This window comes from Magnetococcales bacterium (assembly GCA_015228815.1).
Taxonomy (GTDB): Bacteria; Pseudomonadota; Magnetococcia; order Magnetococcales; family UBA8363; genus UBA8363.
Map to the genome: position 1 here is coordinate 1 of JADGCV010000011.1, position 57,671 is coordinate 57,671.

A 57,671-nucleotide genomic window follows, 5' to 3' on the forward strand; every position below is an offset into this window, starting at 1 on the left:
CGGGTAAAAGGTCCTTGATACGCTCCCATTGGTCGTCTCGTAATATTTCCCGTTCCATTTCTGATCCCTCCTGGGGACCAGTTTAACGCAACTCAACGATTGAGAACAGGCCCTAGAGGGTTTGGAGTTCTTGAAATGAGCGGGATACTGACGGTCATCCTCCCTGAATGCCAAATTGATTCGTCACTTGGGAAGGGACCATTGGGTGCAGGAATCTCAGGAGGTGTTTGAACGGTTTAAATCGGGTTCCTCCGTGTCACTGATTCCTCATATCGGCAATGTTCTGGCTGAGATTCTGTTCAACGAGGGGATGGAACGGGAGGCAAAGGAAATTCTTGGCCATTTGCCGCAGGATATTCCGGGGAGGGATGCCGTGGATGCGGCGATCCTGTGCCGCCGTTTGAAAAAGCCTGAGTCGGCGGAACCATTCAGACCCCTCCCCGTACTAAAAATTATTGAAAGAAAAAAGGGGTCTGGGGATTGCCCCCAGGGTTTTGATTTTGTTTTTTTCGCGCCATTTCACCCGAAGCAAGATTCCCTCGTGGTTTTTGCGGGAATCTTGCGCAGGCGCACGCCTTGGTCCCGATCTTTTCGCGGTTTTTGCGAAAAGATCGGGACGCCTTGCAGGTTTTCATGCCTTTCAACTTGCAAGGTGTTTGCCCTTCTTCGTAAAAAGCGCGAAGAAGGACAGGCCAAGGGGCGCGTCTTACGCGAATTTCCGCAAAAAACGCGGAAATTCGCTTCGGGTGAAATGGCGCGTAAAAAACAAAATCAAAAACAAAAACAAAACCCTGGGGGCAATCCCCCAGACCCCTTTTTTCTTTCAATAGTCCCGAATCCAGAGAGGGATCTGAATGGTTACATGGGGCCTTAGCCACCCTTTCCGAAATCATCCAAAAGTGCGTGTGCCATTTGCACCCGGTATTTCTGGATGGCCTCGCCGCAATGTTCCGATCGGATGGCCGTGGCCTGGTGGTCTTCCAGTTGCTGGTTGAATACCGGCCTGTCGTTGCCAATCCGATAGGACTCCAGCAGGTTGTTCAAGGCTTGCACCAGTGCAACCATGTCCCCTGGATGATAGGAGCGGACAAAATCACGAAGAAAGCCGAACTTGTCGAGCGTAAAGGAACGTCTGGCCGTCATGGCTGCCAGACATTCCTCCAGAAGATGGGGACAACGGGTCCAGATCTGGCTTCGGGCATAACTCATCCCCAGGGTCAGATCAGCGCCGGTCAAAAGGTTTTTCAACGCCTCATGGATGCTTTCCGCCACGGAAACACGCAGGCGTAACAGATGAATGTGACGTTCGATCGCCACTTCGGGGATGGACATGACGGTTGAATCGTCACCAAAGACCACCTTGCATTGAAGCCCTTGGGCCTCCATGCGACCGATGAGGTCCCGTTCGTCATCCGCCGTGATTCCCTCCAGAGGAAGAGATGGTTCACACGCAGCCCGATCTTCCATGGTCGGCGTGAACAGGGGCGAGACCAGAAGGTCCACTTCGTATTCCTCCCGGTGTTTCAGCACCCCCGGCTTCAGACCAAGAAGCGGATCTTCCACATTCAGGTGTGTCGAGATGGCGCTGGCACTACGCGCCGAAAGATAACGGTCGCGAACCAGTTGTCCATGAATGATGCGGGCCAGTTGTTCGTTCACGTGTTCTTCCCCAAGGAGTGGTCCGGGGGGGCCGGTCCGGAAATGCCGTTCCTTCTTCCGGACAAGCCCCCCACGACATCGATCAGATGGCCTCTTCGCGCCACAGCACATCGCAGCAGAGGGTGTGTGGTTGACCGTCAAGATTGATCGTCACCGACAGGGTCGTGACTGTTTGCAGGCTGGCGATGGAACGATAGGGCTGTGACAGGTGGACCTTGCCTGGATCGCGCATGGAATCCTGAAAGCCGGAACGGTGGGCCACCGTCGCCCCCCGAAGATCCTGGATTGGCTTGAACCGCTTGTCGTGCTTGTCTTCTTCGCCTGGAGGATAAACGCTCTCCTGGTTCTGAACACCCCTGCCGTCCAGAAGATAGACCCGGAGGACCCGATTCAGGCCAAGGAGCGGTTGGGCCGCGGTTTCCAGGGGAACGCCGTCCGCCAGCGACCAGGCGCATTCCTGGAATTCTCCCGAGAAGGTTCCCATTTCCAGGGTATTGTTCTTCATATCCTGGAAATATCTTTTCTCCGCCTTTTCCACCAGGGCCTGGAAGCTGCCTGGGGTATCGCCGGGGCTCCAGCGAACCGGGCGGACGACATGGTCGCCCCAATATTTTCCCTGGCAGAAATCGGCCTCGACCCGACGCGCCAGGAAGGCCTCGTCCTCGTTCTCGATCTTTTCCATCAACACCAGCGCTCCCGAGGCGTGAATGAGGGAGACCAGTTTGTTCAACATCCGCTTTGCTTTTTTCGAGCGTGCAGCATTTTCGATGGCGGAACGTTGCAGTTTGACGACATCGGGGTTGTACTGCCACAAACGATCCAGATTGGCTGCGGCGCCGTTGAAATCGTCGAACAGCACCAGACACCCCAGATCACGGATTTCCTTGACCTGGGACTTGAACACCGCTTCGTTCTCACCCGGATGCTCCCGGATCATCACCACCACCTGGCTGGTCGGCAGCCCGTTCTTGCGCAAAACATCGTGAAAGAATCCAATATCGGGTTCCTTCCTTCCCACCATGGCCTTCGGCTGAATGTTGATGAACAGCCACCGGTCATCGATCCTCGCCGACATGAAATTCTTGACATGCAGAATCAACCGCATGCGGTCCATCTGCAAGGCATCGTCCGGATTGGTCAGTTCATCGAAGATCTCGGCGCTGGGGATGATCCGACCCGCATCATCCCGTCCCTGAAAAAACGCCTCGAACCCTACCTGACGTTGATGAACGAAACTGAAAATTCGTTGAAAACCCGATCCAACCTTCCTGTCCCTGTAACGAGCGAAAAAAACGCCACCCTCTTCGTGGATGGACTTTTCCAACACATCAAGACTTTTGCCACCGTACAAGCCCGTTCCTGCGGTCATTGATCTTCTCCTTTGTTTCCCGGAATCACCCGTTCGCCGAACATTGATCCATCGGATGCCGCCTGTCATGAACCCTTGGGAGATTCAAGAATCCCTGACCGAAGGAGGACACCCCTCCGGCCTGGAATCGTCGAAGTTTCTCCCGTGATTCACTCCGAGGCGCTCCGATTGCGATGGCAGCCGTCATGCAGCCCCTTTTTGTTTGGAGCGTTGCTCCTCCCATTCCGCCTCGCGGTCGATGTTGGTGATGCCGGCCAGTTCCTGAAGCAGACGCCAGTTGTCCAAACGATCCTGTTGGGACGCGAGAATGACATCGCTGGGTTTACCGTCCTTGCCAAAATGTTTGGAAAAACGACCTTCGGTTCGGGCAAAGGTGAGGAAATTGACCACCTCCTCGCCATCCTTGGTCTTGCGGGTGTGCCAGTCCTTCTTGACCGAGGGATTTCCCTGAAGTGACAGCCGGGATGCCAGTGTCGGACCGCCTTCCGGATTGTACACGAACACTGGAAAGGCCCGCGACTCGACGGCAAGGATTCCCTGTTGGCAGGAGACGTCGTCGGCAACCTGATGTTCGGGTTGACAGGTGGTGTAAATGTTAATCAGGGCAGGACCTTGATAACGAAGCGCCTGTTCCACCCCCTTGTAAAAATGATTGATCATCGGTCCAACGGTTTGGACGACGAAGACGTTGGGATGCATCATGGCAATGTTGCCCAGTTCCTTGCGCCGTTCGAGTTTGCCCCGCACGACCGATCCATGCACCGACATCTTGGCATCCTGGCCGATGAAGGTGGCAGTCGATGTCTGCCCACCGGTGTTGGAGTAGACCTGGGTATCGACGCAGACTGCCTTGATATTCATCCCCGAGGCCAGCATGCGTGACAGGGATTGAAAGCCGATGTCCAACATCGAACCGTCACCGCCCAGGGCCAGAACGACGTGGTCCTTCCGCCCGATCTGATCCCAATGGGCGCGGATGCCCATGGCGACGGTGGCACAGTTTTCGAAAAGCGAGTTGACCCAGGGAACCCGAAACGGATTGTACGGATAGGTCGAGCCGTAGACGGTATTGCATCCGGTATTGGCAGTGATGCCAAACTTGTTGCCGTAGACTTCCTGGGTGATCGCCAACAGTTGCCGCAACGCCGATGTCTCGCCACATCCCATGCAGGACCCGGCGCCACCGACATACTGGTTGGCGCTGTCCTTGAGCATGATGTCCACTTTGAGCTTGGGATTGATGTATTCGCTCGGGGTTTCTGGGGTTTTCTTGAAATAATCCCAGATGGAAAAATAATCGGGAAGGTTGTCCCGGGTTTTCTTGATCATTTTCAGGGCTTTGTGGTCACCACACGCCGTGACGCACTCGCCACAGCCCTTGCACTTGGTCGGATCGACGAAAATGCCAAACCAGCCCCCCTCGGTGCCACTGCCATCCGAGGATTTTTTCTTTTCGTAGGTTTTCCAGAATTTGGTGGTTTGAGCGAATTGTCGCCGCACCAGACCGCGGTTTTCCTCGGTATCGACGACACGAAGGCTGTCGTCCAGTTTGCTGCCCGGAACGACAAGACCCCAGATCGACGAGTCGGGGCAGTTCTGCACGCATTCCATGCAGGCGACGCAGCTTTCGGCGTCGAATTCGGGCAGGTCGGGGGCAATATAGGCAAAGTCCCGATAGGAACCGGTGCCTGCCGGTACCGCCGAGACACCGACAAAGGCATCGGCAGGCTGGCCGGAACCACTGCCTGAATTGTAGGCATTGATGATTTCCCGGGCCCGCTTGTTGTCGTACCACTGCGGGGTCGGTTCAAGGTAAATTTTCGCGCGTTGACTCATGACATCCTCCAGACTTGGTTTCCGGAACGAATCCTAAAGAGACCAAGATGATGATTAAATGAAGAAGGCGTTGACGTCCTTGCCCTTGGCATCCCACTCCACCTTGCCCTCGGCGAGGATTTCCGGAGGGGTCGCATCCATGATGGCCCGGGTGACTTCCATGACCCGATCATAGCCGCGTTGGGCTGCCTGAAGGTTGTCCTCGACCACCTTCTGGCCACGCTTGCCGAAATATTTCGTCAGCGGTTTGCGGACTTTTTCGAACAGATCTTCCTTGCTCAAACCCGCATTCTGCCGGAACGGCGTGACCCGGAGGAAAACCCCCAGAAGGACAATCCCCTGGAACCGTTGGATCAGGGAGGGGTCCGAACGGCACGATTCCCGGGCGATTTCGATGGTATCGACGCCATAGAAGTGAATGTTGTTTTCGCGGATGAAATATTTGGCGTAGGGGGGCAACGAATCCCACAACGCTTCGGGGGTCAGTTCGTCGGTATGTTGAAACACGATGCCGTTGTTCTGCATCCCGACCAGGGGATTGCCCATGAACCAGGTCGTCGGGTCCATCAGTGGGACAAATTCCACCTGTTGAAGTTCGCAGTGGGTCAATATTTTTCCGACAGGGGTTACCGTCAGATAGGTGTTGGTTGGCAGCCCTTTCTTTTCGGAGCCGTATTTGGGCGCTGCCTGGACCTTGAAATTGAACAAATCGCCCAACATCGTGGCGATGATCTTGTTGGTGGTGATGGTACCATAACCACCCACCGAATGGGCGCGCACGGAAAAAGAGCCGGCAGGACGAACGTCGGGTTCCTCGGTGACCTCCAGGGCGGTCGGATGATCGATGGCGAGGGTGAAAAACCGTTTCCTGCGCCCATCTTCATTCACCATGTTGCGCACCACCGAGATGATGTGTCCCGGCGTGGTATCCCTGGATCCGAGCCCGGCGGCACCGGAACAGACGTAGGGAATCGAGTCCACTTTTTCGAATCCATCGATTCCCATGACCGCCTTGGCCAGGGAGGCCTCGACATCGGTGGTCAGGGGGTTGTCAACCATGGTGGGAATGTCGCAGCGTTCGATCACGGAGACCGCTTTGCAATTCTTGATCGCGGCGACCAGTTCCGCCGCCGGAAAGGGACGGTAGCTGACAATGTTGACCACTCCGAGGCGAATGCCCAGTTTGTCGCGGACCACATCGATGGCCGATGTCGCCGTTTCCGACAGGGTGCCCATGGCGATGATCGCGTATTCCGCGTCTTCCATCCGGATGCACTCGATCAGATCATACCGCCGCCCCGTCAGGCGATAAAATTCGTCCATGCTTTGTTTGAGGATGCCGGGAAGCTTGTCGTAGAAAAAGCGCTGGCCGATCTTTCCCTGCATGTAGGAATCCTGGTTTTGCACCACGCCGACCTGAAGGGGAAAGTCGGTGTCGAAGACCCGACGCATCATGACCCGGGGGTCACCCAGGTAGTCCCGTACCAGCTCATCCTCGGGAAAGTTCAGGTTTTCGATGGTGTGGGTGCCAAGAAAACCATCCTGGACGTTCATGAAGGGAATGAAGGAGCGTTCGGAGGCGTGACGCGAAATCAGACACAGGTCGGCATTGGCCTGGACGCAGTTGCCGAACAGAATGCCCCATCCACAATCGGAAACCCCCATCACATCGTCATGCCCCGCATGGACGTTGAGCGATTGAGAGGTCAGCGCCCGGGCGCCGACGTTGAGAACCTGGGGAAGTTTCTTGCCGGAGATGGTATAGAGCACCTCCTTCATGAGGATCAGGCCCTGACCCGAAGTGAAGTTGGTCACCCGGCCACCTGCCAGGGCAAACCCTTCGCAGGCTGAAGCGGAAGAGTGTTCCGATTCAAGTTCCATCCAGGCGATCGGTTGACCCCAGACGTTCTTGAAGCCATTGGCCACGGCAACCTGATAGTGTTGCCCCATGATGGTCGAGGATGTGATGGGATAAGCGGCCGCTCCATCCGTCGCTCTTGTTTCGACATAGGCAATCGCGTCGGAACCGTCTCCGGTTCCGGGAATGCCCGGATAGGGAAAGGCCTGTGGTTGTTCAGCATTCAGCGTGGCCATCCGTCTTGCCCTCCGTGGGTAGGTTGAATTGTATGGATAACTGAATTCTCAGTGAAATCGGGAACTCGATTCCGCACCGGCGTTCTCGGGCATTCCCATGGGGAATTCCGTCGGGATCCGAAAGAAAGGTTTCGCCATGTGTATATCATGGACCGTGAAAGAGCACAAAGATTCGTCGATCGCTCAATCACGTTTTTGGATCGCGCGATGATGCTTCCGGCCTGTTTCCTGATTGAAGGTTTCTGGCGATGCGCCCGGTTTGAATGGGGAGGACAAACCTTTTTTCCACTCGATACCGGGCGATCATCTGGGACTGGGCCGTCTTGATCCGCAGGGCGGGAAAGGGGCTTTCAAGGGACTCTGCGGACCCGGGTCATGGGAATCCTGCCGAAGTTTCCTTGAAGGAAAAATTGTGGCCAGGTCTGTTGCCGTGCCAGCTTGACATCCAGGTCACACAGGGGGTAGAGCCGCGATTCGTGATGCTCGTTCTTTTCCATCATCCACAACTGGTCGGGGCGCATGAAGTTCTGATCGAGAAGATTGGATTTGTGGGTTGTGGCCACCATCTGCGCCCCATTGGTATTTCGCTGGGGATCGTTGAACAGGTCGAGAAGAAACCGGGACAGTCGGTAATGGAAGCCGATTTCCATTTCGTCGATCATGACGACGAAGCCGTTATCGATGACATCCTTGATGCATCCGGCCATGGCGAAGACCCGATTGGTTCCCTGGGATTCCATGCCGGCGCTGAAGGAAACCGAATCGCCGGACTTGGGCATGGTGCGGACAATTTTCAGTTCCCTTCCCTGGAAATCAAGCCCGAGTTTGGCCAAGGCATCGGTATCGCTGGCCTTGATGGCATTGACCAGGGCGGATTTTTTCTCATGGCTGGTGGTGACCCGACCAACCAGGTCGATCAGGTCCAACTGGACATCGGCTGACAATCGTTCCGATTTTTCCAGTTGCAGGGTATCGATTCCCGGATCGACCACCTGGAGAAGTTTAAGGATCCAGACCATTCGTTCCGTGTCACGGGACAGTTCGAGCGCCTTGTCATGAGGGACCTCTTGAATGACCGGCATGACCCGCAATTTGTCCTTGAACCAGTTGTAGACCGCCAGGACATCCTCCCACTGATCCCTCGAATCCTTGGTGAAATGCCCCTGGCAGACATGCGTCAGGGCCAGCCAGTCCTCGGGGACATGCTGTATGGCCAATTGGATTCCCTTGAGTCCCTTGACCGTCACATGATAACTGTTGGTCTCAGGCTCGTACACCCGCCGGAAGCCATCGGGCTGACCACGACGGTTTCCCTGGATCGAGAGCCATTCTTCCCAGACCAGGGTGCGATCCGCCTTGAACCCATAACGGCACAGGTTTCCACGGGCAACGATGGCAACCTCGAACATGCTGGGGCGGCGATTGGATTCCGGATCCAGCAGAAATGGCGTGATGGCCAGGTTTTTCTCGACCGGTTTGCGGTTGGAGTTGAGGACCATGTCACGCATGAATTGCGCCGCCTGGACCATCTGGCTTTTGCCCGAAGCATTGAAACCATAGATCAGCGCCGAGCTGGCCACCTTCCGTGGATGGTGTTTCAGACCCGTGGTCAACAGATTGGTGGCGAGACGTTTATTCTGCGTTGCCGCCATTTCCAAACGTTGGGGCTCGTTGAAAGAGCCAAAGTTGCCTATCGTGAATTCAATCAGCATTGCACTCACCCCCACTCGATTCAAATGCAAGGTCCATGGATTGTCTATTTATTTAAAATGAAACCGGAAAGGGATTCGCGATCATATCGGTGACGAGAACGACCGAAGAATACCTGTGTGCGATCCGGGAGTCACCAAAAAAAACAAAACATTGAAAAGATGTCCTTTTCTCTCCGATCCAGGCATTCCAATCGACCGGATGGCCGCACACGGGAATAGATTTTTTTACCGTTCGGCGTATTGTTTCATGGAGATTCGATGGACCATGAAACACAAATAAATATTGTATTTCATAGTGGAACAACAAAAGCGAACGCCTGTTTGGGATCGAATTCGGGGACGGGAAGGTCAAAACAGTCTGCGTCCTTCCATGGCCTGAAACAAGGTCGATTCATCCAGGTATTCCAGTTCTCCCCCCATGGGAAGACCGTAGGCCAGACGTGTGACCCTGGTGGCGAAGGGTTGGGCCAATTGGGCGACATAGTGGGCGGTTGCCTCTCCCTCGACCGTGGGATTGGTGGCGATGACGACCTCTTCGATGCCTCCGGCCTGAAGGCGGATTTTCAGGCTTTCCATCCGCAGTTGAAGCGGGCCGATGCCGTGAAGCGGATTGAGACGACCGCCAAGGACATGGTATCGCCCACGATAGATCCCTGCCTTTTCGATGGCCAGGAGGTCGGCAGGTTCTTCGACGATGCACAGCATCGATGTCCTGCGCTCGGGATCCATGCAGATCCAACAGTGTTCCCCCTCGGCAAGGTTGTGACATTGAACGCAAAGACCGACCCGGTCGCGCAATGATTCGAGGGCGTCGATCAATTGCGTGATCTCCACGCCTTCGCGCCGCAGAAGGAAATGAATCATCCTTTGAGCGCTTTTCCTGCCGATACCTGGAAAACGGGAGAAAAGGGATATGGCCTTTTCTACCGAGGGGAGACCTTTCATGAGAGAAATCCCGAAAAAATGGGGTCATGCGCATGGAAAGGAAAGGGGGTTCAACGGATCAAAAGGGCAGATTGAGTCCTCCGGGAAGGTTGAGTCCTCCGGTCAACCGGGACAAACTTTCACGGGTCAGTTCCTGGACTTTTTTCTGGGCATCGTTGAAGGCCGCGGCGATGATGTCTTCCAGCAGTTCCACGTCTTCCTTGTTGACCACTTCAGGATCGATGCGCACCTTGCGGACTTCCTGTTTGCCGTCCATGGTGATCTCGACCATGCCGCCGCCAGCCTGGCCAACGACGGTGGTTTCGGCCAGTTTTTCTTGAATCTTGGCCATTTCCCCCTGCATTTTCTGGGCTTGTTTCAGGATGTTTCCCAAGTTTTTCAATGGAGTTCTCCATAAGGTTGATGATTGTGTCCGTTTGCCGGAGGGGTGATCGAGATGACCTCGGCGTTGAACCGGGTACGCAGAGCGAGCACGCCGGGATGTCTGCCGATTTCCTTTTCCAATTGACTGGCTGATTCCTCCTGTTCCCTGAGATGTCGCTCCTGCAAGGTTTCGGGTCGATCCTGGGAAGCGGAAGAATGGACGATGACTTTGACTTTTTGTTGAAAGTTCTGATCCAGAAATTCTGAAATCGAATCGCCGATGGATTCTGGTGTTCCGAAACAGTCGTTGATCAATTGGAGTTCGATAATTCCGGAACGTTCCCCGGCGGGAGGCTGATAGCGAAGGCAGGCCAGTTGGGCGCCGAGTTTCATGGCCAGGGGGGGGTGCGTGGTGCGCGCATGGGCGATCAGTTGCGCCCAATTGTCCGGGAAGCGGTCGTTTTTGACTGGGAATGGCCTGGAGGCGGAAAGGAGCGGCGCTGCTTGCGAAGAATCGGGACGGTGGAGTGATGGGTTGACTGGAGGTGTTGGTGGCGCATTGCTTCCTCCCTGGGCCTGGCTGTTGCCCAGAACCCGAATCAACTTGTCGAGGTCCGGGACCGGGGCCAGATAACACACGCGCAGCATGAGCATTTCCATGGCATGCCATGGATGCGCGGTCTGGCGCAGTTCATTCCCCCCCTTGTTCAATACCATGTAGACCATTTGCAGGTGTTCCAGGGAAACCGGGGACAAAAATGCGGAATCGGGATTGGACGTATCGGGAAGTTTGTCCCGGGCGACCTTGATGCGGACTTCGGCATGCACTCTTGTCAGAAGGTCGCGGACGACGCTTTCGGGTTCCACGCCCATTCGATGAATGTCGGACAGGGTTTCCAGAAGGTTCTTTCCGTCTCCGGAGAGGATCTGTTTCAGGAGGGTCAGGATGGTTTCATTCTGGGTCAAGCCCAGGAGTTGACGGACGGTTTCATGGGCAACGACGCCATTGCCATGAGAAATGACCTGATCCAGCAAGGACAGGGAATCGCGGACCGAGCCTTCGGCGGCCTGGGCGACCAGACGCAACGCATTGCTTTCGAATTGGATTCCTTCGTGAAGGAGAATGCGCTCCATATGATCGGCGAGCATTTCCTCCGGGACCCGTTTGAGTTCATATCGTTGGCACCGACTGAGTATGGTGGCGGGGAGTTTGCGCAGTTCGGTGGTGGCAAAAAGAAATTTGACATGTTCCGGGGGTTCCTCAAGCGTTTTCAGCAGCGCATTGAACGAGGGAACGGAAAGCATGTGGACTTCATCGAGGATGAAGATGCGAAAGCGGGAGCGTGACGGGGCATAGGCGACCATGTCGAGCAATTCGCGCATCTGTTCGACCTTGGTACGGGATGCGGCGTCGATCTCCAGGACGTCGGGATGGTTGCCGGCGATGATTTCGGTACAGGATCCGCATTGACCGCAGGGGGTGGAGGTGGTTCCCTTTTCGCAATTGAGGCAGAGGGCGAGAAGTCGGGCAAGCGTGGTTTTTCCGGTACCGCGAATGCCTGAAAAAAGAAAGGCATGGGATAGACGACCGCTGTCGAGGGCATTGACGAGGGCGCGCGTCACATGATTTTGCCCAATCAACGTGTCGAAGGAGCGGGGGCGCCAGCGTCTGGCAAGGACGACATAATTGGACATGGGATTAAGGGCGGCTCCGGTCAGGTTGAATACGGCACACTCAAGATCTCATTACCGCTGCTACCTTCCGGTCCTGACGGGGTTCATGAGGTTGCGTTGCGTAAGACCTGACCATCGACGCCGCCCGCGCAATCGGATTTTGGGGGTTGGCTCGGATTGCATCCGGGGGCTCCCTGGAGGACCCCGAAGTGTTTCAAGTCATCGTGTTCTCGACCATGGCGGAGGGAGAGGGATTCGAACCCTCGGTACCCTTGTGGAGTACACACGCTTTCCAGGCGTGCACCTTCAACCGCTCGGCCATCCCTCCATGGTGCAAATGTTCTTCCAAGGTTTTCTTCTCAAGCAGGTGGCATCCCGGGGACTTCGATCCGTTCAGGCTTGAGACGAGGCCCTACAATAAGAAAATTATCTTCGAGGTTCAAAGAAAAAACGTAACAATGCGACGGACCATGTCGAAAAATCGATCCCTGGGTGCGTGGATGGATGGGAATCGCTGACCTGGGGCGCGGGGTGATGGCATGAGAATGCGGATTGTTCCGTCGGTTTTTCCTCGGGTCTGGCCGCCAGGTGGTTCCATTGCGCCAGTCGAACGGAGCGGATGGCGTTGGTGCATGTGGGGCAAGGTTGAAGTGATGACACCAGGCGGCAGCCCGTCAGGCGGTAGTTGCCGACGAGTCGGGCAGCGCGGACGATGGCGCGCAATTCCGCGTGGCCCAGGGGGTCGTTGGCAGCCACGACCTGATTGCAGTCCTCGGCCAGGATTGTTCCTGTCGGGGCGGAAAGGATCGCTCCGACGGGGATCTCGTTGCGGTTTCCGGCTTTTGATGCGGCCAGCAGGGCCAGGAAGTTCAGGGCGTCGTCATGGGAGAGGAAGGGGTCTTGGAGCGTGGGCGGGGCGCTCATGAATCGCCTTCGATGGATTCGGTTGGACCCAGGAAGGTCAGATCATACCGTTGGTGGTCCCAGGCAGTCTGGGCGGTATCCCGGGAAAAGACCCAACTTTCGTGAAAGGGGTTTCCTTTTTCGTCTTGCAGGACGATCCATACTGCGGGATTGACATGCCCCTCGGGACCGTGGATTGCGGTTCCTTCGAGAAATACCAGATCGGGCACGAAAACGACGGGATGAATCCATCCATCCCAGGGGGCTTTGATTTTTTCGCCGGTTTTGACGACCATGCGATAGACATTCAAGGTGCGTTTGTCAAGAATCATGAAATGCAGGGGGGCGCCGACTCCTGTTGCGATCATTTCTTCGGAGGGGCGGGCGACAATTTTTGTGACGTGCGGCGCGAGTGCCAGCGAAAGCAGACCTTTTCCCTGTTGGTTCAGGGGGAGGTACACCGTGCTGGTTTTTTGTTCGAGCAGGGGGGCCGCCAGGACGATGGCGGCGATGGCGAGGAAAAAAAAGATCTTTCCCAAGTGAAGGCGAATCATGTGGGAGCAAAATGGTTGGGTGGTTGGCGGAGAGAGAGGGATTCGAACCCTCGATACCCGATTTGGATATAACACCTTAGCAGGGTGCCGCCTTCAACCACTCGGCCATCTCCCCTTTTCGCTGGATCTTTGCCTCAAATGAAGCAGGAAGTCAATGCCTGCGAGGAAGGTCATCATTTTTCCGAGCAACCCTTGACGTCGGGATCCCGGATGGGGTAGTAAAGACGGCTTGAACGGGCCTATAGCTCAGCTGGTTAGAGCGCACGCCTGATAAGCGTGAGGTCGGTGGTTCGAGTCCACCTAGGCCCACCAGCGATTGAACGATCCGGTCGTCCGTTGTTTCCCCATGCATCATTCCATTGATGGGTCGGGTGTCGTTGGCAGTGGGGATCGGTTCTTCCTGATCAAAAATAAAAAACATTCACGTTTTCCTGCACTTCGGCCTTCTCTTCGTATGACGCAGTTCAACGATTGAGAACATGCCCTGGTGCGTTTTTCCCCGCGTTTCACTCAATGATAAACGAGAAAAATTTGGTATGGGTCTTTGTCTTCAATGGCGTCCCCGGCGCGATTTGAACGCACGGCCTACGGATTAGGAATCCGTTGCTCTATCCGGCTGAGCTACGGGGACATGGATTTGATACGATTATGAAAGGTTGCTGTGGGTGTTTCTGATTGTCAAGGGGTCATCCCTCCATCTTCAGGTTTGACTTTCCCCGTTGACCTCCGTGGCATCCTGACATAAGCATTCGGTGATTTCCAGTGGTTGCGTGCCATCCCGACCGTTACCATCCGATTTCCCGATGAACTTTTTCGATTGTCGCATTGAAGAGTTCAGACTCCAGGCAACCAGGGTGGAACTGTGGCGATGAACTGAGACCAACACAGGTCAAGATGTCCCCGGGCATCGGCATATCCTTTGGCCCGCCATCCGAAGACCGCACCCGAAAAACGGAGAACATCGGCGTGGAAGGCTTCTTCCACCAGGGGGTCGATGATGTTCGGCAGTACCGCCACATCGTTCATCAATCCCAGAATGTTTTGAATCGCTTTGAGGTTTTGCAGAAAAGGGGCGACTTTTTCCCTGGGAAAAAGGGAGGCGAAAAAATCGGTGGCATATCTCATCTTCTTGCACTCGATCCGCAGGGCATGCAACTCGGTGTCGCTCATGGAGGACAGGTTCTTTCCCAGGAAACAGGTTTTCATCAACCTTCGATCCAATGCCTTGACCGAAAATTCTCGAATGCTCCGGTTCATCCGGACCCGCTCCCGCGGCGGCATGTCCCACGGAAACCAGCCGCGCATCTCCAACCATTTTGCGAATTCCTGAACGAACGTCCGATACCGGGGGCTGTCCAGGGTCTGCCGAACCTGGAATTGAAGTTCCTTGCGTTGGTTTTGCGCCCGTTCCAACAGAATCCGTTCTCCCTCCTTGAATGGTGTCTTGCCAAGCAATGGACAAAGAGATTCATTCAAGAACACATCCAGGTCCCGCGCCGGTCCCAATGCGGCAGCGATCCATCTCATGTCTTCCCCCCAGGTGGCGAACCGTTGGGGAGAAATGGCCTTGGAAAAAAGTGACAGCGCCGAACGCATCTTCCTCAGGCAGACCCGCATCTGATGGATGCCCTCGCAATCGGAATGGTCGTAGGCAACCGGAACCCACATCTGCATGATCGCAAGATTCTGCTGAAGAATCATGCCAAAAGCATCGCCCGTTCCATGACGGCTCATCAGCCGGATGTCCTGAACATCCCGATCAGGATTGCCACTCACACGATTCTCTCCCGAGGCTTCGGGGACGGTTCCCCGTTTTGTGGGTATCCATGCCTGCGTTTTCCGGGCAAATCTATCCCTTCCGGTGACATTCTGTCTACCAGCTTCCGAGCAGGGCGGTGATAAAGGAAGATTGTTTCAGGACAAAAAAAAGATTTTGTCTCCTGGTCCGAATCTGCCGATCAAGGGGAGTGGAATGATGTGATCGGAGTCGTCAATTATTGTTTCCTATTAAACCACGGGTTTGGAGTCTGACATGGCGGAAATCAATGAGAAAAATACATCGAACCCGATCATTCTCGGAGAAGGGAGCAAACTGGCCCAACCAACGGAGCATCCAAAGATAAAAAAAATGGCCAACGACGAATATCTTGAGGCCATGCATGATCTGCACATCGAATTGTTGAAATTTCAAAACTGGGTCAAGGGGAGCAACAAACGGGTGGTGGCTCTTTTCGAAGGACGGGATGCCTCGGGAAAGGGGGGAACCATCAAACGATTCATCGAACATCTGAATCCTCGCGGTTGCCGGGTGGTTGCCCTGAACAAGCCGACCGACGAAGAAAAATCGCAATGGTATTTCCAGAGGTATGTTCCCAATCTTCCTTCGGGGGGAGAAATCTGTTTCTTCGACCGTTCCTGGTACAACCGATCCGGGGTGGAGCGGGTCATGGGGTTTTGCAATCGCGATCAGGTGCGTGAATTTCTCCGCAGCGTCCCTCTGTTCGAGGAAATGTTGGTCCGATCGGGAATCATTCTGTTCAAGTTCTATTTTTCGGTCAGCAAGGAGGAGCAGTTGCGCCGCTTCAAGAGGCGGGAGACCGATCCCCTCAAACAATGGAAACTCAGTCCGGTCGATAAGGAATCGCAGGACAAGTGGGACGACTATACCCACGCCAAGGAGGACATGTTTTTCTATTCTTCGACCTCTCTTTGTCCCTGGACCATCATTAAATCGGACGACAAGAAAAGGGCCCGGGTCAACAGCATCAAATATTTTCTGAGCCGGATCAATTATGAAGGAAAGAGAAGGGAACTGATGGATTATGACCCGCGCATCGTGCGTACCGTTCAGGAGGAAATCGGTATCGATTGATTGATGGGCCTGGCGGCAATCCGGTCCCCGGAGGTTTGTATCCGGCGGCTTGGGACCGGATGCCCTGGTCAGGGATGGACATGGGGTCGCAATTGACGTTGGCGGTTTTCCGGTTGCCGGACCTGGGACCGTTTCTCTTCAAGCCATTCGAGCCATTGCCGCATCCCGAGACCGTTGCGTGCGGAGATGGGCATCACCGGCGCCGAATTGGCAAGCCGGCGCAGGCACGCTTCCGCCTCGGATGGTTGGAACGTGTCCATATAGGGCAACAGGTCCGTCTTGGAGAGCAGCATCAGATCGGCAATGCGAAACATCACCGGATATTTGGCTGGTTTGTCGTCGCCCTCGGTGACCGAAAGGAGGATCACATTCGCCTTCTGTCCCAGATCGTAGGCAGCGGGACAGATCAGATTGCCAATATTCTCGATGAACAGGATGTCGATGGTCCCAAGGTCGATTCGATGCATGGCCTCGTGGATCATTTCCGCATCCAGATGGCAGGCGCTTCCCGTCGTGATTTGAATCGCAGGCACCCCTTTGGCGCGGATTCGACGGGCGTCGTTTTCCGTTTCCAGATCTCCTTCGATGACCGCCAAACGGTGGTGCGATCCCAACGCTTCGATGGTCGCTTCAAGAAGAGCGGTCTTTCCTGCCCCGGGAGAGGACATCAGATTGATCGCCAACACCCCGTGCGCTTCCAGATGGTGACGGTTGTGGACCGCCATTTCATTGTTGGCCGCAAGGACGGCGGTGTGGACCTCAAGGGTCTCCGATTTGGGATGGATTGTCGCACTGCAACCACAGGAATCGCACATGGAGGGCCTTCTTGTTTCGGGTCAGGGAATGTCGAGTGACGGTTTCCGAGAATCACCGCCAGCGCCGCCTGCAGGTCATTGTCCTTGCGCGGCGGGGGCAGAATCTCGGTGATGCGGTCCAGGATCTCCAGGGGGCGGCGCTGGGGCGGGCGCAGGCTCAAGCGACCGGAAATGGCGTTGACATGGCGCTGATTCGGACCGTTCATAAGCTTTTTCCGCTCATCTCAACCACATCACTGGCCCAATGCCGCACATCTTCCACCATTTTTTCCGCCTCTTCCACAGGAATTCCGGAGATATCCAGGTCTTCGTAGCGCAACAGCACGGCGAACGGATTCAGGAGGCTGAAATGATCGGCGGCAAAGGGAAAGGGAAGGCCAAGATCCAGGATCCGGTCCACCAATTCGTTCAGGTTATGGGTACGACGAAACGTGATCCCACTGGCCAGCAAGACCGCTTTCAAACATTTTTCCACGGCCTGCTGGGCGTGAAAACAGGCCATCTCGGCATTGATGCCGGGTTGATTCTTGATGGCGTGAAAGACGGCCCGGTCCTGGTCGGCCTTGCGCAACAGGCGGCGCGCTTCATCAAAGGGAGTCATGGATGATCCTCCCCTCCTGCAAGGCCCAATAAATGGCGCCACTGGAATGGGTGCGACGCTCTTCCATTTCATCGCGGGAGCAAACCAGCAGATCTACGGGGATGCGCAAAGGGCGCAGTAACTGTTGCAGGCGGGTCATCTCCCGCACACGGTTTCCCACCTCGGGTTCCACCACCAGCAGATCCAGATCCGATTCTTCCCGGGCGTCGCCACGGGCGAAGGAACCGAAGAGAATGATGCGCGATGGCCCGATAGCTTCGGCCAGCAGAGCGGCGGCGCGGCGGATGGTCGATTCGTCGATGCGGTTCATGCGTCACCTCCGTCCAGATCCAAAGTAAACTGTTTCATGGGCTCGGACTTGCGCGGCGGCGTAACCGTTCAGACCCCTTTTTTCTTTCAATAATCCCGAATCCAGAGAGGGCTCTGAATAGTTACACATGGAGGGCCTTCTTGTTTCGGGTCAGGGAATGTCGAGTTCCAGGCGGGCCAAGATCAATGTATCACCACCCGCCACCTCCGTGGCAAGCGAGGAACAGGCCGGACAACGCCAATCATTGACCGCGACGGCGCCGATATGGGCACAATCGCGGCATCGAACCGTGAGCGGCTGATCCTCGATGGTCAGGGTGGCATCCGCAACGATGGTCCCTTTTTGAAAAAATTCGAAAGCATGACGCAACAACGAGGAATCGACACCCGAACAGGGACCATTGTGCAGATGAATTCCCCGAATGTGCCCTCCCGGATGCGCGGCGGCGATGGCCGTCACCTGGGTCACCAATGCCTGACAGACCGACATCTCATGCATTTCAATTCCTGTCTGGCTTTGGGATCGGTGCCCAATACATCAAGATCCCGGTTGATCGTCTCGTTTTTCCTCGGAGGACCAGGTAAATTTTTTCGTTTCTCGTCCCGGACTCTTGGCCTCGAGCTTGAACGCCAAGGTCCCGGGAAAAGGATTCCAAAGACCTTGGGCCTCGCCCCAAACCTGCAATTTTGGTGAAGACAGACGTAATGTCTTTGCATGGAATCGGGGGCCGGTCAAGGTACTCGACAGGGTGATCCGGGGAAACGCCATTCCCCATGAGGGGGTCAATCCGGCATAAGCCAGGAGACCTCGGGCCAGGTCTCGCGGACCCTGTTCGAAAAAGGCATCGTTGACACGAAAGGTGGACATCTCCACGCCAATTTCCGCCCGTACCTGGTCGATGGTCCCCTGGGTTGCCGCATCGTTCCAAAGGGCGTTGACCACCGCGTTTCCCGTACTGGCATCGAGGGCAAAGGCTTCTCCGAGAATGACCTTGCACCGACCCCTGGATCCGAAAACCTCCATGGAGCCATATCCGATGGGACGGGCAATCGGTGGATCGAGATCCTTGAAAGGAGGCCGGGAAAGGTATAACGGACCGGTGCGAATCGCCCACAACCCATCGGGACTGAACCGTCCCCGTCCCCGGGTCAGATGACCATCCCCGTTTTCCGCCCGTTCGAAGCGAAAGGCGATCCCTTCGGCGGTCATCAAAACTTCCAACCCGGTCAGTTTGACTTCTCCCAGTTTCTGTCGATTCAGCAACCAATGGGATAATGCGGACGTGCCAGCCATCCGTTTGAGCCACAGCTCCGGATTGCCCACGACCGTATCGAAGCGGATCATGCTGACCAGCGGTTGCAGGGAATGCAGTACCATCCGTCCCTGCCCGCGAAGGCCCAGGGGTTCCAGATCCATGTATTTGACCATCAGATTTTCGCCGCGTCCCATGGACTCTTCCCAGGGCTGATCGGGATCGAGCGGGGGCGGGGTGACGAGTCGCTCGGGATTGGCCTGAATCAGGGCCGGGGCAAGAATGGCCGTCAGTCCCACCATCCACAACGGCGCCAGCCGCCGGCAGCGTTCGCGTTTCATTCCAATGACGGTTGCCAACCGTGCGGACATTGCGTTCAACCATCGTGCAAAGCGTTGTTTTTTTCTCATTTTCCCTTCCATGGAGGATCAACGAACGAGAATGAAAAAACCTTCCTGTCCCCGTTGGATGTTGAGCAGCATTTCGCGACTGTTTTTCTGAACGATCGCCGATAAGTCCTCGAACGTCCCGACCGCTTGACGGTTGACCGCGAGAATCCGATCGCCGTCGCGCAGCCCTGCCTGCCAGGCCGGTGTGTCGGGTTGAACGGAGACGACGACAATGGGTTCGTTTTGTTCTCCATCCTCCAGTTTTTCCATGACGGCCCCGAGAAAACGGGGATCGATCCGTTTTCCTTCGATTTTTCGCGTTCTTGGTTCGGTGACCTCGGTTGTGATCTGCTGGCGTTTGCCGTCACGCAGAATATCCAGTTGGATCCGGTCGCCCACCAGGGACAATCCGATCAGAGTGCGCAGACTGGCCGAATCGGTGATGGGGCGTCCATTGGCGGACAGCACGACATCACCCGGACGAACCCCGCTCTTGTCGGCGGCGGATCCGGGAACGACCCGCGTGATGACCGCTCCCTGAGGTTGGCGGATGCCGAAGGCGTTGGCCAGGTCGGGGGTCAGATCCTGGGAGCTGATACCCAACAGACCGCGGCGAACGGCCCCGAACTGGATCAGTTGTTTGATGATCCGTTGCGCCATATTGATCGGAATGGCAAAACCGATGCCGACATTGCCCCCGCCCTGGGCAAGAATGGCGGTGTTGATCCCGACCAGTTCGCCGCGCAGATTGACCAGGGCGCCGCCCGAGTTGCCCGGATTGATGGAGGCGTCGGTCTGGATGAAATCCTCATACCCTTCGAGGCCCAGCCCTTTGCGTCCGAGGGCGCTGACGATGCCGGAGGTGACTGTCTGCCCCAGGCCAAAAGGATTGCCGATGGCAACGACAAAATCGCCAACCCGAAGGGTATCGGAATCTCCGGGGGTCGCTGCCTTGAGTCCTTGTGGCGGAATCTGGATCAGGCCAATGTCGGTGTCACGATCCAGTCCCACCCGCTTTCCCTGGAGGATTGTCCCATTGCGCAGGGTGACCGAAATGGAATCCGCTTTTTGAATGACATGGTTGTTGGTGATGACGAGTCCTCTTGCCGCATCGACGATGACGCCCGACCCGAGGCTTTGCTGGGTTTTTTCCTGTTCCATCCGCGGCAGGTTGAAAAAGCGGCTGAAGAAGGGATCACTGAGCAGTGGATGTTCCACGGTACGAATGCGGGTGGATGTGGTGATGTTGACGACGCTCGGGACCACCTTTTCCAGCATGTCGGCCAGGGAAGGGAGGGGTTGTCCGGCCACGGTCGCGGGAAGTGCCGCACGACCGGGCGCGGCCATGAAAAAAAATCCATACAAGAAAAGAATGGCAAGGGATCTTGTTTTCCGATTCATCGTTCGTCACTCCCGAAGCGGTGTCAGGACGCCGTCTTTTCGCCAGGACAGATAATCCCGCAGCATGAGGGCATGGTCGAACGCCAACTCCCGGGGAAGGTTGTCGATGTCATGAATGGCGACATTGCGTGCATCGTCCCGGGCCTCGGGCAATCCGTGGGCCTGGGCGACATAAAGCGCGGTGACGGTATGAAAACGCGGGTCGCGGTCGGGGGCGGAATAAAGACCGAGCAATTGTTTCAGTTCGACCTGCAACCCCGTTTCTTCCAGGGCTTCGCGCCTGGCGGCGTGTTCCACCCGTTCACCACGATCGACGAAACCTCCCGGAATGGCCCAACCATGGGGTGGGTTTTTTCGTTCGATCAGGACGATGGGGCGGTTGGGAAGGTCTTGCAGTTCGATGAGTATGTCCGCTGTCAGAAGTGGGGTGCGCGGTGTTTTCATGGTTGAACCTTTCCTGGAGCGGCAATCGTTGAATCGTGTCTTTCTGTCGAGGATTCGACCGCGGAAGGGGTGGTGAATGAGGCATCGAAGACCGGGGGAAAGTGTTGCAGAAGGGTTTGTTCCAGTTCCAGGGCGCTGGCGTGACAGCCGAGACGTGCCATGGAGGTGACTCCTCGATCGCGGATGCCGCATGGAATGATGCCGGAATAGTGTGTCAGGTCGGGATCGCGATTGATGGCGATGCCATGATACGTGATTCCGCTGCGTATGCGAACCCCGAGCGCGGCGATTTTTTCCCCTCCCACCCAGACACCCGGATTTCTTCGGTCACGGTCGCCGTGAATGTCGAACCGGGCCAGGGTCCGCAGCACCCATTCCTCCAGACGACGTACATGATCCAGTACCCGACCGGTGTCGGGTCGCAGATCGCGAATGACGTAGGCCACCTGTTGTCCTGGTCCGTGATAGGTCACCCGTCCGCCGCGGTCGGTGGTGACGACGGTGATGGATGGATGGCCGGTCGCCGAGGGAAGGATTTCCTCCATTTTGCCCGATCGTCCCACGGTATAGACCGGTGCGTGTTCCAGGAGCATCAACAAGTTCGGTCCTCCGTGACGGATCAGGCGTTCGACCCGCAGCAACTGAAGGGCCAATCCTTGGGCATAATCGATCCGTCCCGGACGGAGCAGGTCGTAGCGAGCGGTTTCCGGGTGGTCGGGTTCAGGAATCGCTGCCATGAAACAACCCTTCGGCATGAAAGGAAGAGCGTGCCAGGGGGTGACTGGCGACACGTTCGAAGCCCATGTCGCGGGCAGTCCTGCCAAGGTGATCGAATTCCTCCGGGGAAACGTAACGGTGAACGGGAAGATGTACGGGTGAGGGTCTGAGATATTGACCGATCGTCAGCAGAGTGACGCCATTCGTTCTCAGATCCCCGAGGGTTTGCACCACTTCGGCGGGTTCCTCGCCCAAACCGAGCATGATCCCCGATTTGACCACGCCTGTCCCGGTAGCTCGGGCATGATCGAGCATGGCCATGACCCTGGAGTAGTTGGAGGCGGGCCGGACCTGGGGATAGAGGCGGGATACCGTTTCCACATTCAGGTTGAATACGTCGGGCCGTGCGGTCAGTACCTGGTCGAGGCTGGCACGATTCCCCTGAAAATCGGGAGTCAGGACCTCGACCGTGGGTCGGTTGGTCAGGGACATCAAGGCATGGATGCAGGCGGCAAAATGACAGGCCCCGCCATCGGGCAGGTCATCACGATTGACCGAGGTGATGACGACATGGTTCAATCCCATGGCCTGGACGGCACGGATGAGTCGTTGCGGTTCCCCAGGATCCACGGGACCGGGGCGTCCCGTGGTGACATCGCAGAAGCCGCAGCGTCGGGTGCAGACGTTACCCAGAATCATGAAGGCCGCCTCGCCTTTGCTCCAGCACTGTCCCCGATTGGGGCAGGTCGCCGATTGGCAGACGGTATGAAGCCCCAGGTTTCCCAGGAGTCGTTCCACCTCCAGGCATTCCGGGGTCAGCGGCGCCTTGACCTTGAGCCATCGGGGTTTGGCTTCACGGATCCGGGGGGGAGGGGAGGGGGGCTGTTCGTTTTTCATGGCTTGTCGGCCCCGATGGCGGCGAAAAATTTTTTCCTGATCTTGGCGTTGAAGGTTTCCCATTTCATCCGTGCCAGGTCCTCGTCTTCCGATCCCGACAGAAATCCCAGCGGAATTTCAAATCCGCCCGCCGCCGCCTTGCCACCGCCATAAAAGGACCCGGTGACGGAGCGTCCCAGACCTTCCTTGATGAAGGCATCGGGATTCAGGGCCGATTTGGTGGTTCTCAGGGAGCCGCTGATTCCCTCCTCGCCGGTCGAATGGGTTACGATTCCGAAGACGATGGCGGTGTGGACCGTCTCTTCCGTCAAGAGGAAATCCGCGGCCTGGGGAATGGAATCGCGATCGCTGGCGCGCAGATAACCGACACCCGAAATACAGAGTCCTTCGCGGATTTCCCGATTGGCCAGGGCCAGGCGAATGATTTCCATGCCGCGATGGGAGCGCTGTTGGTGGAGAATATCCACGAGAAGGTCGTTGTCGTAGAAAGGTTGAAGGCGGGCGGCGGCGAGAAAATCGATGGGTTGCGCCCGGATCATGGAGGATGTTTCACTGATGATGCCATGCATCAGGGCCGTGGCCAGATATTTGTGTTTCAGGTTGGAGGCGACCAGGGTCATCGCCCCCAGAGCCAGATAGTCGGTGAAAATCGAGGCGCAGGCGCCGACGGGACGAATATCGACAAACAATGGTTGCAACCGTTCCTGGGGGGCATGATGATCGATGACCGCCAATACCGGAACACCATTTTTTTCGAGACGATCGACCAGGTTGGTCGTGGTCCCCTGGTTATCGACGAAGACCGATCCCTGATAACGTTGTTTGTCCAGGGGTTGATCCGAGGGGATGGCGAGGACATCGATCTTGAGCAGGTTGATCAGCGCAAGGTTTTCCTGATGACTGATGCGACCGCCGTAGATCAGATCGGTCTCGATTCCCATTCCGGCGACAATCTGCCGGTAGGCCCAGGCGCAGGACAGGGCGTCGGGATCGGGAAAATCCTGCATCACCACCGCATGTCGCTCCCCTTTTCGTCCTTCGAGGATTTTCAGAAATCCTTCCAGCTTTTCCCGATCCCCGACGCCGCCAATATCCATTGGATTACCTCGTTGAACTAGGGTTGCTCATGATGGTTTCCTGATGTCTTGATCCGGTGGCGTGAGGGCAATGGTTCCGGATCATGTTCCCGGTTTCGAAATGAGCCACGTCCCGATGAGCAGATGATCGAGTCCCGAGCGCAGGAAGGTCGATACGGCATCCTCGGGTGTATGGACGATGGGTTCGCCATGAAGATTGAACGATGTGTTGAGCAGGGCGCCAACTCCGGTTTCCCGTTGAAAGGCGGAAATCAGCTCATGGTAACCGGGATTGGCTGCGCGTGTGACGACATGGGGGCGGGAGGTTTTGTCATAGGGGTGAAGGGCGCCGGACATATCCTGTTGGCCGTCCCGGGTGGAGTCGAAGGCGAGGGTCATGAAGTCGCCATGGAGGTTTTTCGGGTTGACGACGTAATCATCCACCCGTTCCTCGATGATGCTCGATGCGAACGGCATCCAGAAGTCGCGTTGCTTGATCATTTCGTTGATGGTTCGCACCACCTCGCGGGGGCGGGGGTCGGCGAGAATGGAACGATTGCCCAGGGCGCGTTGTCCAAATTCGGCCCGTCCGACAAAACGACCGAGGACCCGTCCCGACGCCAGAAGGTGTGCCACTTTGGTCGGGTGACCCGTCTCGATGGTGCATCCCTGCAATTCCACGATCCGGTCCAGTCGGTGTCGGATGTCGCTGTCCTCGAAGGAGGGGCCAAGGTAAATCGAATCCATGGGATGGCATTCGCCGATGGTTTCCGCCGGGATCTGGGCAAAGTGGACCGCCGCCATGCAGGCGGCGCCGATGGAGAGTGATTCATCGCCCGATCCGGGGGGAACGAAGAGGCTTTGCACATCTTCCCGTTCCCAGATGACCTTGTTGGCCTTGATGTTCATGGCAACGCCGCCCGTCATTGCCAGATGGCCGCAGCCGGTTGCGGCGATACCATTTCCGGCCCATTCCGACAGGAGTTCCTCGGTTCGTTTTTGCACTCCCCAGGCGATGCCGTCGAAACGCATCCCTTCAAGACGTTCCTTGAAATGAAAAAAATGATCCCGCGGTTTGACCCGATAAGAAAAACCCAGGCCATCGACCTGAAGGGTTTCGGCAAATATTTCGTAGGCCTGTTGTCCGTACTTTGGATTGGCATAGGGGGCCAGTCCCATGGTCTTGAAGGCGTGTTCGAACTGTTTCATTCCGAGGAGCAGGGTGGCGTAGCGGTAGATGCGGCCAATGTTGCACTGGTTGGTGCGATGAAGGACGCGCAGTGGTTGTCCCCGGGGCGCATGCCAGACACTGCCATTGATGCCGTCGCCTGCGCCATCGGCGGCAAAGACGAGGGTATCGTGTTCCAGCCGTTCGGGATGGACCATGAAGGCGTACCAGGCATGGCAGGCATGGTGGTCATGCACCGAGATTCGATCCCGCGGCAGGCCAAAGAACTGTTCATGGTGGCGCAGGCGGGCTTCGAGCATTCCTTCATGATCTTCTTCGTCTTTGACCAGGGAGGAATCGTAGATGAAGCGGGATGGATCCAGACGATCCTTGAAAACGTCGCAATAGGAAGGGCGGGCCCCATCGAAAAGACGTGGTTTCCAGTATTCGTTCTGTTCCCGCCAGAAGTCGCGGATCGAAAAGGATTCCCGAGGCACCCAGAAATATTTGGGTGGAAGTTGCCTTGTGGCGAGGGCGACCCGGTCGATGTCGGCGAGGGTCACGCTCCCCAGGGCGAGGCATTCGTCAATGGCGCGGAAGGGAAAGCCGGAACGGGTGGTTTGCCGTGTCGGTCGGTCTTCGCTGATGGCGGCGATCAGTTTTCCGTCCATCATCAGGGCGGCGCTGGCGTTGTGGCCTTCATTGATGCCTAGAATGATCATCGATCGTTTCCATTCAGGATAAGGGGCGCTTCGTCATCGGTTCTTTCAAAATTAATGTAATGAAAAAAGGTTATCTTGAATCGCGTGTGAGGGGAAAATTTATTTTGAATAAAATATCACGAAAAGCCCCGATCACACCCGTGAAGCACGGTTTTGATGCGGATACTGCCGATGCGATCCTGTGTCCTGATGATTTTCTGGCATAATCGCAACGATGACTGTCGCAACTCTTCAAGAGAGCGCCGGGAATCGACCGAAAGCACCAGATCCGCCACCATTCCCTCACGGGTATAGTGCAACACCAGATCGGAGATGGCAATCAATCCCTCCTCTCCTTCGAGCATCCGGGAAACGGCGGCGACCATCTCCTGACGTCCCGGATAGTCGATGGGCATGGGCAGGCTCTGGTCTTCCTCCGGATCGACATGGACCATGACCTCGGTCACGGCAAGAATCCCGTCGATGATGGAACGCCTGAGACGTTCGGCAATCTGGTGCCCTTCGGACACGGAAAGGAACGGATTGACGACGACATGGATATCGACGTGAAGATTGGGGCCGCTGCGGCGTATCTTGAAAAGATGGGCGGAATGGACATCGGGATGAGCGCGAACCATGGTGACGATCTGGTCTTGAATCGCCTTGTCGATCGCCGCGGATGCGTCGGTAAATTCCAGAAAGGCATCCCGACAAAACCCGTAGGCCATCTTCATGAGAATGACCGAAACGACAATGGCGGCGATCGGGTCGGCCACCGGCCAGCCGACCATCGCTCCGGCGATGCCGATCAGGGCGGCCAGCGAGGAGATGGAATCGGAACGGTGATGCCACGCATTGGCCACCAAAGCGCGAAGGTGCCACGTTTCTCCGACCCTGCGGGTGTAATGGAAGAGCCATTCCTTGGCCAGAATGGCGATGATGATCACCACCAGGGCGGCATTTCCCGGAATGACATCGGTACGATCCTCGACCCGATTCACGGCGTCGATGACGATTCCCCCCGCCAGGGCAAACAACAGCACCCCACTGAAAAGAATGGCCATGGTCTCGTAACGCCCATGTCCGTAGGGATGCCCCTCATCGGCGCCGGCGCGCGACATGCGATTGGCGATCCAGATCGCTCCGTCGCTGAACAGATCGGAAATGGAATGCAGTCCATCCGCAAGAAGAGCAGGACTCTGGGCCAGAATCCCAACGACCGTCTTGACCAGCGACAAAAGTATATTGACCACCATGCCGATGGCCATGGCACGGTCCGCCATCTTCAGGCCCAGGATCTCCTGGGCCTGGCGCACCTTCTCCCCGGAGGAGGCGGTTGCGAAGGCGTCCATGGCGGCAGGTCAATTCACGATCATCGACGGGTGTTGATGGCGATGAAGAGCGGATCGCCGTTGCGAATCACCCGAACCAATACGGTATCCTTGTCGCGGGTCGCCTCCAGGGCTTTTTCATAGCTGGCCACTGAATCGACCTTCATGCGGTTCAATTCCACCAGGACATCGCTGCGCAAAATTCCCGCCTCGGCTGCCGGCCCATTGGGTGAGAGTGACACCACCACCACGCCGCTCTGGTCGGGATCGAGCCCAAACCGTTGCCGGTTGCGATCATTGATCGGTTCCACCTGCATTCCAAGGCGGTCGTTATCGACCTTGCCTGGGGTCCGGGCCTGTTCGACCTCCTCGTCCGGCGGCATTTCGCCTGTCATCGCCGACATCTGCATTTGTTTGCCGTCGCGCAACACATCCATCACCACCTTCTTTCCAACCTCGGTGGCGGCGACCATCGTCGGAAGTTCGCGCATCCGATTGATTTCATGACCATCGAATTTCAAGATCACATCACCCGTTTTCAGCCCTGCCTTTTCTCCCGGCCCTCCCTGCATGACGTGGGTGATCAAGGCCCCTTTCGGATCCTTCAGGCCGAGTGCCGAGGCCAGTTCCTGGGTGACCGTCTGGATGCCGATGCCAAGCCAGCCCCGAGTCACATGGCCAGTGGTCTTGAGCTGCGTGACCACCGATTTGGCCAGATTGACCGGAATGGCGAAGCCAATCCCCATGTTGCCCCCGGAACGGGAAAAAATGGCGGTGTTGATCCCGACGACCTTTCCTTTCATGTCGAACAGGGGGCCCCCCGAATTGCCGGGGTTGATGGCGGCATCGGTCTGGATGAAATCGTCGTAGGGTCCACTGCCGATGATCCGTCCCTTGGCGGAAATGATCCCCACGGTCACCGTGGCATCGAGGCCGAAGGGATTGCCGATGGCCAGCACCCATTCACCGACCTCCGCCGTTTCCGAATCGCCCAGATCGACGACGGGAAGTTTCTCTCCGGTCTCGATACGGATCAATGCCAGATCGGTCTTGGAATCGCTGCCGATCACCTTGGCGGTGAATTCGCGTTCGTCCGGAAAGCGAACGGTGATCTTGTCGGAACCATCGACGACATGGTGGTTGGTCAGGATGAACCCCTCGGGGTCGATGACGAAACCGGAACCCAGGTTTTGCGATTCAAAACGGTCACGCGGGAGTTGTTCGTTGAACTGTTTGAAAAAATGTTCAAAAGGTGTCCCTTCGAAGGGATTGCGTCCCATTCCTCCCTCGACATCCATCTTGCGGGTGGCGTGAATGTTGACGACCGAGGGTTTCAGTCGTTTGACCAGGTCGGTCAATTCGGGAAGCCCCTGGGCTTCCGCCGGAGTCGAAAAGACGCACAGAACCAGGGACAACAAGATCGCCAAGGTGTGTCCCAGACCCTTTCCTGGCAACGATGGAACATTCCAATACATACGCATCACCCGATACTCCCAGAGTTTACCAACGGTCCCCCAGGGGGTTCCTTCCCGTATTCATTTTTACCTTGATAACGCCACATTCAAGAAAATCGACTTTCATTGCGGGAACAGCCGGCGATTTTCATGACGGCAAGGCGGCTTCAACTTCCCATAACCCAAGCCACAAGGCAAGGGAAGGCAACATCCATGACCGCGCCAAAGGGCATTTCATGGTCATGGCACGAACGAAATCCAAAGAAGGGCCGCCAGAAGAAATACTGTCTCCGAAAGTTCACAAGCGGCCCCCAGGACATCTCCGGTCACCCCAGCCAATCGGGCCGTCATCGAACGGCGAAACGCCACCATGAACAGAGCGGTCGTCGCCACGGCCAGGCTGACGGAAAAATCGGCAAGGAACAATGGAGCCATCACCGCCAGGGCAACCACGGTCCAGCCCTTCTTCCTGGAGACCTCCCGGGCAAGAACCGTTCCCATCCCCTGGGAACGTACATAAGGGGTGGAAATAACCAGAAAGACCAGGGCCGTCCGTCCCACCCAGGGGGCGAGAAGCAACAGCAGTGGCATCCGAAGTTGAATCAGGGTCTGGATTGCGGTGAATTTGACCATGAGTTGCATGACGATGGCCATGACTGCCGCCGGACCGGCGCGGGGGTCCTTCATGATCTCCATCATCCGCTCCGGTCGTCCGTGCCCCCCGACCCAGGCATCGGCCAGATCGCCCAACCCTTCCAGATGCATGCCGCCCGTCAGGGCGAGCCAGGCCAGGAGCAGCAGCACCGCGGTCATAGTGTCCGCCGCCATGTCGAGCAGCCACGCCAGGCCCCAAAGCATGACGCCGATCACCATCCCGACCGGCGGATACCAGAGCACCGACGCCCCCATCGTTTCGTCATCCGGATCGCGGACGATCGGCATGGGTAGGGTGGTCAACAATCCCAGGGCAAGCCGGAAGGGTCGTCCGATCATCGCACCCCCAGGAACAGGGACCGCGATGAGACAGGTTCGTCGCCCCGATCGAGGACCAGGCGCACACATGCCCCTGGCGGCAGATTCAGGGACCAGATGTCGCGGAAGGAGCGTCCCAGCGCCAGTGCCGCCAGTTGACGCATGACTCCGCCATGGGTAATGACCAGAAGATGTTCCGGCGCCGGAAACTCCGGTGATGAACTGGTCGTCAGTGAATGCAGACAACCCGATATTCGTTCGGCGAAGAGGTCCATTGGCTCGCCACCGGGAGGGGGATGAAGGGTCGGGTCGTCCCAGAAGGCCGCAAGACCCAAGGGATCCATGGCCATGACTTCGGCGCTGGTCCGCCCGTCCCAAAGACCAAAATCATATTCGCGCCAGGCCGCATCCAGGACCACCGGGATTCCGTTTTTCTTTCCCCACCACTGGGCAAAGACGGAACAACGTTCGAGTGGCGAGGATAATAGGCCATCGGCCTTGTCGGACAGTGCCGCCGCCCGTTCCATCGTCTTCCAGCCGGCCTCGGTGAGGGGGGGATCGCTCTTTCCATTGAAACGGGCCCCGCCGGTGACTTCTCCATGCCTGAGAAGGTCGATCAAAAGGGGGTCAGTCATGATTCTTTCCGGAAACGGCGGCTTCTTCGAAGGTTGCCATTCGGTTGTGCAGGGCGCAGGCGATCCGTACCAGGGGAATCAGAGTCGCGGCGCCGCTCGCCTCGCCCAAACGCATCCCGAGCGACAAAACCGGGACTGCCTTGGCCGCCTGCAATACCGCGACATGACCTGGTTCCTTGGACATGTGGGAAAACAGCAGCCAGGGATGGATTTCCGGTCGGAAACGGAGGGCGGCGAGGGCGGCGACGGTGGTGATGAAGCCATCGATGACGCAGGGGATCCCTGCCTGGGCCGAGGCCAGATAAAACCCGGTCAGTGCCGCCATTTCCAATCCCCCGAGCCGGCGCATTGCATCGAGGGGGTCGTCCTGGGAGACCTGATGAAAGGCGATGGCCTTGGCGATCAGACGTGATTTTTCGAGGATCCCTTGCCGATCGAGGCCGGTTCCCGGACCCGTCATTGCCTCGGGGGCGGTTCCGGTCAGGATCGATCCGACCGCGGATGCGGCGGTGGTGTTGCCGATTCCCATCTCGCCCCCCGCGAACAATCGTACCCCGACCGCGATTCCGCGGGCGACTGCCTGCCGTCCCAGATCCATGGCGGCGAAAAGTTCATCTCCGGTCATGGCCGGGGCGTTGCGGAAGTCCGTGGTTCCCGGCGCCACCCGTCCCGCGACCACCCCGGCGAGAGGCCCGGGGTCGGTTTTCACTCCGGCATCCACCACCTCCAGTTGGGCCCCGATTTCACGGGACAGAACGCAGATGGCCGCGCCCCCCCTGGCAAAGTTGCGCACCATTTCGGCGGTGACCGATTGTGGAAACGCCGATACTCCGGCCGCGGCGATTCCGTGGTCCGCGGCGAAGACGACGATACGTACCGGATCGATGTCGGGAGCGTCGGTTCCCATCCATCCTGCCGCCCGGACGGCCAACTCTTCGAGGATTCCCAGGGAGCCGGGCGGTTTGGTCAACCGGTTCTGCCGTTCCCTGGCCCGGTGGGCGTGAAACGATGAAACCGGAGGTACGGGAAGGGCGAGCCAGTCTGGACGCATGGTTCAATCCTTTTTCAATTCGAGGGGAAGGCCGGCCACCATCAGGGTGACACGACGACACATCTGGGCCAGGGCTTGATTGAGCCAACCGTTTTCGTCGGAGAAACGGCGGCTCAGGGATCCCATGGGGACGATGCCGAGGCCGGTTTCGTTGTTGACCAGGAGGACTGTGCCTGGAACATGGGGCAGCAGTTGCAGCAGCAGCCCTTTTTCCCGTTCCAGGGCATCCGGGTCCTCGGGAATGGAAAGCAGATTGGTCAGCCACAGGGTCAGGCAATCGACCACCAACACCGTGCCGCAAGTGGCATGATCGCCGAGGACCCGGGCCAGATGGACCGGTTCCTCGATCAAGCCCCAATGGGAGGGGCGGGATTGCCGATGCAACCGGATCCTTTCACGCATTTCCAGATCGCCCGACCGGGCGGTGGCGACATAGGTCACCGTCCCTTCCAGGGCCAACGCCCGATTTTGGGCGAAGGCGGTCTTGCCACTGCGGGCGCCGCCCAGGATCAACTCCACCGCCATCGATGACACTCCCGCGCAATAATTAAACCCGAAGCGTATCCGGGAAGTTATAGAAGAAGCAATGCAATAAAAAGACTCGTGATCGACCAGACCATGCCGCCGCGGCGGACCAGCCCGGTTGCCCGGTCAATGTCGGACGGAGTTGGCGCGACCGTCCCCCCGAGAAGTGGCGCCGGCTGCCAGATTCCATGATAAAACGCCCCCCCGCCAAGACAAAGTCCCAGCGCTCCCCCACCAGACGCCATCACCAGAGTGGCGTTGGGGCTTTTTCTCACGGTGCATCCGCGCCAGGCGCGCAAAGCCCCGCGACGATCGCCCAGAAGGAGGTAGGTCAACGCCGTCAGACGGGCGGGGATGTAGCCCAGGACATCGTCCAGACGGGCAGCGGCCCAGCCAAACTGGCGGTAGCGTTCGTTGCGGTAGCCCCACATGGCATCCAGGGTATTGGCCAGACGAAACAGAACCACTCCCGGCCCGCCAAGAACGATGAACCAGAACATGGCGGCAAAGACGGCATCACAACCGTTTTCCAATACCGATTCCACCGTCGCCCGGGCGACATCGGGCGATTCCATCGTCCCGGTTTCGCGACTGACGATCCATCCCACCCGTTGCCGCGCCTGCGACAGGTCTCCCCGTTCCAGGGCGTGTCGCACCCGCCGGGCATGATCTTCGAGACTTTTCCCCCCCAATGCCAGGTACAGCAAGATGATCTGCGCCACGCCACTCCCCAACCATCCCCAAGGCTCGCCGAACGAGACCATTCCCGCCAGTACGACCGGAGGAACAAGCACGAGGATCACAGCCACCCCCCCCGCCAGACGCCCCCGCCAACCTTCCATCGGGCCGCATCCGCGAAGTCCCCGTTCCACCCATCCCGCCATCCGGCCAAACCCGACCAGCGGATGAAACCGCCCCGGTTCCCCCAGCCACCGGTCCAATATCCACCCCAACCCAACCAGACCCGGGCACCCGTATGAGAACAGGATCATCGTCCGACTCCATCTTCCATGACGCGAAAAGGTTCCATCGCGCACGCGATTCTGGAGTATTCGCTCAAAGGTTTCAATAGTGAAGATCACTCGATGCGCCATCGCGACGTGTTCTCCCGGCGAACTCCGGCGCTCGAGCCTGGGACAAATGTGTCAAAGTGTCATCGTTGCCTTGAACGGATGACACTTCATGAATCAATGTTACAATACGAATATTAATGCAACCATAAGCAAAGAACACTCATGTCGAAATGCTTTCATTTATGATTTTTGCCGAAGGATCCGTTGCGGGTATCGAGAAAATGGGAATAGAATGTCCATGTGGCATGGGGTCCACCAATCCCTCGGAGGTTGGAATGAACATCGATCGATCACCGTCCGCGTCCACGAATCAAGGAGTGTCCCGATCCGGACGCCCGACGTGGAATCTTGTCTCCTGTTTCGTTTTTTTTGTTTTTTTTCTTGCGAACCCAGCCTGGTCCACCCCTGCCGGTGATTGTGGGCACGATTGTTTCAAGGCAACCCAGGCAGTGGCCCGAACCGGTTCCGGAGAAGCGGAAAACAGGATGGGGACCATGTTTGCCACCGGCATCGGCGCTCCCTACGATCCGTCCACCGCCGCCGCATGGTACGAACGCGCCGCCCGCAGGGGCCATGCCCTGGCAAGCCTCAACCTGGGCATGCTCTACATGACCGGAGAAGGGGTTGCGGAAGACCTCAAGCAGGCCCACCATTGGATCGCCAAGGCCGCCGATCTGGGACACGGCCCCGCCAGCCAACTCCTGGGACTGCTTCATGAACGGGGCATCGGGGTCGTCGCCGATCGTTCCGAGGCGCAACGCTGGTACCAAAAGGGAGGGGAACAGGGAAGCCGGGAGGCCCGTTCCGACTGGTCGCGTCTGACCGGCACCCCCTGGCCCGCCACCCCTCCCGTCCAGCAGGCGCATCAGGTCCAACAACGGACAAATACGTCAGGATCGGTGCAAACTCCGCACCCGCCCCAGGTCACGAGCCAACCCCGACACGAACGGCAATCCACCGAACGTCTGGACTCTTCCGTCGGGAAAGCGCCCGCCGTTATGGCCGCCGTTCCGCGGAATCCTGCCTCCACCGGCGACAAACGGGTATCGGCCCTGTTCGAAAAAACCCGCGCGGCAGCCCAGGCGGGGGATCCGGAAGGGCAGAATCACCTGGGCACCATGTATCTTTCGGGATTTGGCGTCAGTCCCAACACCAGGGAAGCCTTTCGCTGGTTCCAGGAAGCGGCGAAGAAGGGTCATGCCCGGGCGCAGATCAACCTTGCCTCCATGATCCTGACGGGAATGGGAACCCGTGAAGATCCGGCGAAGGCAGTCGGTTGGCTGGAACGGGCGGCATCCCAGAACCATCCCGAGGCGCAATACCTTCTGGCCACGCTCCTGGAAAAGGGAACGGGAACGCCCGAGGATCCGGTCAGGGCTTTGCAATGGTACACTCTGGCGGCGGGACAGGGGCAGAGTGCGGCGGGAAAAGCGAAAAACAGGATGATGGCCAGCCTGTCACCCGAAGAGATCGACCGGGCGCGACGGGGAATGAACGCCCTTGTCCGCCGACCCGAAGTTCCTTCCCCCGAGATGCAACTGGCGCATCTGAAACCTGTTTCCCTCGACGGACCTCGATGGGCCATGGCGGAGACATCGCCCCCCCCAGGCAACCACCCGGTGGTCACCGACATTTCCGCATCCCGAGTCACGTCTCCCGGAATGTCCGCCGACCCGTCCAGCCAGGTCCAGACCCCTTCTTCGATGCAAATGGCCCGTCTGGCGTTGGAAGATGATCCCGCCACGCCAGCCCCGTCGGCACGTCGCGGCACGAGACAACAGGAACCGATCGAGGAGATCGTTCTCGCCGCCAATACCGGCAATTCGTCCGGCAAACAACCTCCATCCGCCGCGGATCAGTGGCGGAAGAAGGTTTCCGAACCCAATGGCACGACGAAACCGGACGAGACCAAGGGATCCCATCCACTTCTTGTTTCACCGGTCGTCAAGGAAGTCGATGCCACCAATCAACGAAAGGCGAAGGATGAATTGAACCTTGCGCTGGCCGCGGAAGGGAAAAAAGATGTCGGCGCCATGTTGCGCCATCTGACCCGGGCCCATGAAATCGATCCCGGCAATCCGGAAATTGCCAAACGTCTGGGCGTTCTGACGGTGGATGCGGGGAAACCCGCCGCGGCCCTTCCCTTTTTCAAAGCGGCGGCCCAGGGAGCGGCGTTGCAGGGGAATGTCAACGAGGCGACCTTCGCCAATGACCGGATCGGGGAAATTGCAGGGCTTTTCCAGTCCTGGGTCGATGAAAAGCTGGCCGCCGCCGGAGTCATCCAGCCCGACAAGGCCAACATTGCCTCCACCTGGACCAACCTGCTGGAGCAGGCCATCGATACCGCCGGCAAGGGCGACCTGCCCCAGGCGATCGATCTGGGACGACAATCCCTGGAACTGGCAAGGAACAATCTGGGGCCGGAACACGCCTCGACCATTCTGACCTTGCGAGAACTGGGCAACCTGCATGTGCAAAATGGCCAGCTCGATGCCGCCGAACCGTTGTTCCGGCAATCCGCCGAAATTGGATCCAAGGTGCTGGGCGACACCCATCCCGAAACCCTGGCGGCCAGGACGCTGCTGGCGGAATTGATGGAGTCGCGAATGCAACTGGAACCCGCCGCGGCTGCCTACCGGGAGATCACCGATCGGTATGGCAAGGGGTTCGGGACCAGCCATCCGTTGAAGCTGCACACCGATCTGTCATTGGCACGGGTGCTGAAGAATCAGGGAAATGCCGCCGAAAGCGATCGGATTCTCAAAACCGCCTGTCCTCTGGTTGCCCAGACCTACGGATTCCACCATCCTGAAACGGCAACCTGCCTGCAACAATTCGCCGAGGTGCAACGATCCCTGGGCCATTTCGATGCGGCGTTGGCGAACCTGAATCAGGCCCAGGCGATCCTTTCCCGGGTCACTGCCACACAGGATCCGCGGACCGTCGGCGGTAACGTTTCCCTGGCCGGGGTGTTCCGCGATCTGGGAAAATATGCCGAGGCCAAGAAACTGCTCCTTTCGGTTCTGGAAGAGATCAAAAATGACAGCCATGCCCTTGGTTTTCTCCAGTCCGACGCCCGGACCGTTCTGGCCCGGGTCCATCTTGACCTTGGAGAACTGGATCAGGCCCAGTCTCTGACCCAGATCCAGTTCGAGGAACAGAAAGCCCGATCCGGCCCGGAGCATCCGGGGACACTGGCCGCCTTGACCGATCTGGCGGGCATCAAGGAAAAGAAGGGCCTGTATGACGAGGCGGAACGAGGCCTCAACGAGGCGTTGGGAAGCTACAAGAAAATATTTGGCGAAAAACACCCCGCCACCATTACCGTTCTGAACAATCTGGGACAGATGATGGAAGCGGCGGGATTGTACGACAACGCCGAACCGGTGTTGCGCCAGGCGGTGACCCTGTCGGAGCAGGTATTTGGCCCGCGCCATCCCACCACCATGACGGCGAAGAACAATCTGGCATTGCTGCATGAAAGCCAGGGAAACTTCGATGAGGCCCAACCGCTGTATCAGCAGGTGATCGAGGGGACGAGTCATCTGATGGGTCCCCGACATTCCGACACGCTTGCCGTGGTCAACAATTTGGCCTACCTGTACCTTCTGCAACGGGAATATGCCAAGGCATTGCCTCTGTTCGAAAAAATTGCCACGATCTGGCGGGAAACCCTGGGTGAATCCCATCAACGGACGCTTAAGGGACTGAACAATCTGGCCCGGGTCCAGCAACACCTGGGCAAACTGAAACAGGCGGAAGAATTATTCGACAAGACCCTCGCGTTACGGACCCAGGTTCTGGGACCCAGGCATCCGGACACCTTGCGTTCCATGCATGATCTGGCCAACCTGTACCAGGAGACGGGACGGCACCAGGAGGCGGAGGAATTGTTGAAGAAAACCCTGGCCCTCGACGATCAGGTGGCGGGGCGTCTGCACCCGTACACATTCGAAACCATCAACACCCTGGCCACGGTCCTGGAAAAGAAGAAGGATATCGAGGGGGCGTTCCAGGTTCGTCAGGAAGGTTTTTCCCGGAGGACCGAATTTCTCAATCGCATGCTCTGGTCGGCGGGAGACAACGCCCGCGAGGGTTATATCCGTTTGCACCGGCCCGAACTGGACGACTATCTGGCCATGCTGACCCGGTTGGATGCGGCGACTGCCGGTCGCGAGGCGATCAATGTTGCCTTGAAACGGAAGGGAATTCTCCTCAAGATCACCTCCGAGATCCAGCAGATTGCCCACATGACGCAGGATCCGCAACTGGAAGCCCTCGCCAGGGAGCTGACCCAGACGCGCAAGGATCTGGCCGCGTTGACTCTGGCCGGTCCTTCCCCCGACACTGTGGATACCCATCTGCAACGGATCCAGGGATTGGAGAACCGTATCAATGAACTGCAACTTCAATTGGGCCAGTCGAGCAGCCGGTTTCGCCATTCCATCAGTGACATTCTCGTCAATCAACTGATCGAACACCTTCCCGACGATTCGGCGCTGGTTGATTTTCTCGTCTTCCGGGAGGGCGATAAGGAGAAAATGCTGGCCGGAGTGCTGACCAGGAACAAAGATCAGGCGCAATTCAACCTTGTGGTCCTTTCCGACCTGGAGGCCATCCAGAAGGCGGTTCTCAATTATCGATCCGTCATCCAGGAAGAGGAAGCCGACAATGATGAACTCGTCGAACTGGGACAGAACGCCTACGCACTGATCTGGCAGCCCATATCCCGGATGATCGGGACGCGGTCGGCGGTCTATGTCGTGCCCGATGGAATTCTCAACATTCTTCCGTTTCCCGCCCTGGTGGATGAGAAGGAGCAGTATCTGACCCAGGGGACCGATATTCATCTTTTGGGTTCCAGCCGCGACCTGATCCCTTCGGATGTCCCGGCTTCGACGGGTGAATTTTTGATTCTGGCGGGTCCTGACTACAATTTCGACCAGATTGTCGCCGCCAACACCAGCGTCAACGAGCAGCAACGAAAGCGTTCTGCTTCCCTCAAGGCGGGCCTCCGGGCTTTTTCCTCGGGAATGCGGGGACTGCGGTTCGACCCGCTCCCCGGTGCGGAAAAGGAAGGGGCGCTGATTTCCAAATTATCGCAAACCGGGAAAAAGAAAAACAGAATGTTGACCCGGAACGATGCCCAGGAGAAGGTGTTCAACGAACTGACCCGACCGCCGGAGGTGTTGCATATCGCCACCCATGGCTTTTTCTTGAAGCCGGACGATAACCTGAGAAAACGGCTCCTCAAGTTGCAACGGAGTTCCGACATCCAGATCGTCCCCCCCGGAGACAATCCGCTTTTGCGTTCGGGCCTGGCCTTTGCGGGGATCAATTCCAATGCCCAATTCCTTGGGGAGATCGATACCGACAATGATGGCGTCCTGACCGCCCTCGAAGTCATGGGACGCGATTTTTCCGGAACCCGGCTTGCGGTGCTTTCGGCCTGTGAAACAGGATTGGGAGAAATCCACGAGGGCGAGGGGGTTTATGGTCTGCGGCGTTCGTTCCAGGAGGCGGGGGTCGGTGCGGTCATTTCTTCCCTGTGGGAAGTGAGCGACGCGGGGACCCAGGAATTGATGTCTCGATTCTATCAACGATTGAACCAGGGAATGGAACCCCACAAAGCCTTGCGGGAAACCCAGTTGCAAATGATTGCCTCGGACGAATGGAAAGCGCCCTACATCTGGTCGGCGTTCATGATGATGGGACGTTGAAAAGCAGGCGATCCGTAATTTGAAAAATCTGCGTTCATCTGCGAAATCCGCGGATTCACGACATACCCGCTATCCGCGGATTTCGCAGATTCGCGCAGATTCAAGACGAAGAATTCTATAAAGAAAAGGTCCCGCACAGGGACCTTTTCCGTCGTATCGTTCTTCTGTAACCCGGGTTTTGGATCTTCAGTGGGGCGCCTTTTTTTTCTTTCGTTCCGTATGGGCCTTGAGTTCTTCCGTCAGGGTATCGATGGTTTCATTCACGGCGGAAACGACCGTTGCCGACTCCTTGGTGGCGGTAATGGTGCTGCCGGGGACATTGATGACCGCCTTGGCTTCGGCACGTTGTTCATTCTTGTGCGCATGTTTTTCAATGGTGAACCGGGCACTGGTGATGGGACCGAAACGTTGGTCCAGATTTTCCAGTCGCTTGGTGATCCGATCCCTCAACTCGTCGCCGATGTCCAGTTGGCGGCCTTCCAGTTTGATTTCCATGGGATTATCTTTCCTTGTGTCCAGATTTCGTCCCTCCAAGACGATGTCGGCATCCCCCCGGCATTTCTTTCCTTGGGATCTTGCGTCTCGAAGCAGGGACGTTCATTTCTGCTGCGTGGAATCATGCCACCCGGGAAAAGACGCTTGAGCCTATGCGCGGATGGCGACAGTGAATCCCTGTCCGGAATAACCTGCATGACCTTCCGGACAGGGGTGTTTGATTTGTTTATTCGATGGTCAGCAACGGAGCACCCACGTTGACCAGATCACCCTTGGCAACATTGATGGCAGTCACCGTCCCCGCCCTGGGGGCGTGAATTTCCGCTTCCATCTTCATGGCTTCGATGACCACGATGACATCGCCGACCTTGACCTGTTTTCCCACTTCGGCAACCACCTTGCAGATCGTTCCGGCAAGATTCGAAGGAACGGTCGTGCTTTTGCCGTCGGCGGCTGGAGCGGAAGCCGCTGCCGATTTGGGGGCTGCGGACCTTTTTCCCCGGGTTTCCTTCTGACCTGGAGGAAGAGGGGCGAATTGGCCACCACCAAACGCATACATGTCGCCGATGAACACCATTCGCTTGTTGCCGCCAGCACTGTCGGCGGCGGCTGCCGGAGCTGCCGCTGCCGCCGGGGCCGCCTGAGGCTTGGCTGCCTCGGTACCGGGGGCCGGTTCGAAGGCGGACGGATTGTCCCGGTTTTGCAGAAACTTCAAGCCAACCTGACTGAACAGGGCGTAGATCATCACGTCATCGATGACATCGCTCGCCAGACGAATTCCCTTCTCGGCGGCCAGCTTTTTCAATTCGGCGGTCAGTTTTTCCACTTCAGGCTCGATCAGATCGGCCGGGCGACAGGTGATCGGCTTTTCTCCTTTTTCCAGGACCCGGGCCTGAAGCTCCTTGTTGACCGGGGCCGGAGTGGCGCCATACTCGCCACGGAGGATCCCCCGGGTTTCCTTGGTGATCGATTTGTAGCGTTCGCCGCTCAGGACGTTGAACACCGCCTGGGAGCCGACGATCTGCGAGGTCGGGGTAACCAGGGGAATGTAGCCCAGATCCTTGCGTACCCGGGGGATTTCTTCCAGGACGGCATCGAACTTGTCCATCCCCCCTTGTTCCTTGAGCTGACTTTCCATGTTGGTCAACATGCCACCCGGAACCTGGGCCACGAGAATCCGCGAATCGACCCCCTTGAGGCTGCCTTCGAACTTGGCGTATTTTTTACGCACATCGCGAAAGTAGGTGGCGATCTCTTCCAGAAGCTTGATGTCCAATCCGGTGCTGCGCGGCGATCCGTCGAAGATGGAGACGACCGATTCGGTGGCGGAGTGGCCGTAGGTCATGCACATGGAGGAGATGGAGGTATCGACCATGTCGATGCCTGCCTCGGCGGCCTTGACGATGGCGGCGGTGGACATGCCGGTGGTGGCATGACAGTGCATGGCGATCGGCAGTTTGACCGTTTCCTTGAGTTTGCTGACCAACTCTTCTGCGGCATAGGGGTTGATCAGACCCGACATGTCCTTGATGCAGATCGAATGGCATCCGAGGTCTTCCAGGTTCTTGGCCATGTCGAGCCAGAACTGGGTCTTGTGGACCGGGCTGGTGGTATAGGAAAGGGTTCCCTGGGCATGTTTGCCCACCTTCACCACGGAACGAATGGCGGTTTCAAGGTTGCGCACATCGTTCATGGCGTCGAAAATGCGAAAGACATCCATTCCGTTGGTGGCGCAACGTTCCACGAACTTTTCGACGACATCGTCGGCATAGTGCCGGTAGCCCAGGATGTTCTGTCCGCGGAAAAGCATCTGCATGGGCGTTTTCGGCATGGCGGCCTTCAGGCGCCGCAGTCTTTCCCAAGGGTCTTCACCGAGAAAACGGATGCAGGAGTCGAAGGTGGCGCCACCCCATGTTTCCAGAGACCAGTAACCAACCTGATCAAGTTTTGCCGCGATGGGCAGCATGTCATCGATGCGCATGCGTGTGGCCAGCAACGATTGATGGGCGTCCCGCAGAACGACTTCGGTAATTCCAAGGGGCTTTTTCTTCATGTTGGTTCCTTGCTTCCTGACGTCTGTTGGTTAAAGGCCAAGCGGGTAACGATTGTCAACGAACGACCGGTGTGGTGTCCATCGGAAGTTTACCACGATCGTTGAAGAATTCTGGAACGATTGGACAAAATACATGCGTTTCCGAAAAATCATACCACTTTCTTCAAGTCGAATTCCAGGATGCCCATGGCGCCCGCCTGTTTTAACCTGGGAAGGAGGTCTCGGACCAGGCTTCGATCGACGACGGTCTCGACGGCGCGCCACTCCGGGTCAAGCAGCGGATTGACCGTGGGGGAGTGGATGCTGGGAAGAAGGGCCAACACCTGGTCGAGATGCAGGGTGGGGACGTTCATTTTGAGCATGACCTTGTGCCGGGCATCGAGGGCGGCGTTGAGCAACAGCGCGATCTGCCCGATCTTGGCTTTTTTCCAGGGATCTTCCATCGCCTTGGGATTGGCGATCAGTTTGGTACGGGTTTCCAGGAGTTCCTCGACGATGCGCAACCGATGGGCGCGAAGGGTGGAACCCGTTTCGGTGATTTCCACCACGGCATCGACCAGACCTTCGACAACCTTGGCCTCGGTCGCCCCCCAGGAAAAAATCACCTCTGCCGCGACGCCGCGTTCTTCGAGATATCTCCGGGTGAAACTTTGCAATTCGGTGGCGATTCGTTTTCCCTGGAGGTCCTGGATGCCCCGAATGGGGGAATTTTCCGGGGCCACCAGAACCCAGCGGCATGGTTTATTGGAGCTTTTCGAGTATTCCAGAGTGGCGACATCGGCAACCTTGTCCTGGCAGTCGCGTTCGATGATCCAGTCCCATCCGGTCAGCGCCACGTCCAGGGTGCCATCGGCGACATAGAGGGCCATTTCCTGGGGCCGCATGAGTTTGCATACCAGGGTCGGGTCGTCGATCGCGGGAAAATAATTGCGCGAATTGATGGCGATGCTCCACCCTGCCTGGGCGAAGAGTTCGACGGTCGCCTTTTCAAGGCTTCCCTTGGGAATTCCGAGTTTCAACTGAGGTGTCGTGTCCATGGAATCAAAACCGTTATCCCCCCCGGGTCAAACCCAGGAGGCCAGTGAGTTGGTTGAAATGATGCATGATCGCATCCGGCTGAAGATCTTCAAGGGGCAGACCGCGGTTGTAGCCGTGACTGACCAGAAGAAGGTGACACCCCGCGTTCCGGGCCGCAAGGCAATCCGTTTCGGAGTCGCCGATCATGAGCGTCTCCGATGTCGTGCTCCCCAGTTGATTCATGGCATGATGGAGCGGCAGAGGATGGGGTTTTCGTTCTTCCAGGGTATCGCCACCGACAATGGTCCTGAAATAGTGGGTGAGGTCGAGTTTATCGAGCATCAGGTGGGCCAGCGATTGCGGTTTGTTGGTGACGACGGCCATGGGCAGGTCCAGGTCATGGAGGGTTTCCAGACATGCGACGACACCGGGATAGGGAAAAGAATGATCGGTGATATGAATGCGATAGTAGTCCATGAAGTCCGCGACCGCCGCTTCGAAATCGGGATCGTTTTCCGGTGGATTGGCGTTGATGCCCCAGAATCCTCGCGCCAGAAGATAGCGGGCGCCGTTGCCGACATAATCGCGGACCAGATTCAGGGGGAGGGCGGAATGTCCCCGGCGGGTCAGGGTATGATTGGTGGCGTGCCACAGGTCGGGGGCGGAATCGACCAGGGTCCCGTCCAGATCGAACAGGATCGTCCGGCATTGGGAAAAAAACGTCATGACCGGATCCAGGCCAGATGGGGCAGACCGCGATGGCGGTTGGCATGGTCGAGGCCATAGCCGACGATGAATTGATCGGGAACCTCGAAGCAGTGACCATCGAGCGGCGTCGGAATCTGTCGCCGCGAGGGTTTGTTCAACAATACGACACTGATCAATTCTTGTACTCCCTTCTCGCGAAGATGTTTTTGCACGGCGTTCATGGTGAATCCCGAATCGATGATGTCATCCAGGAGAAGAACCTGCCGATGACGCACGTCCAGGGTATGATCGAGAAGGATTTCGATTGTTCCCGGACTTGTCAACCCCAAACGGTAGGAAGAGACGGTGATGAAATCGATTTCGGGGTCCAATCCCAGGCGGCACAAGGCGCGGACCATGTCGGCGGTGAAGATGAAGGCCCCCTTCATGACGCCAATCACGACCGGATCGGGTTGAAGTCTGGGAAGGAGTTCGTCCGCCATGAGGGTGATGCGTTGCCGGATGATTTCCTCATCGAGAAATTTCGACAGGTGGGAAGAGGTCATCCTTTTCCCTTTTCCAACAGGAACACCGCCACGGGGGCCAGGAGGTTGGCCACGGTCCGGGGAAGAATATCGACCAGATGTCTTTTGAGGGGGCTGCGCGGCGGTCCCCCCCAGGCGGCCAGGGGAATCTGTTCGATGATGTTGATCCCCATCTGCCGGCACAGGTCCTGAAAATCGAGGATGGAGCACATGCGAATGTTTGGCGTATCGAACCATTCGTAAGGAAGCATCGGTGTTTTGGGCATGCGACCGGTCGTCAGGAGTTTCAGGCGAATGTTCCAATGGCCAAAATTGGGAAAGGAGACGATGATCTTTTTGCCGACGCGCAACATTTCGCGAATGACGAACCGGGGCCGACGAACCGCCTGAAGTGTCTGCGACAGGATGACATAATCAAACGCGCCATCGGTATGATCCGACAGTCCCTGATCGATGTCGCCATGATAGACCGGCAGGCCGCGGGCGATGCAGGCATGCATTCCCTGGGAGGAAATCTCGACGCCAAAGCCGCGGGCATTCTTGTTTTTGATCAGGAATTCAAGGAGACGTCCGTCACCGCAGCCAAGGTCGAGCACTCTGGCGTCCCTGGCGACGAGGGTGGCGATGATCTCCTGGTCGATACGCAGGTCGGAGGCGTGGACATGGGCGGCGTGCGCAGGATCATGGCGGTGGGGCATGCTCATGAATTCCTTTGGGATGGCGGATGCAGTTGTTCATTGTACAACCGGTTGATGAAGGTGGCCATGGACAGGGCGTATTCATGATCCTGGAGGAGGAAGGAGTCATGGCCATGGGGTGAATGGAATTCCTGATAGGAAACGTTCTTCTGGTGCAGATTGAGAATGCGGACCAGCTCCTTGGATCGGGAACTGTCGAAGCGCCAATCGGTATCGAAGCTCATGACGAACAGGCGGGCACGGACCATCTTGAGCCTGCGGGCGGTTGTTTCGGGGTCGGGAAAGGGATCGAAATAGTCCATCGCCTTGGTGATGTAGAGATAGGTATTGGCATCGAATTTCTTGCCGAAGGTCGATCCCTGATGCTTGAGATAGGATTCGACGGCAAAGTCGGTTTCCAGGGCGAAGGAGAAGGATTCGCGGTTTTGCAGACGGCGACCGAATTTTTCATGGAGCCCCTTCTCGGAAAGATAGGTGATGTGGGCCATCATCCGCGCCACCGACAATCCCCGTTCCGGTTTGGGTCCATGGTAGTAGTTGCCATTGTTGAAATCGGGGTCCTGGGTGATGGCCTGACGGGCGACGGCGTTGAAGGCGATGTTCTGGGCCGAAAGTCTGGGGGTGGAGGCGATGATCAGGGCGCCGGCGATGCTGTCGGGATAATCCAGGGCCCATTGCAGGGCGATCATTCCCCCCATCGATCCTCCCGCCACGGCCAGGACCTTGTCGATTCCCAGGTGGAGGAGCAGGGACCGTTGCAGCCGGGCGATGTCGCCGATGGTGATGAGGGGAAAGTTCAGGGCATAGGGGGTCTGGGTTGCCGGATTGATGCTCGATGGACCGGATGTGCCGTCGCACCCCCCCAGATTGTTGGCGCAGATGACAAAAAAATGATCGGTATCGAACGGTTTTCCAGGACCGATATAGCCATCCCACCAACCGGTCTTGGTATCGGTCGGATGATGGCGACCGGCGGCGTGGGCATTGCCCGAAAGGGCATGACAGATGAGGATGACGTTGCTTTTATCATGGTTGAGCCGGCCATAGGTTTCATAGGCCACCTGGATCGGTTGCAGGGTCGCCCCGCTGTCAAGGCGCAATGGTTCTCCCTGGTCGAACAGGGTGACTGTCTGTGTCGTCACCAGACCGACGGAAGTGGGATCGTTCGTGGAGGTTGAATTCATGGTGGTCTGGAATTCATGGATGGTTTCGCATCCCGATGATGGCGGCTTTTCGGCGAACCTTGGGATTTTCCATCGGTTTCTTCCCGTCGTCAAGGGGTCATTCTGGCACCAGGTCAGGACAACACCCACTCGCCGTTTGCCTTGATCTCGTCGTACATGGCGTCCGGAGCCAAATCGATCTCGCCGGGCCAAGTCACAGCCGAAACATTCAGTGACGTCATATTGATTCCGCGAATACATCCTTCAGGGACCTGGCATCCACAAATCGAAGGCTCCACGCCTCCAGGATGGGCAGTTCGGCGTTGGCGATTTTTTCGCTGGCCCATTCAGGCAATTTGCCAAAACGGTGTTGTAATAAGCGGGTCAGGATCTTTGCTTCGCCAATTTGTTCTCCTCTCCGCTCACCGATTTGAATGCCTTCTTTCCGTGCCAGTTCGATACGTCCTCGTGCGTCGGCAATGGCGATTCCAGCCTTGTCATAAAGGTCCAGCTCATCTTTCGTCATGTTGGCGATCATGGCTTTTTCAAACGCATGCCGAAATGGTGGCAGATCCAGTTGGTCGGGTACCCGTTCCAGGGTTTCGGCATGGCGGATGAAATAAATCCATTTCTCAAGGATTCCGTCACACGCTTCCAAGGTTTTCGTGAATTTTGTCAACTCCACGAAATAATGGACAATATCGCTCAGGTACGAATCGCCGGTGATGGTTTCCTGGGACTGGTGGCAGGAAACGCTGTGGTCGAAGTTTGGGAACAGGATAAAATCGGTGATGGTGATCGCGATGACCTGTCTTAATTTGGGGTAGTCTTCAGCCCTGCTGATCTGTCCAGAATAGGCCTTGGCACTGTTGTATTGGATGCGGTTGAGAAACCCGGCAACCTTCTCCATCTGCATCTCTACCACATACGAAATGCCGCGATGATCCTTGCAGCGCACATCCAAAACAGAGGATTTGAGGTCCTTGATGCGTGGCGCCAGAAACGGGTCCAGGATGGTCAACTCCACAATACGCCGATCCCCATCCAACCCGAGCAGACTCTCCAGAAAGGAGATCAGGATATCCTTTGCGTCTTCGCTGCCGAAAATTTTCTTGAAGGCAAAGTCGATACGTGGATCGATGAATTTCATGATCTATTCCTTGCCGTTGATCAGAGAAGGCGTGTCCGGTGGTTCATTGTCCTGTGGAAAGGGTGTGCCGTCAATCAGGATCAGTCGGAATCGGGTTGTGAAGTGATTCGGACCGGACTGTTTGCGCTGATCGCAAAGACTTCATCACCTCCTGAACCCGTGCAAATTTTTTCCAAAAAACATATAGCGTCCCCGAATTTTCACGAAAACGGAATCCGGGGACTGAATCCTGTCTTAAGGTCCCAAAGTGTCCCATGGACAGGATTGTCCCCAAATTTCCGCCCTCGGGCTGACCCCATCAAACGCTGACCCAGGACAAAGCCAGCAGGGTGAACAAAAACAACAGAACAGGAAGGATCACCTTCTTCCAGTCGAGTTCCTCCTTGTCTCCATGGATTCCACTCTCGATATGTGCGATATGCATGGCCGTCTCCTTTCCCGTCCCCAAGTCTGCCGACAACCCCTCCCTTCAGCCCCCATATCGGCTTGGACAAGGGAATGGCGGAGAAGTTCCACGGAAATTCGGAGACAATTCAGTCACCAGATTTCCATCAATTTGTCTGATTCCATCCACGGCGGAACCGAAGACGTAATGCCTGGTGCGCGATGGATTGTGTGTACTGCTTGTCTTGTGTGGACAGTGATGGAATTCCGAAGTACACTGGGAAGATGAAGAATACCGTAGCCTCGGGGAGAGCCCTGTATGTCCCACAAACAACCTCACAACCGTCGGGCCATGGCCGACAATCGTGGCGCCACGCTGCCACTGGCCGTTCTGGGCGGTCTTGTTCTTGGGGGTATGGTTTTTTTTCTCTTTCATTTTCTCGTCATGGACGGTCCCACGAACACCTTGGAGTTTTGCATCTCATGTCATGAAATGGAAGGGGTCTACAAGGAATACAGCGAAAGCATTCACTACAAGAACCATTCCGGGGTTCGGGTGGTGTGCGCGGACTGTCATGTTCCCCATGGCAAAGGGTTGGTCGATTATCTGGAAAAGCTTGAAGACAAGGTGCTGGTTGGAGGACGTCATCTGTACCATCACCTCATCGGCACCTATCCGGATTCGGCTTCCTTTGAAAGGGAACGATACCGCCTGGCCCAATATGTTCTTGGAAAGATGAAGGAACGGGACTCCAGGGAGTGCCGCCGTTGCCATACCTTCGAGGCGATGCAACTGGCCGATCAAAGTCGTTCCGCCGCCAACAAACATGGACGGCTGATGAAGCAGGGAGATGGCACCTGCATCGACTGTCATTCGGGTGTTGTCCATGAGGAACCGAAGAAACCCGGGGAGGAGCAACCGAAATGAACGCGAGAACCCTCATTATCCTTTCCCTGAGTTTATCTCTTTTCGTGGTTTCCCCGGCGCTATCGGCGGAACCATCCCACCGCGACACCTATGTGCAAGGAGTCATCGCCATTCTGCGTCAACATGCCGCGCACATTCGCATGTTGGCGACGATCGATTTCAAGTACAGCCATAACCTTGTTCGTCATGTGTCGGCCCTTGAAGACAGCTTTGGTCTCCTCGGTCCCATGGACTGGCACGCTGCCCGGGCCGTTTCTCTTCAAGAAAACGATGGCAACCATCCTTTGATGGATACCGAAGCATTCGAGTCCCTTGCCCGTGATTGCCAAAAATCCATCAAAACCCTCCATCAAAGCGCGATCCACCGGATCGAGGGAGGAACCGCCGAACCCGTATTGGAGGCGTTGGACAAGGTTCAAAGCAAGTGTAACCACTGTCATGGTCTTCTGGGCGGCGCCGCTCCCGATGTCTGGGGAAATGGCGTACCGGATCAACCCGTCGTGCCCTGAAACGGTCCTGCGCAAGGGGCTTCCTCGGGCCACCCTTTTCGACAGGACCGAAGAGAAATCCAGGTGGTTAGGCTCAAGGCGTTCCTTCGAGAATCCCCTGGACATGGTGGGCAATCATCAGGTCTTCATCGGTGGGAATGACATAGGCGGGAATTTTTGACCGTGCCGTGGTGATGCGCAGGGCATGACGTTCGTTTTCCATGGCATCGCGTTCAAATCCGAGCCATTCCAGACCATCAAGAATTCTGCCGCGCACCAGACTTGAATGTTCCCCAATGCCTGCCGTGAACACCGCGCCATCGATCCCCCCCATGGATGCGGCAAGGGCCCCGAACTGCTGTTGAATCCGATAGACGAAAAGATCGATCGCATCGCAAGCCCGCGGATCATCCGACTGTTCGAGAACCCGCATGTCATGGGTTTGTCCGGAAACGCCCAGCAGTCCGGATTGTCGGTAAAGAAGATCCTCGATTTTTTCCAGAGGCAGACCAAGTTCACGAGCCATGAAGAACAGAACACCCGGATCCAGCGCCCCCGACCGGGTTCCCATCGGCAGTCCGTCCGCCGCCGTCAGTCCCATGGTGGAATCGATGCCCCGTCCCTGGTGAATGGCACACATGCTGGCCCCGTTTCCCAGGTGTGCCACCACCACCCGCCCGCGGGCAACGACCGGATCGACCTCCCGCAGTTTCAAGGCAATGTATTCATACGAAAGACCGTGAAAACCATAGCGACGGATTCCAGCATCGGTCAAAAACCGGGGCAGGGGAAACATGCGCGCCTCTTTTCTTTTCCCGGCGTGAAAGGCGGTATCGAAACAGGCCACCTGCAACAGGCCGGGATACAACCGGGAAAGGGCGCGAATGGGCTCAAGATTGTGCGGCTGATGGAGTGGCGCCAACGGAATCAATTGTTCCAGGGAATGGATGACGTGTGCGTCCACGACGATCGGACGGCAAAAATCAACCCCGCCATGGACCACCCGGTGCCCGGCGGCGTGGACATCGGCGTGCTGGCCAAGCCATTCCAGCAAAAATTTCAGACAGCCATGATGCCCGGCGTGGGATTTTTCCAGGGTCTGGTCATGCTGCCGGTCGCCGACCCGGGCGGAAAAAACAGGGACCGTCATGATTTCGGAAATCTGGCCGCGGATGCGCCGCACGGGCCCATTGGCCGTTGCCGCGAAAAGGGAAAACTTGAGACTGGAGGAACCGGCATTGAGGACGGCGATATTCCGTGGAACCATGGCGTGTTGTTCTCCCTCCACTGACAATGCGATCACCCTTTTTTGAGAAGGCCCCTTTTTCGAGCCTCCACCACCCGGGTTGCCACGGCAACCGATGCCAATCGGGTACGGGTATTGTCGGAACGGCTGGTCAGGATGATGGGAACCCGCGCCCCCAGAACGATCCCTGCCCCATCCGCATGAGCCTGCCAGGTCAATTGTTTGGCCAACATGTTTCCCGATTCCAGATCGGGGGCGACAAGGATGTCGGCCTGTCCCGCGACCGGACTGCGGATGCCCTTGGTCCGCGCCGCTTCAAGGCTTACGGCATTGTCATAGGCCAGGGGTCCATCGATGATCCCCCCGACGATTTGACCCCGTTCGGCCATTTTGGACAGGGCTGCCGCATCGAGGGTCGATGGCATGTCGGGATTGACCGTTTCCACGGCGGAAAGGATCGCCACCTTGGGGTTGGGAATGCCCATGGCCCGAGCCAGATCGATGGCGTTTTGACAAATATCGACCTTGACCGCCAGGGTCGGGTTGATGTTGATGGCGGCATCGGTGATCAGCAAGGGACGGGGAAAATCGGGAATATCCATCAAATACACATGGCTGATACGGCGTTCGGTACGCAACCCTCCATTCTTCTTGACGACCTCGCCCATGATTTCATCGGTGTGAAGGCTGCCTTTCATCAGGGCTTCCGCCTCGCCCTCATGCGCCAGGGCAACGCCGATCTCGGCGGCGTGATGGCTGTGATCGGCGGCAATGATGCGATAGGAGGCGATATCGAACCGGGCTTCGCTGGCGACCTGCCGAATCCGGGCGGGTGGGCCGATGAGAACAGGTTCGATCAACCGCGCCTCGGCGGCGTGTATGGCCCCTGAAAGTGAATCGAAGTCGCACGGATGGATCACCGCTGTTTTCAAGGGTGCGACCGGGGCACAGGAATCGATCAGGCTGTCATAACGCCAATACTCCTCCAGATCCGGTCCGGGACATGGTTTATGTTGGTTCATGAGCCACTCCTTGATAAGGTTGTCGCATTGAGGCCGCATGATGGACCTTGAATCCATCGTCCCACTTTCCATGTGCGCCGCGCCATTTTCAAGGGTTATTCGTAATCGATGGCGCAACACTTGCTTTCCTGCTTAACGATTGGCAACAAGGATCTGTCCCTTTGATGGATCGTGTCGGCATCACGGTACACAATTCGGGAGGAACTCATGGAATCGACGGTATCAAGGCAGGAAACAACCGAACCAGACACCGAAGGGATGGTTTCATCCGACATCATCCCCAAACCCATCAGCGCCAACGCAAGAAGGGACCGATGGTTGAAGCGGTCGTCCCTGGGCAGAAACCTGATGTTGGCCTTTTCGTTTCTTGTTGTCGCCCGGGCCGGTTCGGCCCTTGACGGAAACCTGTTTCTGTTTTCCCAGGAAGAGGAGATGTCGTCCGAACTCGCGACATCGCCAATCTTTTTCCGCCACGCCCTTTCCTGGTTGCCACAATCCTCCAGCGGACTGAAATTTTCAATGCCCCCTCATGGAATGCACGACGCGCCTCTGGCGGCGCATTCGGAAACCGAAGCCGTGGTCCGGGAATTGATGGCCTTCACCATCGGCGCATCGCCACGGGATGCCGCACGTCCTTCCCGACCGGAAACGTCCACGCCGCATCGATCCCCTGGGTTCCATGCCGTTGCCAACCTTGGCGACATCGACCCGGAAATCCTCAAATCGGCCATCGAAATACCCGATCCGGCACACTTCGGTCAAAAGAGTGAAGAAAAATCGGTTGCGGATTTGAAAAGCAATCCCTTTTCCCAGGAAGAACTGGTAGAGTTGGCCATGATGCGTTAAGCCAACTGTCGTTCGATTGTGGAGACGGAAGAGACATGGAGAACGAGGATCACCATCTTATTCTGGTTGTGGATGATGATTGCGTAATCTTGCAACTGCTCGAAGCCTTCCTCAAGGAAAACGACTTTTCCGTCCTCTTGGCCGACAATGGGTTCGAAGGGCTCAAGATTTTCGAACAGCATCACCCCGATCTGGTCCTTCTTGATGCGCAGATGCCTCTGATCGATGGGTTTGACACCTGCCAGAAGATCAAGTCGCTCCCCGGTGGCGACGATGTACCCGTCGTCATGGTCACCTCGCTTTCCAGCAGCGATGCGATCAACCGGGTTTTTCAGGCCGGAGCCGAGGACTATGTTTCCAAACCGATCAACTGGGACCTTCTCAGGCAACGCATTCGGCGCATTCTGAAACACAAGGCCTCCTTTTTTGCCCTCCGGGAAAAAGAAGAACAGATTCGCCTGGCAACCGATTCCCAAAACGATGCCATCATCACCGCCAACGCTCAGGGCAATATCGTTTTCTGGAATCGAGGGGCCGAACTGACCTTCGGATATTCCAAGGAAGAGGTCCTGGATCGCCCCCTGACCATGCTGATGCCCTATCGGTTTGCCAGCCAGCATATCGAAGCGGTCAACCGTGTCCGGGAAACGGGCAAAATCAAGCTGGCCGGACGTTTATTGGAATTGATGGGACAACGGAAAAATCGCGAGGAATTTCCTCTGGAAATTTCCATCACCCACTGGTACGCGGGGAAAAAAATGTTTTTCTCCGCAGTGATCCGCGATATTACGGAACGAAAAAAAGCCCTCGGCGGTCAGGAAGGGCTGGCCCTGTTCGATTTTCATATCATCGACCAGATTCTGGCATTGGCCAACCGCGTCCATCCCCAGGGGGCGGGGCTTCGGGGGTTTCACCATGTCAAATCGATCATGGAGAATGTTTTTCTCGCGGGACTGCGCCGCGAGGAGGACCTTCCGGTCAAGGTCAGCGTCGCTCTCGGTGACGAAACGCTCCTGACCAGCACCCCTGGATTTGACGCTCCGTTCATCCGTTTCGACACCCCGGTCCCCTTTACCGTCGATTCGCTTGTCAAACTTGGACCGGGATTCGATCCGACGACGACCTCTCTTTTCGTTCGTGCCCGAAAGAACGATTCGAAAAACCTGGAAATCTGGGGGGCCGTGTTTTCCAGTACCCGGGGCATGGGCATGCTCGATCCGTTCCCCTTTCAGCAGCGCCCCTTGAACGTTTTGACGATCTTCACCCGCAAAACAGGCTCCCTTGTCATCCGCTGGGGTGACAAAATGCTGGCACATTTTCAATCGGGACACTTTTCCGAACCCGTCGTCGATCCCTTCGAAAACTGCATCATCGCCTCGACCCTCCTGGATGTCGTGACCACCCATTCCGAATACGCACGTTCCGGTGACTTTTATTGGGAGATTTACCGTTCGGTTCTTTTATTTCTCTTGAGAACATCTTCGGATAACAACACCGGAGGTACCGTCATCTGGCTTCCGGAGAGCCATACCATCAAGATCCAGGAGTCCCTCATCGATCGTTATCCGCTCCAGGAAAGCCTGGAAGGGGTGGACATCATCGATGAATATTGCCAACTGGAAATCAAACGACGCAACCTTGGCGGAGCACCCGGATCCATCTCCGATCCGGAAGGGCTCAAGGCCATCGGCCAGGCGATGCTCGATGTCAAACGGCGCATGATCGAACACACCGAGTTTCTGTCCCACCTGACCCGGATCGATGGCGCGGTCCTGATGTCACACCGACTCAAACCAATCGCCTTCGGCGCCATTCTGGCGGCCAATACCTGGTATGGCAAAGTTCTTTATGACAACCGGGACGGTATCCGTTCGGGTCGCGAGGTCGATCGTTCCAAGTATGGAACACGGCACGGATCGGCGGTCGATTTCGTTGCCCGTTATCCGGGAGCCATCGCCTTCGTCCTTTCCCACGACGGTCCCGTCTCTGCCATGACCTTCAACGACGGCGCCGTTTTCTGGGTCCCGGACTACATCAGCACCTATTGAGTCTCATGAAATGAGATTCTACCTAAGGAGTCGGCACGCCAGACTACTTGAGCATATCTCCAAAGGAGTCTGCCTGCGCGACAGCTTTTCCGATGGTTGGATTTCGTAAACGACGTGAAAATGGTAAACCATCATGAAAATATGGTATTTTCAATCCATTCCGATCTTCCTGCTTTTGTTTGTTCCCGGGTTCATTTCAATTAAGGTCTACGATTTGTTGATTCCTGGAGAAGCAAGAGATTTTATGAAAGCAATACCAGAAGCCGTAAGTTATTCAGCACTTAATTTTGCATTTCTCTATCCGATTTCGCTTTTTCTTCCTTCCGGTATTCAGGAATTGCAACCTAGACTTTTCGCATTATTCATCTATTTTGCTCTGATCGTTTTTCCGGTGGTTTGGCCATTGTTGTTGGTTTGGATTTCGAAAAAAGAATTTTTTCTTAAGCGGATGCCTAGTCTGGTTCCAACGCCATGGGACTACATTTTTGGACAGAAAGAATCATTTTGGGTTATTGTTCATCTTACAGATGGAAGAATGATCGGTGGACGATTTGATAAATTCTCAAGTGCCAGTGCTTTTCCAAAAGAAAATCAGATATACATCCAAGAAGTATGGAAACTAGATGACGGCGTTTTCAGGGAAAAAATAGACAGTACGCGAGGTATTTTGATTCATGGGAAAGATATTTCTTTGATAGAATTCTTTGACAATAGCGAGGTGCAAGATGAGCAACAATAAACGATCTGAAGGTCCTGTCATCACAGTAAGAGGATCTTATCAGCCAACGAAAAGCACTCTGAACCCGGCAACTCCTCCTAAAGGATCTGGCGTTCCTCCCAAGGGTTCGGGATCTGGCGTTTCTCCCAAGGGTTCGGGATCTGGCTCTTCAGATGGTGGGCAAGGGAAAAGTTGATTTATTGACCTGCCAGCGCCAAAGAGTGATCAAACTCATATTCACGCCGCGACATTATTTCCACGAAAAATTGTCTTTGCAAAGGGGTCCACATCAATGTGAGTCTATTGCCGCAACAAGGCACGGATCCGCTCGGAAACCGTCGCGAAGGGTTCGACCCGTTCCCGGACCATCTCCGGCCAGGACTCGATCCTGGGACGCCATAGCGTGCCATCGGGACGACCGCGCCACCGGGCATGCAGCCAGTTGTATTGTTCGGCATAATCGTGAATCCATGGAGCAAAAATCCGATTGAGTCGATCGGTCGCCCGTGCCACCGCATCTTTCCCGCCCCTGAGATCATCGAGCGCGACCGGAGGCAAATACTGAATACGATTGCGCCCCGGAGCCTCGCGGAAGACCAGGACTGGAATCAAAGGCAGGTCCATTTGCAGTGCCAAACGCCCCGCCCCCGGTGGACAGAGGGCGGGCAGTCCCAAGAAAGGGGCTTCCACGCCCCCGTTCCGAAAATTGATGTCGGTCATCACCACCAGGATTTTTCCCTGTTTCAATGCCCGGATTGTCGTCCGGACATCATCGCGGGGAATCCATTCGACCGGATAGATCGACCGGCGTTTCTGAAAAAATTGTTCGCTCAACGGATTGTTTGCCGGTCGATAGAGGCAGGCCATCGGCAGGTTCAGAAGGCCCGCCCCATGGAACAGGCCCGATTCCCACCCGCCCAGATGAATGCTGGCAAGGATTATCCCGCTCCCTCCACGAAATGCCTCCAACAGATGATGACTGCCATCGACACCACTCCATTGGATCCCCTCGGGTTGCAATCCTTCGACATAACTCATGAAAATATTGCGAAAAGCCAGGATACCCAGATGCCGTCGTTCCTTTGGGGAAAGACCTGGGCCATAGGTCAACCACAGGTTGGTCTGACACCAGGCCCATTCACGGCGCAAGGCGAATCGTCCCAGGTTCGCAAGCCTCATGGCGCGGCGACAGGATTCACCCGTCTCCGGACGGTCGAGCCACAAGGCCAAGGCACGCAGCAACCACCATTCAAGACGATGAGAAAACCGCTCAGCCACGGACAAGGATCTCCACGGTGTGTACACACTCCTCGATGATCGAGAGGACCCCGAATGGATCAACGGGCGAACGGCAAACCGGCAACCCGCATTCATTCGGCCAACAGCCAGGAAAGACATACGGCAAAACGAGAAAAAAAACCACAACGACGTGTACCATGACCACCGCGCCAAGCCCCCCCGGCGATGAAATCGGTAAAACTCTTCACGATCCCAAGCCGAAGACAATGGAAACCTCCACGCCAGGATGCTATGCTTGCGTCCCGTCAGGATGAGGCAAGGAGATTCCGAACTTGGCCAACACACGGTTTCCAAGGACCATCTCATGACCCGACCCAACGCACAAAGAGGAAAATCATGGCGGACGTTCAGGCACGCATCAAATTGATCGAAGGAATCCAACTTCTCGGGGAGTCCGGTTCAGGCCATACGGTCGTCATGGATGCCCATCCGGACCTGGGTGGCCGGGACATGGGCATTCGCCCGATGGAACTGCTGCTCCTGGGGTTGGGCGGCTGCGCCAGTATCGATGTCATCGCCATTCTCAGGAAGGGCCGGCATGAGGTTCGGGACTGCGTGGCTACCCTTGAAGCCACCCGGGCCCCGACCGATCCCAAGGTATTCACCGCCATCACGATCCACTTTGTCGTCACCGGTCGATCGATTCCTGAAAAAGCGGTCGCCCGCGCCATTCAATTGTCCGAGGAGACGTACTGTTCCGCCTCTGCCATGCTGGGCAAGACCGCGACCATCCACACCACCTTTGAAATCCGGGAGTCATGATCATGGTCCAGTGGTATCGGTCCATTCTTTTTTTCTTTTGTTCCCTGTTTCTGTTCCTGGCCCCCCTTCACGCCGAGACCATGACTCTGAAGGCGGGCGTTGATTACACCGCCATCGTCCCCCCCGTCCCGGTCCCGACGGGAAAGCCTGAAATCGTGGAGGTTTTCAACTTTAAATGCCCTCATTGCTACGATCTTCACCCGCATCTCGAAGCCTGGTTGAAAAACAACGGTGATCGCTATCAGTACCGTTCTCTTCCCGTCTATTGGGGACGCCAGACCGATCTTCCCCTGCGTTCCTTTTTTGCCGCCGAATTTCTCGGTCGTGGGCCACAAATGAAAACAGCAATCTTCAAAGCCCATTTCGACAATAATCTTAATATCGAAAACATCAACGAACTGGGTTTCATCGCCGAGGAGGCGGGTCTGGATCCGGAAAAGTTTAAAAGTCAGCTTCAGTCATTCGGTGTCTCCACCCGGGTGTCCCAGGCCTTGAGCCTGCAGAAAGCCTATGGCGTGACTGGAACTCCCGCTCTGGTGGTCAATGGAAAATATCAGGTCTCGTTTGGCCAGCACGCCAAGGGTGACCCGAAGCGTCTGATCGCCATCGTCGAAGCCCTGGCGGCCCGGTGAACCGGCGTGCGGATCCTGGTTGCCATCCGCGAGGTACCCGATCCCGCCTTCCCGGTGCAGGTATTGGAGGAACGACAATCATCAAACCTTGAGGATGTCCCCAGGGTCATCAATCCGTTCGATGAGATTGCCCTGGAAGAAGCGATCAAATTCAAGGAGCAGGGGCTGGCGACGGACGTTTTTGCAGTCACCGTCGGTCCCAGGGCCTGGGAAGGTTCGTTGCGCACCGCCCTGGCGATGGGAGCGGATCGGGGCATTCTGATCGAGGCCGAACCTCACGGCGAGCCTCTGCTCGTCGCCCAGGCCATCGCCCGACAGGCACGAACGGAGGCCATCGATCTGATCCTCATGGGACGTCAGGGGATTGATTGCGACCATGGGGTGACTGCCGCCATGACTGCCGGAATCCTCGATTGGCCCCAGGCGACCTTTGTCAGCCGAATCGACCTTTCGGAAAACACCGCCACCGTCGAACGCGAGGTGGATGGTGGCAGGCAACGGCTGCAACTGACCCTGCCCGCGGTCATCAGCGTCGATCTGGGATTGAACACCCCACGATATGCCAGCCTTCCCAACATCATGAAGGCCCGGGCCAAACCCATCGCCATCCATTCCCTCCCGCAAATGCCCACACCTTCCTGGGACATCATGGCCCATATTCCGCCACCCGGTCGTCCCAAGGGTCGTCGCGTCACATCGGTTGCCGAACTGATCGCGCAGCTGGAGCGGTTGGGAGTTCTTCCTTGAGCGTCCTTGTCGTGGCCGGAGATCGACTTGGCGGTCCATCGCCAGCCACCTCCCGCGCCGTTACCGCGGGACGGCAACTGGGGCGGGTCGATCTGCTGGTGGCAGGAGCGGACAGCGACGAAAAATGCCGTCTGGGACGACGCATCGAAGGGGTGGAAAAGGTTTTTCACGTTGTCCATTCCGCCGACTTTCCTCCAGCCACCGAAAACCTGGCGCGGGTCATTGCCCAT

General features: G+C 56.9%; 52 protein-coding genes, 4 tRNA genes and 1 other RNA gene (1 of these 57 running past the window's edge). 13 read left to right on the forward strand and 44 right to left on the reverse strand.

Annotated features, from left to right (window positions below):
- Nucleotides 1-223 precede the first annotated feature (223 nt).
- On the forward strand, nt 224-874 hold the full coding sequence (locus HQL76_06410; GenBank protein MBF0108791.1) for a hypothetical protein: 651 nt from the start codon (nt 224-226) through the stop codon (nt 872-874).
- Here the strand turns inward: HQL76_06410 and HQL76_06415 are convergent.
- From HQL76_06415 to HQL76_06475, 13 genes are all read right to left on the reverse strand, one after another.
- Nucleotides 871-1,659, reverse strand: a complete 789-nt coding sequence (locus HQL76_06415) for a hypothetical protein (GenBank protein MBF0108792.1) — start codon at nt 1,657-1,659, stop codon at nt 871-873. The genes HQL76_06410 and HQL76_06415 overlap by 4 nt on opposite strands.
- Nucleotides 1,660-1,741: 82 nt before the next feature.
- Nucleotides 1,742-3,028, reverse strand: a complete 1,287-nt coding sequence (locus HQL76_06420; protein ID MBF0108793.1) for an EAL domain-containing protein — start codon at nt 3,026-3,028, stop codon at nt 1,742-1,744.
- Between the two features lie 183 nt (nt 3,029-3,211).
- Complete coding sequence (locus tag HQL76_06425) at nt 3,212-4,864, reverse strand: thiamine pyrophosphate-binding protein (GenBank protein MBF0108794.1); 1,653 nt, start codon at nt 4,862-4,864, stop codon at nt 3,212-3,214.
- Between the two features lie 54 nt (nt 4,865-4,918).
- A complete protein-coding gene (locus tag HQL76_06430) occupies nt 4,919-6,958 on the reverse strand; it encodes a 2-oxoacid:acceptor oxidoreductase family protein (GenBank protein ID MBF0108795.1) in 2,040 nt (679 codons plus the stop codon).
- Between the two features lie 350 nt (nt 6,959-7,308).
- Nucleotides 7,309-8,670: an AAA family ATPase gene (locus HQL76_06435; protein MBF0108796.1), complete on the reverse strand. Its 1,362-nt coding sequence runs from the start codon at nt 8,668-8,670 to the stop codon at nt 7,309-7,311.
- Nucleotides 8,671-9,018: 348 nt separating this feature from the next.
- Nucleotides 9,019-9,615, reverse strand: coding sequence for a recombination protein RecR (recR, locus tag HQL76_06440; GenBank protein ID MBF0108797.1), 597 nt, complete (start codon nt 9,613-9,615; stop codon nt 9,019-9,021).
- Nucleotides 9,616-9,673: 58 nt separating this feature from the next.
- On the reverse strand, nt 9,674-9,997 hold the full coding sequence (locus HQL76_06445) for a YbaB/EbfC family nucleoid-associated protein (GenBank protein MBF0108798.1): 324 nt from the start codon (nt 9,995-9,997) through the stop codon (nt 9,674-9,676).
- Complete coding sequence (gene dnaX, locus HQL76_06450) at nt 9,994-11,673, reverse strand: DNA polymerase III subunit gamma/tau (protein MBF0108799.1); 1,680 nt, start codon at nt 11,671-11,673, stop codon at nt 9,994-9,996. Before dnaX ends, HQL76_06445 begins: the two co-directional genes overlap by 4 nt.
- 15 nt (nt 11,674-11,688) lie before the next feature.
- An RNA gene (ffs, locus tag HQL76_06455) (signal recognition particle sRNA small type) lies at nt 11,689-11,786 on the reverse strand.
- A 103-nt stretch (nt 11,787-11,889) separates the two neighbouring features.
- A tRNA-Ser gene (locus tag HQL76_06460) sits at nt 11,890-11,980 on the reverse strand.
- Nucleotides 11,981-12,078: 98 nt separating this feature from the next.
- Nucleotides 12,079-12,576, reverse strand: a complete 498-nt coding sequence (locus HQL76_06465) for a nucleoside deaminase (protein ID MBF0108800.1) — start codon at nt 12,574-12,576, stop codon at nt 12,079-12,081.
- Nucleotides 12,573-13,094, reverse strand: coding sequence for a hypothetical protein (locus tag HQL76_06470; GenBank protein ID MBF0108801.1), 522 nt, complete (start codon nt 13,092-13,094; stop codon nt 12,573-12,575). Before HQL76_06470 ends, HQL76_06465 begins: the two co-directional genes overlap by 4 nt.
- 39 nt (nt 13,095-13,133) lie before the next feature.
- Nucleotides 13,134-13,224 (reverse strand) — tRNA-Ser (locus HQL76_06475).
- Between the two features lie 120 nt (nt 13,225-13,344).
- Here HQL76_06475 and HQL76_06480 point away from each other — a divergent pair.
- Nucleotides 13,345-13,421: transfer RNA gene (locus HQL76_06480), tRNA-Ile, on the forward strand.
- A 242-nt stretch (nt 13,422-13,663) separates the two neighbouring features.
- Here the strand turns inward: HQL76_06480 and HQL76_06485 are convergent.
- Both HQL76_06485 and HQL76_06490 read right to left on the reverse strand, forming a co-directional pair.
- Nucleotides 13,664-13,740, reverse strand: a tRNA-Arg gene (locus HQL76_06485).
- 203 nt (nt 13,741-13,943) lie between these two features.
- Nucleotides 13,944-14,885 carry a CHAD domain-containing protein gene (locus HQL76_06490; protein ID MBF0108802.1) on the reverse strand — a complete coding sequence of 314 codons (942 nt, stop codon included), beginning with the start codon at nt 14,883-14,885 and terminating at the stop codon, nt 13,944-13,946.
- A gap of 256 nt (nt 14,886-15,141) precedes the next feature.
- Between HQL76_06490 and ppk2 the strand changes: the two genes are divergently transcribed.
- Nucleotides 15,142-15,981: a polyphosphate kinase 2 gene (gene ppk2, locus HQL76_06495; protein MBF0108803.1), complete on the forward strand. Its 840-nt coding sequence runs from the start codon at nt 15,142-15,144 to the stop codon at nt 15,979-15,981.
- A gap of 68 nt (nt 15,982-16,049) precedes the next feature.
- Here ppk2 and hypB read toward each other — a convergent pair whose 3' ends face one another.
- The 18 genes from hypB to cobD form a co-directional block, all read right to left on the reverse strand.
- Nucleotides 16,050-16,796 (reverse strand): hydrogenase nickel incorporation protein HypB, encoded by a 747-nt coding sequence (gene hypB, locus HQL76_06500; GenBank protein MBF0108804.1) that lies wholly within the window; start codon nt 16,794-16,796, stop codon nt 16,050-16,052.
- A 202-nt stretch (nt 16,797-16,998) separates the two neighbouring features.
- Nucleotides 16,999-17,397: a HEPN domain-containing protein gene (locus HQL76_06505; protein ID MBF0108805.1), complete on the reverse strand. Its 399-nt coding sequence runs from the start codon at nt 17,395-17,397 to the stop codon at nt 16,999-17,001.
- Nucleotides 17,384-17,707, reverse strand: a complete 324-nt coding sequence (locus HQL76_06510; protein ID MBF0108806.1) for a nucleotidyltransferase domain-containing protein — start codon at nt 17,705-17,707, stop codon at nt 17,384-17,386. Before HQL76_06510 ends, HQL76_06505 begins: the two co-directional genes overlap by 14 nt.
- Nucleotides 17,708-17,857: 150 nt before the next feature.
- Complete coding sequence (locus HQL76_06515; protein MBF0108807.1) at nt 17,858-18,205, reverse strand: hydrogenase maturation nickel metallochaperone HypA; 348 nt, start codon at nt 18,203-18,205, stop codon at nt 17,858-17,860.
- Nucleotides 18,206-18,244: 39 nt separating this feature from the next.
- On the reverse strand, nt 18,245-19,369 hold the full coding sequence (locus HQL76_06520) for a hypothetical protein (protein ID MBF0108808.1): 1,125 nt from the start codon (nt 19,367-19,369) through the stop codon (nt 18,245-18,247).
- A gap of 18 nt (nt 19,370-19,387) precedes the next feature.
- Nucleotides 19,388-20,749, reverse strand: a complete 1,362-nt coding sequence (locus HQL76_06525; GenBank protein ID MBF0108809.1) for a DegQ family serine endoprotease — start codon at nt 20,747-20,749, stop codon at nt 19,388-19,390.
- 6 nt (nt 20,750-20,755) lie between these two features.
- Nucleotides 20,756-21,193 carry an NUDIX hydrolase gene (locus tag HQL76_06530; GenBank protein MBF0108810.1) on the reverse strand — a complete coding sequence of 146 codons (438 nt, stop codon included), beginning with the start codon at nt 21,191-21,193 and terminating at the stop codon, nt 20,756-20,758.
- Nucleotides 21,190-21,930 (reverse strand): lipoyl(octanoyl) transferase LipB, encoded by a 741-nt coding sequence (gene lipB, locus HQL76_06535; protein MBF0108811.1) that lies wholly within the window; start codon nt 21,928-21,930, stop codon nt 21,190-21,192. The genes HQL76_06530 and lipB overlap by 4 nt, the downstream gene beginning before the upstream one ends.
- The gene (lipA, locus tag HQL76_06540; GenBank protein ID MBF0108812.1) at nt 21,914-22,807 is read right to left on the reverse strand and encodes a lipoyl synthase; all 894 of its coding nucleotides are present in this window, start codon (nt 22,805-22,807) and stop codon (nt 21,914-21,916) included. Before lipA ends, lipB begins: the two co-directional genes overlap by 17 nt.
- The gene (locus HQL76_06545) at nt 22,804-23,904 is read right to left on the reverse strand and encodes a DHH family phosphoesterase (protein ID MBF0108813.1); all 1,101 of its coding nucleotides are present in this window, start codon (nt 23,902-23,904) and stop codon (nt 22,804-22,806) included. Before HQL76_06545 ends, lipA begins: the two co-directional genes overlap by 4 nt.
- A gap of 81 nt (nt 23,905-23,985) precedes the next feature.
- Nucleotides 23,986-25,773, reverse strand: a complete 1,788-nt coding sequence (locus HQL76_06550; protein MBF0108814.1) for a carbamoyl transferase — start codon at nt 25,771-25,773, stop codon at nt 23,986-23,988.
- A 116-nt stretch (nt 25,774-25,889) separates the two neighbouring features.
- A complete protein-coding gene (locus tag HQL76_06555) occupies nt 25,890-27,104 on the reverse strand; it encodes a cation transporter (protein MBF0108815.1) in 1,215 nt (404 codons plus the stop codon).
- Nucleotides 27,105-27,124: 20 nt separating this feature from the next.
- Entirely contained in the window at nt 27,125-28,558 is a 1,434-nt protein-coding gene (locus HQL76_06560; GenBank protein ID MBF0108816.1) for a DegQ family serine endoprotease, read from the reverse strand.
- 219 nt (nt 28,559-28,777) lie between these two features.
- Nucleotides 28,778-29,530 carry an adenosylcobinamide-GDP ribazoletransferase gene (locus tag HQL76_06565; protein MBF0108817.1) on the reverse strand — a complete coding sequence of 251 codons (753 nt, stop codon included), beginning with the start codon at nt 29,528-29,530 and terminating at the stop codon, nt 28,778-28,780.
- The gene (locus HQL76_06570) at nt 29,527-30,144 is read right to left on the reverse strand and encodes a histidine phosphatase family protein (GenBank protein MBF0108818.1); all 618 of its coding nucleotides are present in this window, start codon (nt 30,142-30,144) and stop codon (nt 29,527-29,529) included. Before HQL76_06570 ends, HQL76_06565 begins: the two co-directional genes overlap by 4 nt.
- Entirely contained in the window at nt 30,137-31,195 is a 1,059-nt protein-coding gene (gene cobT, locus HQL76_06575) for a nicotinate-nucleotide--dimethylbenzimidazole phosphoribosyltransferase (protein ID MBF0108819.1), read from the reverse strand. Before cobT ends, HQL76_06570 begins: the two co-directional genes overlap by 8 nt.
- Before the next feature lie 3 nt (nt 31,196-31,198).
- Nucleotides 31,199-31,720, reverse strand: a complete 522-nt coding sequence (cobU, locus tag HQL76_06580; GenBank protein MBF0108820.1) for a bifunctional adenosylcobinamide kinase/adenosylcobinamide-phosphate guanylyltransferase — start codon at nt 31,718-31,720, stop codon at nt 31,199-31,201.
- A gap of 47 nt (nt 31,721-31,767) precedes the next feature.
- On the reverse strand, nt 31,768-32,712 hold the full coding sequence (cobD, locus tag HQL76_06585) for a cobalamin biosynthesis protein CobD (protein ID MBF0108821.1): 945 nt from the start codon (nt 32,710-32,712) through the stop codon (nt 31,768-31,770).
- A 566-nt stretch (nt 32,713-33,278) separates the two neighbouring features.
- Here cobD and HQL76_06590 point away from each other — a divergent pair.
- Nucleotides 33,279-38,513 (forward strand): tetratricopeptide repeat protein, encoded by a 5,235-nt coding sequence (locus tag HQL76_06590; protein MBF0108822.1) that lies wholly within the window; start codon nt 33,279-33,281, stop codon nt 38,511-38,513.
- 186 nt (nt 38,514-38,699) lie between these two features.
- Here the strand turns inward: HQL76_06590 and raiA are convergent, their stop codons facing one another.
- The 8 genes from raiA to HQL76_06630 form a co-directional block, all read right to left on the reverse strand.
- Nucleotides 38,700-39,008 (reverse strand): ribosome-associated translation inhibitor RaiA, encoded by a 309-nt coding sequence (raiA, locus tag HQL76_06595; GenBank protein ID MBF0108823.1) that lies wholly within the window; start codon nt 39,006-39,008, stop codon nt 38,700-38,702.
- Nucleotides 39,009-39,234: 226 nt separating this feature from the next.
- Nucleotides 39,235-41,061 (reverse strand): sodium-extruding oxaloacetate decarboxylase subunit alpha, encoded by a 1,827-nt coding sequence (gene oadA / locus HQL76_06600; GenBank protein ID MBF0108824.1) that lies wholly within the window; start codon nt 41,059-41,061, stop codon nt 39,235-39,237.
- A 149-nt stretch (nt 41,062-41,210) separates the two neighbouring features.
- Nucleotides 41,211-42,098 carry an ATP phosphoribosyltransferase gene (locus HQL76_06605; GenBank protein MBF0108825.1) on the reverse strand — a complete coding sequence of 296 codons (888 nt, stop codon included), beginning with the start codon at nt 42,096-42,098 and terminating at the stop codon, nt 41,211-41,213.
- Nucleotides 42,099-42,111: 13 nt separating this feature from the next.
- A complete protein-coding gene (locus HQL76_06610) occupies nt 42,112-42,804 on the reverse strand; it encodes a phosphoglycolate phosphatase (protein ID MBF0108826.1) in 693 nt (230 codons plus the stop codon).
- Entirely contained in the window at nt 42,801-43,331 is a 531-nt protein-coding gene (locus HQL76_06615) for a hypoxanthine phosphoribosyltransferase (GenBank protein ID MBF0108827.1), read from the reverse strand. The genes HQL76_06610 and HQL76_06615 overlap by 4 nt, the downstream gene beginning before the upstream one ends.
- Nucleotides 43,328-44,008 carry a methionine biosynthesis protein MetW gene (gene metW, locus HQL76_06620; protein ID MBF0108828.1) on the reverse strand — a complete coding sequence of 227 codons (681 nt, stop codon included), beginning with the start codon at nt 44,006-44,008 and terminating at the stop codon, nt 43,328-43,330. Before metW ends, HQL76_06615 begins: the two co-directional genes overlap by 4 nt.
- Nucleotides 44,009-44,010: 2 nt before the next feature.
- Nucleotides 44,011-45,192, reverse strand: coding sequence for a homoserine O-acetyltransferase (locus HQL76_06625; GenBank protein ID MBF0108829.1), 1,182 nt, complete (start codon nt 45,190-45,192; stop codon nt 44,011-44,013).
- 217 nt (nt 45,193-45,409) lie between these two features.
- Nucleotides 45,410-46,321, reverse strand: coding sequence for an Rpn family recombination-promoting nuclease/putative transposase (locus HQL76_06630; protein MBF0108830.1), 912 nt, complete (start codon nt 46,319-46,321; stop codon nt 45,410-45,412).
- A 703-nt stretch (nt 46,322-47,024) separates the two neighbouring features.
- Between HQL76_06630 and HQL76_06635 the strand changes: the two genes are divergently transcribed.
- Both HQL76_06635 and HQL76_06640 read left to right on the forward strand, forming a co-directional pair.
- Nucleotides 47,025-47,633 carry a NapC/NirT family cytochrome c gene (locus tag HQL76_06635; protein ID MBF0108831.1) on the forward strand — a complete coding sequence of 203 codons (609 nt, stop codon included), beginning with the start codon at nt 47,025-47,027 and terminating at the stop codon, nt 47,631-47,633.
- Nucleotides 47,630-48,142, forward strand: a complete 513-nt coding sequence (locus HQL76_06640; protein MBF0108832.1) for a hypothetical protein — start codon at nt 47,630-47,632, stop codon at nt 48,140-48,142. The genes HQL76_06635 and HQL76_06640 overlap by 4 nt, the downstream gene beginning before the upstream one ends.
- Before the next feature lie 73 nt (nt 48,143-48,215).
- Here the strand turns inward: HQL76_06640 and HQL76_06645 are convergent, their stop codons facing one another.
- Both HQL76_06645 and HQL76_06650 read right to left on the reverse strand, forming a co-directional pair.
- Complete coding sequence (locus tag HQL76_06645) at nt 48,216-49,388, reverse strand: acetate/propionate family kinase (protein MBF0108833.1); 1,173 nt, start codon at nt 49,386-49,388, stop codon at nt 48,216-48,218.
- A gap of 32 nt (nt 49,389-49,420) precedes the next feature.
- The gene (locus HQL76_06650; protein ID MBF0108834.1) at nt 49,421-50,461 is read right to left on the reverse strand and encodes a bifunctional enoyl-CoA hydratase/phosphate acetyltransferase; all 1,041 of its coding nucleotides are present in this window, start codon (nt 50,459-50,461) and stop codon (nt 49,421-49,423) included.
- Nucleotides 50,462-50,596: 135 nt separating this feature from the next.
- Between HQL76_06650 and HQL76_06655 the strand changes: the two genes are divergently transcribed.
- The 3 genes from HQL76_06655 (at nt 50,597) to HQL76_06665 (ending at nt 54,022) form a co-directional block, all read left to right on the forward strand.
- Nucleotides 50,597-51,235, forward strand: coding sequence for a hypothetical protein (locus tag HQL76_06655; protein ID MBF0108835.1), 639 nt, complete (start codon nt 50,597-50,599; stop codon nt 51,233-51,235).
- A gap of 35 nt (nt 51,236-51,270) precedes the next feature.
- Nucleotides 51,271-53,283: a response regulator gene (locus HQL76_06660; protein MBF0108836.1), complete on the forward strand. Its 2,013-nt coding sequence runs from the start codon at nt 51,271-51,273 to the stop codon at nt 53,281-53,283.
- A 133-nt stretch (nt 53,284-53,416) separates the two neighbouring features.
- Nucleotides 53,417-54,022, forward strand: coding sequence for a hypothetical protein (locus HQL76_06665; GenBank protein MBF0108837.1), 606 nt, complete (start codon nt 53,417-53,419; stop codon nt 54,020-54,022).
- A 279-nt stretch (nt 54,023-54,301) separates the two neighbouring features.
- Here HQL76_06665 and HQL76_06670 read toward each other — a convergent pair whose 3' ends face one another.
- Nucleotides 54,302-55,279 carry a lysophospholipid acyltransferase family protein gene (locus HQL76_06670; protein ID MBF0108838.1) on the reverse strand — a complete coding sequence of 326 codons (978 nt, stop codon included), beginning with the start codon at nt 55,277-55,279 and terminating at the stop codon, nt 54,302-54,304.
- A 357-nt stretch (nt 55,280-55,636) separates the two neighbouring features.
- On the opposite strand from HQL76_06670, the gene HQL76_06675 reads away from it, so the two are divergent.
- The 4 genes in view from HQL76_06675 to HQL76_06690 are tightly spaced (at most 6 nt apart) and all read left to right on the forward strand, a layout consistent with a single transcriptional unit that may run on beyond the window.
- Complete coding sequence (locus HQL76_06675) at nt 55,637-56,062, forward strand: OsmC family protein (protein ID MBF0108839.1); 426 nt, start codon at nt 55,637-55,639, stop codon at nt 56,060-56,062.
- Nucleotides 56,063-56,064: 2 nt separating this feature from the next.
- Nucleotides 56,065-56,694 (forward strand): thiol:disulfide interchange protein DsbA/DsbL, encoded by a 630-nt coding sequence (locus HQL76_06680; protein ID MBF0108840.1) that lies wholly within the window; start codon nt 56,065-56,067, stop codon nt 56,692-56,694.
- Nucleotides 56,695-56,700: 6 nt separating this feature from the next.
- Entirely contained in the window at nt 56,701-57,441 is a 741-nt protein-coding gene (locus HQL76_06685) for an electron transfer flavoprotein subunit beta/FixA family protein (protein ID MBF0108841.1), read from the forward strand.
- Nucleotides 57,438-57,671: the start of an electron transfer flavoprotein subunit alpha/FixB family protein gene (locus tag HQL76_06690; GenBank protein MBF0108842.1), read on the forward strand. Its footprint extends 726 nt past the window's final position; the window shows 234 of its 960 coding nt (coding positions 1-234); its start codon is at nt 57,438-57,440; its stop codon lies beyond the right edge, outside the window. The genes HQL76_06685 and HQL76_06690 overlap by 4 nt, the downstream gene beginning before the upstream one ends.

Coding starts and splice junctions, on each gene's coding strand:
- oadA (MBF0108824.1), bottom strand. CDS start 41,061: ATGAAGAAAAAGCCCCTTGGAATTACCGAAGTCGTTCTGCGGGACGCC.
- HQL76_06520 (MBF0108808.1), bottom strand. CDS start 19,369: ATGAGAAAAAAACAACGCTTTGCACGATGGTTGAACGCAATGTCCGCA.
- HQL76_06615 (MBF0108827.1), bottom strand. CDS start 43,331: ATGACCTCTTCCCACCTGTCGAAATTTCTCGATGAGGAAATCATCCGG.
- cobD (MBF0108821.1), bottom strand. CDS start 32,712: ATGATCCTGTTCTCATACGGGTGCCCGGGTCTGGTTGGGTTGGGGTGG.
- recR (MBF0108797.1), bottom strand. CDS start 9,615: ATGAAAGGTCTCCCCTCGGTAGAAAAGGCCATATCCCTTTTCTCCCGT.
- HQL76_06515 (MBF0108807.1), bottom strand. CDS start 18,205: ATGCATGAGATGTCGGTCTGTCAGGCATTGGTGACCCAGGTGACGGCC.
- HQL76_06560 (MBF0108816.1), bottom strand. CDS start 28,558: ATGTATTGGAATGTTCCATCGTTGCCAGGAAAGGGTCTGGGACACACC.
- HQL76_06505 (MBF0108805.1), bottom strand. CDS start 17,397: ATGACTCCCTTTGATGAAGCGCGCCGCCTGTTGCGCAAGGCCGACCAG.
- HQL76_06590 (MBF0108822.1), top strand. CDS start 33,279: ATGGGGACCATGTTTGCCACCGGCATCGGCGCTCCCTACGATCCGTCC.
- HQL76_06555 (MBF0108815.1), bottom strand. CDS start 27,104: ATGGACGCCTTCGCAACCGCCTCCTCCGGGGAGAAGGTGCGCCAGGCC.
- HQL76_06545 (MBF0108813.1), bottom strand. CDS start 23,904: ATGGATATTGGCGGCGTCGGGGATCGGGAAAAGCTGGAAGGATTTCTG.
- HQL76_06465 (MBF0108800.1), bottom strand. CDS start 12,576: ATGAGCGCCCCGCCCACGCTCCAAGACCCCTTCCTCTCCCATGACGAC.
- lipA (MBF0108812.1), bottom strand. CDS start 22,807: ATGAAAAACGAACAGCCCCCCTCCCCTCCCCCCCGGATCCGTGAAGCC.
- cobU (MBF0108820.1), bottom strand. CDS start 31,720: ATGGCGGTGGAGTTGATCCTGGGCGGCGCCCGCAGTGGCAAGACCGCC.
- HQL76_06530 (MBF0108810.1), bottom strand. CDS start 21,193: ATGAAAACACCGCGCACCCCACTTCTGACAGCGGACATACTCATCGAA.
- HQL76_06655 (MBF0108835.1), top strand. CDS start 50,597: ATGGAATCGACGGTATCAAGGCAGGAAACAACCGAACCAGACACCGAA.
- HQL76_06510 (MBF0108806.1), bottom strand. CDS start 17,707: ATGAACCGCATCGACGAATCGACCATCCGCCGCGCCGCCGCTCTGCTG.
- HQL76_06610 (MBF0108826.1), bottom strand. CDS start 42,804: ATGACGTTTTTTTCCCAATGCCGGACGATCCTGTTCGATCTGGACGGG.
- hypB (MBF0108804.1), bottom strand. CDS start 16,796: ATGTGCGATTCCTGTGGTTGCAGTGCGACAATCCATCCCAAATCGGAG.
- lipB (MBF0108811.1), bottom strand. CDS start 21,930: ATGGCAGCGATTCCTGAACCCGACCACCCGGAAACCGCTCGCTACGAC.
- HQL76_06430 (MBF0108795.1), bottom strand. CDS start 6,958: ATGGCCACGCTGAATGCTGAACAACCACAGGCCTTTCCCTATCCGGGC.
- HQL76_06425 (MBF0108794.1), bottom strand. CDS start 4,864: ATGAGTCAACGCGCGAAAATTTACCTTGAACCGACCCCGCAGTGGTAC.
- cobT (MBF0108819.1), bottom strand. CDS start 31,195: ATGCGTCCAGACTGGCTCGCCCTTCCCGTACCTCCGGTTTCATCGTTT.
- HQL76_06550 (MBF0108814.1), bottom strand. CDS start 25,773: ATGATCATTCTAGGCATCAATGAAGGCCACAACGCCAGCGCCGCCCTG.
- HQL76_06660 (MBF0108836.1), top strand. CDS start 51,271: ATGGAGAACGAGGATCACCATCTTATTCTGGTTGTGGATGATGATTGC.
- HQL76_06650 (MBF0108834.1), bottom strand. CDS start 50,461: ATGGAAAGTGGGACGATGGATTCAAGGTCCATCATGCGGCCTCAATGC.
- HQL76_06605 (MBF0108825.1), bottom strand. CDS start 42,098: ATGGACACGACACCTCAGTTGAAACTCGGAATTCCCAAGGGAAGCCTT.
- dnaX (MBF0108799.1), bottom strand. CDS start 11,673: ATGTCCAATTATGTCGTCCTTGCCAGACGCTGGCGCCCCCGCTCCTTC.
- HQL76_06630 (MBF0108830.1), bottom strand. CDS start 46,321: ATGAAATTCATCGATCCACGTATCGACTTTGCCTTCAAGAAAATTTTC.
- raiA (MBF0108823.1), bottom strand. CDS start 39,008: ATGGAAATCAAACTGGAAGGCCGCCAACTGGACATCGGCGACGAGTTG.
- HQL76_06635 (MBF0108831.1), top strand. CDS start 47,025: ATGTCCCACAAACAACCTCACAACCGTCGGGCCATGGCCGACAATCGT.
- ppk2 (MBF0108803.1), top strand. CDS start 15,142: ATGGCGGAAATCAATGAGAAAAATACATCGAACCCGATCATTCTCGGA.
- HQL76_06570 (MBF0108818.1), bottom strand. CDS start 30,144: ATGACTGACCCCCTTTTGATCGACCTTCTCAGGCATGGAGAAGTCACC.
- metW (MBF0108828.1), bottom strand. CDS start 44,008: ATGCCCCACCGCCATGATCCTGCGCACGCCGCCCATGTCCACGCCTCC.
- HQL76_06665 (MBF0108837.1), top strand. CDS start 53,417: ATGAAAATATGGTATTTTCAATCCATTCCGATCTTCCTGCTTTTGTTT.
- HQL76_06645 (MBF0108833.1), bottom strand. CDS start 49,388: ATGGTTCCACGGAATATCGCCGTCCTCAATGCCGGTTCCTCCAGTCTC.
- HQL76_06640 (MBF0108832.1), top strand. CDS start 47,630: ATGAACGCGAGAACCCTCATTATCCTTTCCCTGAGTTTATCTCTTTTC.
- HQL76_06680 (MBF0108840.1), top strand. CDS start 56,065: ATGGTCCAGTGGTATCGGTCCATTCTTTTTTTCTTTTGTTCCCTGTTT.
- HQL76_06565 (MBF0108817.1), bottom strand. CDS start 29,530: ATGATCGGACGACCCTTCCGGCTTGCCCTGGGATTGTTGACCACCCTA.
- HQL76_06525 (MBF0108809.1), bottom strand. CDS start 20,749: ATGAATCGGAAAACAAGATCCCTTGCCATTCTTTTCTTGTATGGATTT.
- HQL76_06675 (MBF0108839.1), top strand. CDS start 55,637: ATGGCGGACGTTCAGGCACGCATCAAATTGATCGAAGGAATCCAACTT.
- HQL76_06420 (MBF0108793.1), bottom strand. CDS start 3,028: ATGACCGCAGGAACGGGCTTGTACGGTGGCAAAAGTCTTGATGTGTTG.
- HQL76_06625 (MBF0108829.1), bottom strand. CDS start 45,192: ATGAATTCAACCTCCACGAACGATCCCACTTCCGTCGGTCTGGTGACG.
- HQL76_06435 (MBF0108796.1), bottom strand. CDS start 8,670: ATGCTGATTGAATTCACGATAGGCAACTTTGGCTCTTTCAACGAGCCC.